A 54,570-nucleotide genomic window follows, 5' to 3' on the forward strand; every position below is an offset into this window, starting at 1 on the left:
AGAAGGACCGGTGCCGCTGCCCGCGCTCGCCGCGTCCGTGGTCGTCCCCGACGACATGGGCGAGCCCACCGACGACGTCCTGGAGCGGGTCTCCGACGCGATGATGCGGCTCGACGAGCAGTTCCGGATCCTCGAACCCATCGGGCTCGTCGAGTACCAGCCGGTCGACGAGGCGCTGATGGTCGAGGAGGGCGAGGAGTCCTCCGCGTCCGCCGGCGACTTCGACGAGGAGGACGTCAGCCGTTACGGCATGGTCCGGCTCACGCCGCTCGGTCTGTACGGCGTCCGGGCCCGGATGCTGGAGGCGGGCCTGACGGTGCCGGCGGTCGGTGAACTCGCCGGCCAGGGCGCGGACGTGCTGCTCGACGCCGTCGCGGGCTATCCGCAGGACGCGGCCCGGGCCGAGACCGTCGGCTGGCTTGCCGGCCGGGAGTCCGTCGCCGCCGCCCGCGAACTCCTCGCCGCCGCCCGCGGCGCCGACCCGGGCGCCCCGCTGCGCCGCCTCCACGCCCAGCAGGCCCTGTCCCTCGTCGGCGCGGAGGCGGAACCGGCCGTACGGGAGGTCCTGGACGACCCGGAACTCGGCGGCCTCGCCCGGGTCTGGCTCGCCGAGCGCGGCGCCGCGGACATCCCGGCGCCGCCGGAGTCGATGATCTTCTGGCTGGCCGTCGACACGATCGCGGCGCACCTCGACGCCGACGGCGACCTGGAGGAACTCCAGGACCTCATCGAGGGGCTGACGGGCCGTCACAGCGGGTTCTTCGAGGCGGCGTGGCGGGTGGAGCATCCGGCGACGGCGGACGTGCTGGAGGCGATGGGGCGGTTGCACCGGGACAAGCCGTCGGCGAAGGAGGCTCGCAAAGCCGCCTTCAAGGCCCGCTCCCGCCCCTGACCCGCGCCCCCCGCCCGCCTGCGCGGCGGGCCTGGGCCTCGCCGCGCGCGAGCGGCTCGCGCCCCCTGCCACCTCCGTTGCGACCCTCCGCCCCGCCCGGTCCGCGCCCACCGACGCGGCGTCCACCCCTCCCACGGGCCGGCGCCCTCGCCGTCCGCCCGCTGGGGCGGTGCCCTCCGCCACCTCCGTTGTGGGCATTCGTTCCGCTGGGGCGGAACGGGTGGGCACAACGGACGGCGCCCCTTGCCGGGCCTAGGCTTCCGGGCCTGGACCTGCACCACCGGTGCGGCGCGGTCGGGGTGCGGGTCAAGGCGCAGGTGCGGAACGCGCCCGCAAGGGCGCCGTCCCGTGTGCCCACCCGTCCCGCCCCAGCGGGACGAATGCCCACACGAAGGTGAGCGAAGGGCGCCGCGCAAGCAGGCGCCGCGGCCCCGGGCGCGGGGCGGGCGAGGGGTGCCGGTGCGCGGGGTGGGGGTGCTAGGTCCGGAGGTGGGACGCGCCGTTGAGGTCGAGGACGGTGCCTGAGGCCCATTCCGCCGTCGGGGAGGCCAGCCACAGCACCGCCGCCGCGATCTCCTCCGCCGTGCCCACCCGGCCGAAGGGACTCTGCGCCCGGATCGCGTCGCCCTCCGGCCCGGCCAGGCGTGGCGCGACGCGCTCGGTCGCGAAGAAGCCGGGCGCGACCGACGCGACGGCGATGCCGTGCGGCGCGAGGGCGAGGGCGAGGGACTGGCCCAGGGCGTGGACGGCCGCCTTGGTGGCGCCGTACGCGGGATGGTCCGGCTCGCCGCGGAACGCGCCGCGCGACCCGATGTTGACGATCCGCCCGCCACGGCCGCTCTCGATCATCCGCCGCGCCGCCAGATGGCTCAGGTACGCCGTGCCCAGCAGGTTCACCGAGACGTGCCGCTGCCACAGCGCCACCCACTCCTCGTAGGGCGTGGTGGCCGGCGGGTGCGGCAGGTTCACCGCCGCGTTGTTCACCAGCACGTCGAGGCCGCCGAGCGCCTCGGCCGCCGTGTCCGCGACCCGCGCCGCCTGCGCCGGGTCGGCGAGGTCGCCGGAGACGAGGGCGTGGCCGGTGCCGTCCAGTGAGTCGAGGGTCTCGCGGGCCTCGTCGGCGCGGGAGCCGTAGTGCACGGCCACCCGGTCGCCGTTGGCGGCGAAGGCCCGGGCCACCGCGCGGCCCAGACCGCGTGACGCGCCGCTGACGAGGACGCGCCGACCGTGCGCGGGCAGGTTCATGAGGCATCGCCTTTCTGTTCAACCCCCGTTTATACGGGGGCGCGACCGTGTGCCGCGACACCGGGTGACGACAGGAAGAAGACCGTCATGTCCCTCAACCGCAGAGAGTTCGCCAAGCAGTCCGCCGCCGCCGGCGCCGGACTCGCGCTCACCGGCGCCGTCGGCGCGCTCGCCACGGCGCCCGAGGCGCTGGCCGCCGACGAGCCGCAGGAGATCCAGGGCCAGGGGCCCGGCCACGGTCACCGCCTCGGCTACGGCGAGCTGGTCGCCGACCCGAACGGCGTCCTCGCCCTCCCCGAGGGCTTCACCTACCGCGTCATCACCCACAGCGGCGTCACCCGTCTCGAGTCCGGCGAGTTCACCCCGTCCAACCACGACGGCACGGCCACCTTCGCCGGCCCGCGCGGCACCACGTACCTGGTGAACAACCACGAGCTGAAGGGCCCGCGCAAGAACTGGGCCCACCCGGTCCCGCTGACCGAGGGCCTGGTCTACGACCCGGCGGCCTCCGGCGGCTGCACGGTCGTCGAGGTGCACCGCGACGGCACCGTCGCCGAGTGGGTCGGCATCGCCGGCACCTCCACCAACTGCGCCGGCGGCCGCACTCCGTGGGGCACCTGGCTCACCTGCGAGGAGACCGAGGACCTCGCCGGCAAGAACGGCATGACCAAGGACCACGGCTACGTCTTCGAGGTCGACCCGTACGACCGCCGCGTGGGCCGCGCCCCGAAGCCGGTCAAGGCCTTCGGCCGCTACGCGCACGAGGCCGTCGTCATCGACCCCGGGCGCGGCCACGCCTACCTCACCGAGGACGCCTCGGGCCCCAACGGCCTGTTCTTCCGCTGGGTCCCGCCGAAGGGCTTCGAGCACGGCCGCGGGCAGCTCGCGACCCTCGCCGACGACGCCGGCGTGCTCCAGGCGCCCAAGTGCTTCGACGCCGCCGGCCAGTTCGTCGACGACCTCTCCCGCGCCACGAAGATCGGCACCGTGTACGGCGTGGACTGGGTCGACGTGCCCGACCGCGACGCCCGTACGACCCCGGTCCGCAAGCAGTTCGCGGCCGGCGAGGTGACCCGCGCCCGCAAGCTGGAGGGCATGTGGTGGGCCGACGGCGGGGCCTACGTCGTCTCCTCGTTCGCCCGGGAGGAGAGCCCGGTGCAGCACGACGGCCAGGTCTGGTTCTACGACCCCAAGCGCCGCACCCTCACCCTCCAGGTCCTGCTCGGCGTCAACCCCGACCCGGCCGTGGACGGCGCCTTCGACGGCCCGGACAACATCACCGTCTCCCCGTACGGCGGGCTCGTCATCGCCGAGGACGGCGAGGGCGTGCAGCACCTCTTCGGCGCGACGGAGAGCGGCCGCACGTACCCGATCGCCCGCAACGACCTCAACGACAGCGAGTTCACCGGAGTGGTCTTCTCGCCCGACGGCGACACCCTGTTCGCCAACATCCAGGACCCGGGCATCATGCTCGCCATCACCGGTCCCTGGCGCCGCCAGCCCCGCCGCTGACGCTGTCGCCCCTGCGGACTGACATCTAACATGTCAGCCCATGGACGTCTTGAGGCCCGTGAGCCGGACCCTGCTGCGCGACCGGGCGTACGAGACGCTGCGCGACGCCATCGTGCGCGGCGACCTCCCGCCCGGTTCCGTGGTCAAGGACACCGAACTCGCCACCCGCCTCGGCCTCTCGCGCGCGCCCGTGCGCGAGGCCCTGGCCCGGCTCGGCGACGAGGGCCTCGTCGAGACCAAACCGCAGAGCTACACCCGGGTCACCCGCCTGGTCAGCCGGGTGGTCCGGGACGCGGCCTCCGTGGTGCGGGTGATGCACGAACTCGCCGCCCGCGGCGCCGTTCCGCTGCTCGGCCCGGAGGGCGTCCGCGCGATGCGCGAGGCGAACGAGCGGTTCGCCGCGGCCGTGCACGCCGCGGACGTCGAGGCCGCGCTGCGCGCCGACGACGAACTCCACCAGGTCCTCGTCGACGCGAGCGGCAACCACGCGCTCGCCGCGACCGTCGAGCGCTACACCCCGCTGCTGCGCCGGGTCGAGCGCCGGCTCTTCGGCGACGCCGGGACCTGCGGCTCCGCCGCCCTGCACGCCCGCCTCATCGACGCCTGCGAGGCCGGCGACACGGAGGCCGCGGTGGCGGTGACGACCGAGATATGGCGGGCGCTGGAAGAACTCGCGGACGAGGCCACCGACTTCTGAGGGCTCCTGCCGGCCGGGACGGGCGGACCCGCCCCGGCCGGCAGGACCCTTCGGAAGTCATCTCTCACCACCGGGAGCGCGCATGCCGACGATCGCCGACTTCGACCGATACCCGCTGCTCTTCGGGCCCTCGCCCGTGCATCCGCTGCGGCGGCTGACCGCGCACCTCGGCGGCGCGTCGCTGTGGGCCAAGCGGGAGGACTGCAACTCCGGGATCGCGTACGGCGGGAACAAGACGCGCAAGCTGGAGTACCTGGTCGCGGACGCGCTCGCGCGCGGCTGCGACACCCTGGTGTCGATCGGCGGGGTGCAGTCGAACCACACCCGCCAGGTCGCGGCCGTCGCCGCCCACGCGGGGCTGCGCTGCGTGCTCGTGCAGGAGAGCTGGGTGGACTGGCCCGACGCGGTCTACGACAAGGTGGGCAACATCCTGGTCAGCCGGCTCGCGGGGGCCGATGTGCGGCTGGTGCGGGCCGGCTTCGGGATCGGTTTCAAGGAGAGCTGGGAGGCGGCGCTGCGCGAGGTCGAGGAGAGCGGCGGCACGCCGTACGCGATCCCGGCGGGCGCCTCCGACCACCGGCTCGGCGGCCTCGGCTTCGCGAACTGGGCGTACGAGGTGGCCGAGCAGGAGCGGGAGCTCGGCGTCTTCTTCGACACGGTCGTGGTCTGCTCGGTCACCGGCTCGACGCAGGCCGGCATGGTCGCGGGCTTCGCCGCGCTCGCCGAGGACGGCGGCAGGCCCCGGCGGGTCATCGGGGTCGACGCCTCGGCGAAGCCGGCCGAGACCCGTGAGCAGATCACCCGGATCGCCCGGAACACCGCCGCCCTCATCGGCGTGGAGCGCCCGCTCTCCGACGCCGACGTGGAGCTGGACGACCGCTATCACGCGGGCGTGTACGGCATCCCGGACGAGGCCACGCTGGACGCGATGCGGCTGGCCGCCCGGACCGAGGGCATGGTCACCGATCCGGTCTACGAGGGGAAGTCGATGGCCGGCCTGGTCGACCTGGTGGACCGGGGCGAGATCGGCGCCGACGCGACCGTGCTCTACGTCCACCTCGGCGGCCAGCCGGCCCTCAACGCCTACAGCGCGCTGTTCTGACGGCTCCCGGGACCCGCCGGACCCGGGGCCTGCCCGACCCGACCCGAGACCGGCCGGGCCCGGGACCCGCCGGGCCCGGCACCTGCCCGACCCGGACCTGTCGGAGAGGCGTTCAGAGGGCCTGGGCGGCGGGCTTCACCATGCCCCGCACCGTCCGGGACTTCACGAACTCGCCCAGCGCCGTCATCTCCCACTCGCCGGAGAACTGCTTGATGAGCTTGGCCATCATCACGCCCGTCTGCGGCTCGGCCGTGGTCAGGTCGAAGCGGACCAGCTCCTCGCCGCTGGCGGCGTCGATGAGCCGGCAGTAGGCCTTGGCGACCTCGGTGAACTTCTGGCCGGAGAATGAGTTGACGGTGAAGACCAGGCCGGTGGTGTCGGCGGGCAGCCGGCCCAGGTCGACCACGATGACCTCGTCGTCGCCCGCGCCCTCGCCGGTCAGGTTGTCGCCGGAGTGCTTGATCGCGCCGTTGAGGATGGACAGCTTGCCGAAGTAGCAGCTGTCGATGTGGTTGCGCTGGGGGCCGTAGGCGATGACCGAGGCGTCGAGGTCGATGTCCTTGCCGCGGTAGGCGGGCTCCCAGCCGAGGCCCATCTTGACCTGGGAGAGCAGCGGCCGGCCGCCCTTGACCAGGGAGACGGTCTGGTTCTTCTGGAGGCTGACCCGGCCCTTGTCCAGATTGATCTTCCCGCCGCCGGCGGGCGGCGCCGGAGGCGCGGCCGGTGCCGGGGGAGCGGCGGGCGGCGCGGGAGCCGCCACCGGGGCCGCGGCGGGCGCGGGCGTCGGCTCCTCGTCCACGCTGACGCCGAAGTCGGTCGCGATCCCGGCCAGGCCGTTCGCGTATCCCTGGCCCACCGCGCGGGCCTTCCAGGCACCGTTGCGCAGATAGATCTCCATGACCACGAGGGCCGTCTCGCCGGCCAGCCGCGGCGGCGTGAAGGTGGCGAGGACGCTGCCGTCGTCCGCGTCGCGCAGCGTCGCGGTGGGCTCGATGCCCTGGAAGGTCTGGCCGGCGGCGTCCGGGCTCGCCGTCACCACGATCTTCTCGATGCCGGCCGGCACGGCGGTGGTGTCGACGAGGATGGCGTCCGGCGTGGTGCCGCCGCCGGAGTGGTAGGTGACGCCGGGGCCGGCCGGCTGGTTGTAGAAGATGAAGTCGTCGTCGGAGCGCACCTTGCCGTTGGCGCCGAGCAGCAGGCCCGAGACGTCGAGCCGCACGGGAGCGGCCACGTCCACCGCCACGCGCGCGGCGGTGAGAGGGATGTTCGAGCCGGGGGTCATAGCGGTCATGACCGGGCTAACGAACGAGACACCTTTGCCGTTCCCTTACCTTCGTCCGGTTCGGCCGGTCCGGTTACGCGGGTGGTCGCGGGCGGTCCGCTCGTTGCCGAACCGGTACGCCCCGGTCCAGCGGGCCATGACCAGCTGCGGGTCCCCCGCGGCGAGCTCCGCGAGGAACTTCTCCGCGCGGCCGCCGCGCAGGGTGGCGGCGGTGCGGCCGTGGTGGGTGACGACGACGGTGCCGTCGCGGCGCTGCTCGTGGACGAATCCCCGGGGTGGTGGCATGACGGGCATCCTGCCGTTCCCGGTCACGTCCGTCATATGAATATTCTTTCGCTCGTGGGTGGGAGTGGGAGTTCTTTCCGTACGGGGGACGTGGACGCGGCGCGCGAGGAGATCGACGCGCGGTACTACGCCAACTTCCTGGACGTCATCGACGCGCGGGAGCGTCCCTTCGCGGCGCGCTTCGACACCGTCGGCCTCGGACCGCTGATGATCGGCGACCTGAGCTGCGGCACGGACGTGCGGATGAGGTTCGGCGAGCTGGGCGCGTTCCACGTCAACGCGCCGATGAGCGGCACCATGGAGCTGCGGCAGGGCGGCGGCACGGGCCGGCTGCGCGCCACCGCCGACGAGGCCGTGCTGCTCGACCCGGCCGGAGACACCTTCCTCGACCGGTGGAGCGGGGACTGCCGCACACTTTCGGTCAAGATCGACGCGGCCGCGCTGCAGGACCGGCTCGAACAGCTCCTGGGCCGCCCGCCGGGCCGCCGGCTGGCCTTCGGCGGGGCCTTCGACATCACCCGCGGACCGGGCCTGAGCTGGGTGACCTTCGCCCGGCAGGTGGCGTACGGCGCGCTCACCGGCGACGGTCTCGCCACGCACGAGCTCGTCGCGCGCCCGCTCCAGGAGGCGCTGCTCAACGGGCTGCTGCTCGCCGCCCACCACCCGTGGCGGGAGGAGCTGGCGCACCCGGGCGGACCGGCCAGGCCCGCGCCGGTCAAGCGCGCGATGGACGCCGTGCGGGCCCGCCCCGAGCATCCCTTCACCAGCACCGAGCTGGCCGCCCTCGCCCGGGTGAGCGTGCGCCGCCTGCAGGAGTCCTTCCGGCAGTACGTGGGGATGTCACCGATGGCGTACGTGCGCGAGGTGCGCCTGGAGCGGGTCCACGAGGAGCTGCGGGCGGGCGACCCGGACGGGCTGAGCGTCGGGGACGTGGCGTGGCGCTGGGGCTTCACCCACCCGGGCCGGTTCGCGGCGCAGTACCGGGCCCGGTTCGGCGAGTCGCCGTCCCGCACGCTGCGGGGCTGAGCCGGGCCGGGCGGCCGCGCGGCGCCGTAAACGGGCGCGCTTTGCGGACAGTTGCCGCGTTCCCCGGCTCGCGACGATCTTGACCGGAACATATCGTCGTTCCGTCCGCGTGCCTCATGCGTCGCATGCGTCGACCCGGGCCCCGGCCGGCTCCCCCGCATTGTCCGGCCGGGCCCTGTGCTTCCTCCCGCCGCCCGCCCGCCGTCCTGCCGCGGGTCCGCCCGCGGAGGTCCCTCCCGCGGTCCGCCCGCGGAGGTCCTCCCGCCGTCCGTCCGCTCAGTGCGGCCAGCGCGGCGGGTCCACGCAGAAGTGGCCGCCCAGATAGACGTCGTCCGCGCTGCCCGGGGCCGGCAGGCCCTTCTCCGCGATCAGCCGCTCGGCGAACACCTCGGAGTCGTCCTTCGGCTCGTAGCCGAGCGCCCGCGCCGACGAGAGGTCCCACCACTCCCGGGTGTTGGCGGAGGAGCCGTACACCACCGTGTGCCCGACCTCGGGTGCGGTGAGCGCCGCGTGCAGCAGCCGGGCGCAGTCGGCGGGGCTCAGCCAGATCGAGAGCATCCGCACCGAGGTGGGCTCGGGGAAGCAGGAGCCGATCCGCACCGAGACGGTCTCGACGCCGTGCCGGTCCCAGTAGAACTGCGCCAGGTCCTCGCCGAAGGCCTTGGACAGCCCGTAGTAGGTGTCGGGCCGGTGCGGCGTGCCGACCGGCAGAAGCGGCTCGCCGGGGCGCGGCCGGGCGGTGAAGCCGACGGCGTGGTTGCTGGAGGCGAAGACGACCCGGGGCACGCCCTCCTCGCGCACCGCCTCGTAGAGGTGCTGGAGTCCGACGATGTTGGCGGCCAGGATCTGGTCGAACTCTGCCTCCATGGAGATGCCGGCGAGGTGGACGACCGCGTCCACGCCCCGTACGGCCTCGCGCAGCGCCGCTCGGTCGGCGAGGTCGGCGACGATCGCGCCGGGCGCCCCGGGGACCGGGAGCCGGTCGAGCGGGCGGAGGGCGTAGCCGTAGGCGGGCAGCCGCTCCCGCATCAGGGTGCCGATGCCGCCGGCGGCGCCGGTGAGCAGGACGGTTCGGGGTGCGGGATTCAAGGAGGCGTCTCCGTCCGTAGACCGTATTCACACACATGGATGCGCGCTTCACGCTAAGCATCGGTCTCTCGCAGCGTCAAGAACGCGCGCCGCAAAGGGATTTCGCTTCTTGACCGGTCCTTCGGAGCTGCCCTAGCGTGAGATCGTTCAAGAATATGGACAGTAGTCAGAATCTTGTACGACAGGGAGTGCCCGTGACCACACCCCCGCTCGCCGACCGGCTCGACGGCCTGCTCTTCTTCCCCGTCACCGCCTTCGCGCCGGACGGCGGCGTCGATCCCGACACCTTCCGGGCCCACGTGCGCGCCGGGATCGACGCGGGCGCGGGCGCGGTCTTCGCCTGCTGCGGCACCGGCGAGTTCCACGCGCTCACGCCCGAGGAGTTCCGCGACTGCGTCGCCGCCGCCGTCACCGAGGCCGCCGGCCGCGTCCCCGTCCTCGCCGGCGCCGGCTACGGCACCGCCCTCGCCGTCCGCTACGCCCGGCTCGCCGAGGAGGCCGGCGCCGACGGCCTGCTCGCCATGCCGCCCTACCTCGTCGTCGCCGACCAGGCCGGCCTGCTGCGCCACTACACCGAACTCGCCGCCGCCACCTCGCTCGACGTCATCGTCTACCAGCGCGACAACGCGATCCTCACGCCCGAGACCGCCGTCGCCCTCGCCCGCACGCCCGGCGTCATCGGCCTCAAGGACGGCCACGGCGACCTCGACCTCATGCAGCGGATCGTCAGCGCCGTCCGCACAGCGGGACTCGACCTGCGCTACTTCAACGGCCTGCCCACGGCCGAACTCACCGGCCTCGCCTACCGCGGCATCGGCGTCACGCTCTACTCCTCCGCCGTCTTCTGCTTCGCGCCCGACCTCGCCCTCGCCTTCCACCGCGCGCTGGCCACCGGCGACGACGCGACCGCGCACCGGCTCATCGACGCCTTCTACCGCCCGCTGGTCGAGCTGCGCTCCCAGGGCCTCGGCTACGCGGTCTCCCTCGTCAAGGCGGCGGTGCGGATGACCGGCCTCGACGTCGGTGAGGTCCGCCCGCCGCTCAGCGAGCCGCGCCCGGAGCACGTCGAGGAACTCGCGCGCATCATCGAGCGCGGCCGGGCGGCGCTCGCGGAGGGCACCCGATGAGCGGAGGGCACCCGATGAGGGCCGGCGCCTTCCTCTACCCGTGGGACGTCAACGGCGACCCGGACGCACCCGCCCGCCTCGCGGACCTCGGCCTCGACCGGATCACCCTCGCCTCCGCCTACCACTCCACCCGGGCCCTCACGCCCCGCCATCCCCGCCACCGGATCGTCACCGCCACCCACGCGGCGACCCTCTACCCGCCGGACCCGCACCGCTGGCGCGGCCGGCCGCTGCGCCCGTACCCGGCGGGCGACTGGGCGCCGGGCGACGCGTACGGCCAGGCGGCCGACGCTCTGGCCGGCGCCGGCCTCGACGTGCACAGCTGGGTGGTCCTCGCGCACAACTCACGGCTCGGCGCCGAGCATCCGGCGACCTCCGTCGTCAACGCGCACGGCGACCGCTACCCGTGGGCGCCGTGCGTCGGACAGGACGCCGTCCGCGCCCTCCTGGTCGACCTGGCGGCCGAGGCGGCGGTGCGGCCGGGCGCTGCCGGCACCGAGCTGGAGTCCTGCGGCTGGTACGGCCTCGCGCATCTGCACGCCCACGACAAGACCGCCGGCGTCCGGCTCGACGACACCGGCCAGTACCTGATGTCGCTCTGCTTCTGCCCGTCCTGCCGCGCGGGCTACGGCCGGCACGGCGCCGACCCGGACGAGCTCGCGGCCGCGGTCCGGGTCGCCCTGGAGCCGGTCTGGCGCGGCGAGACGGCCGGCGCCCTGCGGCCCGGGCTCGCCGGCGCGGCCCTCGCCTGGCGCCTGGCGGCCGCCCGCGCCCTGCAGGAGGCCGCCGTCGCCGCGGTACGGGACGCCGCCCCGCCCGGCTTCCGGATCCTGCTGCACGCCGACCCGGTGCCGTACCGCTGCGGGGCCGACGCCGGCACCGACCCGGCGCACGTCCTCGCCGTCGCCGACGGCGTGGTGACCCCGGCCGCCGGCCTGGCCGCCTTCGCGGCCCACGCCCGCCCCGAGACCGTCCTCGCCGTCAACCTCCCCGTCGTCACCGGCCTGGGCGGCTCCCCGCACACCCTGGCCGCGGACGCGAGGCGGGCGGCGGACGAGGGAGCCACCGAACTCCGGCTCTATCACGCGGGGCTGGCCTCGGACGCCGATCTGGCCGCCGTACGGGAGGGCCTCAGGTCGCTTCGCTGAGCCGGGGACGCGCGGCGGCGAGAGCGGCCGCGCCGGCCGCCCCCGCGACGCCGAGCACCGGCAGCAGCACCCGGACGTCCACCACGGCCATCAGCCCCGCGCCCAGCGCGAGCGCCACCGCGTTCGGCACGAAGACCAGCGTGTGGGCGGTGCCGGCCGCCCGCCCCACCGCCGCCGCGGGGACCTGCCGCTGCACGGCCGTCATCGTGGCGATCAGCACCCACGGCAGGCCCGCCCCGACGAGCGCGCTCGCCCCCAGGGCCACCGCGTCGTACGGCAGCGCCCTGGCCGCGGCCCCGAGGGCGAACAGGCCGAGCCCCACAGCCGCGAGCCCCCGCTCCGGCATCCGGCGCAGCAGCGGGCCCGCCGACAGCCCGGCCGCCACGGACCCCGCGCCCTGCGCCGCGTACAGCACACCGGCGTACGCGGGGGAGTGCCCGAGGCCCCGGTCCACCACCGCGTAGACCGCGGCCCCGTTGAGCCCCGCGAGCAGCATCGTGAAGCCGCCCGCGACGACCAGCGGCCGCAGCACCGGCGACTCCCACAGCAGCCGGGCGCCGTCGGCGACCAGGGGACGCGCACCCGGCACGGGCCGTTCCTCCCGCACCCGGAGCAGCGCGAACATCCCCGCCGCCACCACGAAGGTGCCCGCGTCGAGCAGCGCCACCGTGCCGCCGCCGTACCGGGCGAAGAGCCCCGCCGCCACGAGCGGGGCGACCAGCTTCACGGCCTCGCCGGCGGTCATCCGCAGCCCGTTGAGGTCGCCCAGCCGCTCCTGGTCGAGCGAGCCGGCGGCGAGCGCCGACTCCGCGGCGTCGTGCACCGCGCCCTGTGCCCCGTAGACGACGAGGACGGCGAACAGCAGCCACACCCGGTCCGCCCGGTCCACCAGGAGCAGCAGCGGAAGCAGCGCCGCCAGGGCCAGGTTCGCCGCCACGAGCAGCGGGCGCCGGCGCACCCGGTCGACGAGGGCGCCGAGCACCGGCCCGAGCAGGGCGGGCGCCCACAGGGCGAAGGCGGTGAGGGCGGCCAGACTGTCGGAGCCGGTGAGGGACTTGACCCAGATCCCGGAGACGAGCCACATCGCCGTCGTGCCGAAGCCGGACACGAGGACGGCGGTCAGATAGAGAGACAGGCGCATGACAGCAGGCTGGCGTCTGAGGTGGCCCGTCCGGATCGGGCGGATGCCCTAGAGCACGTCTCGTCGATCATGCAGGGCTCGGTCCGATCGACAAGACGCTCCCCAGACGGTGGCCGTGGCGTTCCGTTCGCCGGCCGGTGGGGTCGAGAACGCGAGACGGCGGTGGGCCCGGCGCAGCATCCGGCGGACCACGAACGGGTGCAGGTGGCGCACCACCGCGAAGTAGAGGCGGCCGCGCGCGTTGTGGAGCCGTACCGTCGTCGCCAGCGTCACGCCGTTGTCGTCGGTCACCAGCGAGGCCCGGAAGTCCAGGTGGGACGCGTCCTTGCCGAGCATCACCTCGGCGCCGTCGGCGCCGAGCTCGGCGAAGGGCAGGACGTGCCGCCAGGCCCGCGGGTCGCGCGGCATGCCGGGTGTGAGCGGCATGCGCCAGGCGTCGGTGAAGTCGGGCCGTGCGAAGGCGCCGTGCAGCAGTGCGGCGCCGTCCGGGACCGGCACCGCGGCCGGCCGGGGCCAGCGCAGCCGGTTGAGCAGCAGCGCGCGCCGGGACCGCCGGGCCGGCGGGTGCGGCAGCGCGCCGAGGGCGGCCCGCTCGGCGTTGTCGAAGGCCTCCTCGAGCATCGTGTCGTGCACGGGCTCGATCGCCAGCTTGAACAGGGCGAACGCGCGCATGCCCAGGGTGACTTCGAGGACGTGCGAGAGGCGGCAGCGGTCCGGGCCGAGGGGTTCGACGTCGAAGCGGTGGTAGCCCGTGCCGGGCCGGTCGGCGGTCGTGTCGAAGCGGACCGACCGGCCGGGCTCGTGGGCGGTGACCCGGTAGCGCACCGGGCCGTGGCCGCCGTCGGCGCCGACGCCGAGCGGGCGGTCGAGCACCATCGCGGGCCAGACCGGGGTGGGGAACAGCGGGTCGTCCGGCGCGGCGAGCCGGTCGACGAGGGCGCCGACCGTCTCCGCGGGTGCCTGGACGATTCTCTGGTGGACGTTGCGAACCGTGCGCGTGCGACGCATAACCGCACCTCCATACGGGAGCGTATGTTCCGACCGTACGGTACCGTACGGAAACATGCGCGAGACCCCCGCCCCCAAGGAACGGCGCACCCGCGGGCGCCTCACCGCCGACGACTGGGCGGACGCCGCCCTCGCCGCCCTCGGCGAACGCGGACTCCCAGGCGTCGCCGTGGAGCCCCTCGCCGCCCGCCTGGGCACCACCAAGGGCAGCTTCTACTGGCACTTCGCCAACCGGGACGCGCTCGTCGCGGCGGCCCTGGCGCGCTGGGAGGAACTGTCCACCGAGCGGATCATCACCGCCATGGAGGCCGCCGAGCCCGATCCCGAGGCACGCCTCGTCGCGTTGCTGCGCGCCGCGACCGCCTCCGCCGCCGAGGATCCTCTGGAGGTGCGGCTGCTCGCCGCGGGCGACCGTCCCGAGGTCGCGGCGGCGCTCGCCCGCGTCACCGAGCGCCGGGTCGGCTATCTCGCCCACCTCTTCGAACTGCTCGGCCACCCGCCGGCCGAGGCCCGCCGCCGCGGCGTCCTCGCCTACACCAGCTACGTCGGCCACGCCCAGCTGGCGCACGCCGTCCCGGGTTTCCTGCCGACCGACGGCGCCTATCTGGCCACGGTGACGGCAGCGCTGCTCACGCGCTGACCCGGGCCGCCCGTCGCGCTTCGACGCGCAGCGCCGCGCCCGTCACCAGGGCGCCCACGCCCTCCCAGAGGCCCACGCCGAGGAAGCCGGACGGCGCGCGGCCACTGACGACGGCGAGCGTGAAGACGGTGCAGGTCAGCAGCCGGAAGGGCACCGTCCAGCGGAAGAAGGGCTTCCAGTCGGCCAGGGCCGCGAAGACGTAGTAGACGCCCATGTTGAGGGCCGCCATGGAGGAGGCCGTCAGGAACAGCAGCGTGTGGTCACCGTCCGCGCGGCCCGCCTCCGGCGCCGGCGCCAGACCCATCAGCCGGATCATCGCGTCCGGCGACACCAGTCCCACCACGCCGAGGACCGCGGCGAGCACGCCGAAGACGGCCATGGTCCAGCCGGAAAGGGAACGGGGCAGGCGCACGGTCGAAAACATGTGCCATGCATACCGTGCGGAGGGGGCCGGGGACCAACCGGCCCCCTCCGCACGTCACTTCAGCGCGGCCTTCATCATCTTCTGCGCCACCGGCGCCGCGAGCCCGTTGCCGCTCACCTCGGAGCGCGCCGCGCCCGAGTCCTCGATCATCACCGCCACGGCCACCTCCTTGCCGGTCGCCGGGTCCTTCGCGTAGGAGGTGAACCAGGCGTACGGCGTCTTGCTGTTGTTCTCGCCGTGCTGGGCGGTTCCCGTCTTGCCGCCGACCTCCTTGCCGCCGATCGCCGCGTTCGTGCCGGTGCCCTCCTCGACCACCGTCCGCATGGCGCTGCGCAGCTGCTCCGCCGTCCGGGAGGAGACGATCCGCCGGGTGTCGCCGTCCTCGTACGTCTGCAGCGCGTCGCCGTCGGAGTCGACGACCTGGGACACCATGTGCGGGCTCGCCAGCAGGCCGTCGTTGGCGATGGCCGCCGACACCATGGCCATCTGCAGCGGCGTGGCCGTCACGTCGAACTGGCCGATGCCGGTCAGCGCCGTCTGCGCCTTGTCCATGCCGGACGGGTACACGCTCGCGTACGCCCGGACCGGCACGTCCAGCTCCTTGTCGTCGAAACCGAACCGGTCGGCCATCGCCTTCACCTTGTCCTGGCCGAGGTCGACGGCCAGCTTCGCGAAGACGTTGTTGCAGGAGTAGCGCAGCGCGGTGCGGAGGGTGGCGTTCTCGCAGGGAGCGGAGGCGTTCTCGTTCCTGAGCACGGTCCGGGTGCCGGGCAGCGTGTACGGGTCGGGGCTCCGGGTCGCGGTGTCCACGGAGTCGTACAGGCCGTCCTCCAGGGCCGCCGCCGCGACAACCAGCTTGAACGTCGAGCCGGGCGGCAGCGGCTGCCGCAGCGCCCGGTTGACCAGCGGCTTGTCCTCGTCCTCGGTGAGCTGCTTCCAGACGTCGCCGTCGCTCACGCCGGCGATCTTCGACGGGTCGTACGAGGGCGTCGACACCATGCCGAGGACGCGGCCGGTCTTCGGGTCGATCGCGACGGCGGCACCCTTCTTGTTCCCGAGGGCCCGGTAGCCGGCCTTCTGGACGGCCGGGTCGATCGTCGTCACGACGGCGCCCGGCTTCGCCTGCTTGCCGGTGACCGCGTCGACCGGGTTCTTCAGCCGGGTGTCGGTGCCGTCCAGGACCCCGGAGTAGATGCCCTCCAGCTGCGTCGCGCCGTAGGCCTGCGAGCTGTAGCCGGTGACGGCCGCGTACAGCGCGCCGTCGGTGTAGTCGCGTTTGTACGCGAGGTCGCCGCCCTTCGTCTCCTTCGAGCCGGTGACCGGCGAGCCGGCCACGACGATGTTCCCGAGCGGCTGCGCGTACTGCGCGATGATCTTCCGCCGGTTGGTCTTGTCGTTCGCGAGGGCCTTGCCTTCGTACGCCTGCACCCAGGTGGCCCGGCCCAGCAGGGCCAGGACCAGGAGCAGCGTGAAGACCGAGGCGCGCCTGATCGTCTTGTTCATCCCATATGCGGGACGAACGAACCGGCGACCGTCGTTCCGGAAAGGTCCGGTTTCTCAGCGAACCTTCATGTGGCGCCGGGCCGGCCGGGTCACGCCGGCCGGATGAAGCCCGTCTCGTACGCCGCGATCACCGCCTGCGTACGGTCCCGGGCGCCGGTCTTCGCCAGCACCGCGGCCACATGGGTCTTCACCGTCGCGGGGCCGACTCCCAGGCCGGCCGCGATCTCCGCGTTCGTCAGGCCCTTCGCCATCCGGCGCAGCACCTCCGCCTCCCGCTCGGTCAGGCGGGCCGCCCACACCGGGGCCGCCGCCGGGCTCAGGCGGGCGTGCTCGGCGGCGAGGCCGCGGACGGCGGCCGGATACAGGAGCGAGTCGCTGCGGGCCACCAGCCGGACCGCGCCCACCAGCTCCTCCGGCGATGCCCGCTTGAGCAGGAAGCCGGCCGCGCCCGCCCGCAGCGCGTCGTACACATAGGCGTCGTTCTCGAAGGTGGTGACCACCACGACCCGGGGCCCGTCGGGGCCGGCCAGGATCCGCCGGGTGGCCTGGATGCCGTCGATCTCCGGCATCCGGACGTCCATCAGGACCACGTCGGGCCGCAGCTCGCGCACCACCGACACCGCCTCGGCGCCGGTCGACGCCTCGCCGACCACCTCCAGGTCCGGCTCCGCGTCCAGGATCACCCGCAGCGCCGTCCGCACCATCCGCTCGTCGTCCGCGAGCACCACCCGGATCGTCATCGGCCTCCTCCGGCCGGCAGCCGGGCGGCGAGCAGCCAGCGGCCGTCCACCGGCCCCGCCTGGGCGCTGCCGCCGAGCAGACGGGCCCGTTCGGCGACGCCGCGCAGGCCGCGCCCGCCGTCCGGGCGGGCCACCGGCGGCGTGCCGGGCAGCGGATTCTCCATGGTGATCTCCACTCCGTCCTCCGACAGCGCGATCCGCGCCGTCACCGTCTCGCCGCGCGCGTACCGGGCGGCGTTGGTGAGCCCTTCCTGCACGATCCGGTACGCCTCGCGCGACACCGCCTCCGGCAGCGCCGCGGTGTCGCCCTCGACCGTCAGCGCCACCCGCGGCCCGGCGCCGCGCACCAGCGCGTCGAGCGCGTCCAGACCGGGCGCCGCGAGCTCGCCGTCGTCCTCGCCGCGCCGCAACAGGCCGAGCACCGCGTCGAGTTCGCCGACCGTGCGCCGCGTGGTGTCCTCGATCGCGGCGAGTGCGTCCCGTACGAAGCCGAGGTCGGCCGCGCCGGAGTCGAGGACCCGGCGGGCGGCGCCCGCCTGCAGCGTCACCGCGCTGAGCGCGTGTCCCACCGAGTCGTGCAGTTCGCGGGCCAGCCGGTTGCGCACGGCCAGCTCCGCGGCCCGCCGTTCCGCCGCCGCCAGCCGGTCGGCCGGGCTCGGGCCGAGCAGCCGGGGTGCCTGGCGGGCGAGCAGTGCGCCGGCGGCGGCCGCCGCGCCCGCGAGGGCGAGCAGCAGGGCGAGGCCGACGGGCAGCCCGGCCCAGGCGAGCCACGGCCGGTCCAGGTGCCAGAAGCGGCCGATCTCCGAGGACCGCAGCCCCGCCGAGAACGGCAGCGCCGCCACGGCCAGCGCGAACGGCGGCAGTGCCAGCGTCGCGCCGCTGACCAGCGCGCCCACTCCGAGATGCAGGGTGAACCAGCCGGCCGTTCGCGCCCTCGCGTCCCCGCCCCGGGCGGGCCCGTCCGCGAACCGCTCCGGCGCCACCCCGCACAGGGCCCGCGCCGCCGCCACCGACATCGGCCGGGTCAGCGGGAAGAGCGCCGTGACCGCGGCGAGCGGCAGCCCGACCCCGTACGCCCCGAGCTGGAAGCCGAGGCCGCCGGTGAAGATGTTCCCGGACCCGGCGAAGGGGCCGAGGGCCACGGTGCCGACCAGCCAGTACGGCATGAACAGGGCGCCGCCGACGATCAGATGGATCCAGCGCCGCCTGGCCCGCTGCCCGAACAGGGCCGTGCCGAGGAGTCTCATGCGGTGCGGCTCCGCCGGTTCAGGATGACGGCCAGGCAGCCGGCCAGCAGGAATCCGATGATCATTTCGACAGCGTAGGTGCCGGCCATCACCAAGGTGGGCTCTTTCCCGCCGTCGGTCTGCGGCATCAGCGCGACCAGCGTCATGTACGCGCCCCAGCAGCCGGCCGCCCCCGAGGCCACCCAGGCCGTGGCCGTCGCGGTGCGCACCCGCAGGCCGGCCGGGCGCCGCAGGGCGAGCGCGAGACCGGCGAGGCCGGCGACGACCAGGAAGAAGGCGCGGACGACGTCGACGACCGCCTGGTCGGAGTCGTAACCGTCGGCGTAGTCGGGGGCGAGACCGCCGGTCATCCCGCAGGCCCACAGGACGTGCAGGCCGGCGGGCGCGAGGGCGAGCGCGGCGGCCGCGACCGTGCAGGCGCGCACGCCGGCGCCGCTCACGGCGGCGGGCAGTTCGCCGAGCCGGCCGGCCCGGACGCGGCCCCAGCGGTCCCGGGAGTAGAGGACGAAGAGCGTTCCCAGGCTCAGGCCCTGGACGATGAAGCCGCCGTAGACGACGGGGAAGACCCAGGGGTCGAGGAAGTCCGGCACGGGCGCGACGGCCGGGCCGGTGCGGGACGGGACGAGGAGGGCCACCACGAGCTGGGCCGGATAGCCGGCCATGATCGGGGCGATCAGCCCGGTCGCCGCCCACACCGGGACGAGCAGCAGCCAGGCCCGGACCCGCAGGCCCCACGGCCGGGTGAGGAGCAGGGCGAGCAGGACGACGATCGCGTCGGCGATCACCGAGATCCCGTTGGCGACGGCCGTCGCCGTCGGGTGGTCGAGCAGCACGCTGCCCTCGGGGATGCCGGCCGTGCTGCCGGCCACCCAGGCGATCTTGAGGACGATGTAGGGGAGGCAGGCGAGCATGGCCAGCGCCCGCAGCGTCCGGCGGAGCGGGCTGACGGGAGCGGCGGGCGCCGTGGCCGGGGCGGGAAGGGTCGGTGTCGTCATGCGTCCACCGTCCCGTCCGGGCCCGGTCCCGCGCGTCCTGCCGTACGGCGAACCGCCTCCGCCGCGCGGCGGAGACGGCCTGCCCGGAAGGAGCAGCGGGAACGGCGCCGCGCGCCCCGGAGGCGGCGGGGCCGGTGGGGACGGCGGCGGCTCGGATCCGGCTCGGCCCCGGGCCGTGGATCCGAGGCCGCGTCGTAGGCCGCGGTCGGTGGCCGCAGGTCAGAGGCCGCGGATCAGAGGCCGCGGATCAGAGGCCGCGGTCAGAGGCGGCGGGTCGCCAGGGCGAGGCGGTCGCGGGCGTCGAACAGCGCGTCCTTGATGAGCTGTTCGTGCGCCGGGGTCAGCCGGGCCACCGGCACCGAGCAGCTGATCGCGTCGCGCGCCGGCGTCCGGTAGGGAATGGCGATGCCGAAGCAGCGCAGGCCGAGGGTGTTCTCCTCGCGGTCCACGGCGTAGCCCTGCTCGCGGATGACGCGCAGCTCCTCGATCAGCCGCTCGCGGTCGGTGACGGTGTGCTCGGTGAGCGCGGGCAGCGTCTCCGGGAGCAGCTTGCGGACCTGCTCGTCGCTGTGGGTGGCGAGCAGCGCCTTGCCGAGGGAGGTGGAGTGCGCGGGCAGCCGGCGGCCGACGCGGGTGAACGGCCGCAGGTAGTGCTGGGACTGGCGGGTCGCCAGATAGACCACGTTGGTGCCGTCGAGCCGGGCCAGGTGGATGGTCTCGGTGGTGTCGTCGGAGAGCCGGTCCAAGGTGGGCCGGGCGGCGGCCACGACCTCGTCGCCGTCGATGTAGGAGGTGCCGACGAGCAGCGCGCGCACGCCGATCCCGTACCGGGTGCCGGTCGCGTCGGTCTCCACCCAGCCGAGCTCGACGAGGGTGCGCAGCAGCATGTAGAGGCTGGACTTGGGATAGCCGACGGCCTCCTGGACGGCGGCCAGCGAGTGCATGCCGGGCCGTCCGGCGAAGTACTCCAGCAGTTCCACGGTCCGCACGGCGGACTTGACCTGCGCCCCACCCGCGTCGTTGGCCGGCATGCGCCCTCGCCCCCTCTGTTCCCGAAGCCCCTTGTGGAGACGGCTCGGCCGTCCCTAGAGTCCCGATGTCGGATTCACCTACAGGGACCGCGTTCAGAATAGCGAACGACGTGGGCGAGGGGCGTGCCGTGGCAGCAGAACCAGTGTGGAGTGTGGACCCCCGGACGGGGAAGCCGCGCGAGCAGGTCGCGGTGGAGGCCTCGGCCGAGGAGATCGACCGCGCGGTACGGGCCGCGCACGCCGCCCGCGCCGCGCTCGCCGACCGCACCGCCCGCGCCCTGCTGCTGCGCACCGCGGCCGAGGCGATCGACCGGGCCCGCGACCACGTGGTCGAGGCCGCCGACGCCGAGACCGCGCTCGGCCCGGTCCGGCTCACCGGCGAACTCGCCCGCACCACCGCCCAGTTGCGCTTCTTCGCGGACATCGCCGACGAGGGCGCCTTCCTGGACGTACGGATCTCCCGCGCCGATCCGACCACCACACCGCCCACGCCCGACCTGCGGCGCATGAAGATCCCGCTCGGCGTCGTCGCCGTCTACGCCGCCTCCAACTTCCCGCTCGCCTTCTCCGTCCCCGGCGGCGACACCGCGAGCGCGCTCGCCGCCGGCTGCCCCGTCGTGATCAAGGCGCATCCCGACCACCCGGCCACCTCCGAACTCTGCGTCGCCCTGCTGCGCCGCGCCGCCCGCGAGGCCGGCCTTCCCGAGGACGTCGTCACGCTCGTGCACGGCTTCGACGCGGGCCTGGAACTGATCCGCCACCCGCTGGTCGCCGCCGCCGGCTTCACCGGTTCCGTACGCGGCGGCCGGGCGCTCTTCGACGCCGCCGCCGGCCGGCCCGTACCGATCCCCTTCCACGGCGAACTCGGCTCGCTCAACCCGGTGGTGGTCACCGAGGCCGCCGCCGAGGAACGGGCCGCGGAGATCGGCGCCGGACTCGCCGCCTCCATGACGCTCGGACAGGGCCAGTTCTGCACCAAGCCCGGCTTCGTGCTCGCGCCGGCCGGAGCGGCGGGCGACCGCTTCGTGGCCGCCCTGACGGACGCCGTCAGCGACACCGAGCCCGGAGTGATGCTCGACCACCGCATGGCCGGCGCCTTCCTCGACGGCGTACGCGAACGGGCCGCGCTGCCCGGCGTGACCACGCCCGTCACGCCGGGCGCCGGCGGCGAGCACACGGTCGGCGCCGGCGTCCTCGCCGTCGACGCCGCCCTGCTGGCCGGCGACGGCCACGCCGCCCTGCTTGAGGAGTGCTTCGGCCCGGTCACCGTCGTCGCCCGCTACAGCTCGCGCGAGCAGGTCAGCGCCGTCCTCGGCCTGCTCCCCGGCAACCTCACCGCCACCCTCCAGATGGCCGACGAGGACCCCGACGCCGCGTCCCTGCTCGCCGAACTCACCCCACTCGCCGGGCGCGTGCTCGTCAACGGCTGGCCCACCGGCGTCGCCGTCGCCGAAGCCCAGCACCACGGCGGCCCCTACCCGGCCACCACCTCGCCCTTCACCTCGGTGGGCGCCACCGCGATCGAACGCTGGCTGCGCCCGGTCGCCTACCAGTCGACGCCACCGCACCTGCTGCCGCCGGAGCTGCGGGACGAGGACGAAGGCGCCTGACCGGTCCCGGGCGTCACACCCGTACGACGATCTTGCCCGTATGGGTGCCGGACTCCATCAGCCGATGGGCGTCGGGCAGCGACTCCAGACCCTCGAAGGTCTCGGCGATCACCGGCGCGAGCGAGCCGTCGCGCAGTCCGGAGCCGATGAAGCCGGCCATCCGGGCGCGCCCCTCGGCCGTGCGCACCACCGCGCCGTTGGCGTAACCGCGCACGGTCAGCGGCCACTGCATCGGCATCTCGGCCGGCCGGTGGTCGAGCCAGCCGTACAGCACCGCCGTGCCCTCCGGGCGCAGCGCCCCGCCGAGCCGGGCGAAGCCGGGGCCGCCGACCGGGTCGAAGACGACGTCGGCGCCCCGGCCGCCGGTGATCCGCCGCACCTCGCCGACCAGGTCCTCCTCGTCGGTCGCGATCACGTACGGCGCGCCGAGGCCGAGCAGCCGCTCGCGCTTCGCGCTCCCGCGGGTGGCGGCGATCGGCACCGCGCCGATCCGCAGCGCGGTCTGGATCGCGGCCGTGCCGACCCCGCTGGACGCGGCGGTGATCACCACATGGCCGCCGGGGCGCAGCCCGCCCGCCTCCACCATGCCGCCGTACGCCGTCGCGTACGTGAGCCAGGCCGCCGCCCCGGCCGCCGCGTCCACCTCCGCGGGCCGCGGCACCAGATACTCCTGCGGCAGCACCACCCGCTCCGCGTGGACGCCGTGCACGCCGAAGTCGAAGTTGGCCGCCGCGAGGACCGCGTCGCCCGGCGCGTACGCCGTGACGCCCTCGCCGACTTCCTCGACCACACCCGCCGCCTCGTAACCGAGCCGCGAGCCGGGCAGCGTGGCCTGGTAGTAGTACGTGCCCGCACGGAACAGCGCCTCGGCCCGGTTGAGGCCGAGCGCCTCGACCCGCACCCGCACCTCGCCCGCCGCGGGCGCCGGCAGCGCGATCTCCTCGACGGTCAGCACCTCGGGACCGCCGAGCTCGTGGAACAGAACCGCCCTTGTCGTCATGTCGTTTCCCATGCCCTCGACCGTAGGAGCCGGACGGCGAGACGATCCATGTCCACCCGGCTCCCGGACATGTCCGTTCGTCTCGCGCGGTACGGTGCCGGGCATGGACGTACTGAGCGATGCCATCGCCGCCATGCGCACCGGCCGCCCGCACTCCTCCCGCACGGTCAGGTTCGCGCCCTGGGGCCTCCGCTTCCCGCCCAGCAAGGGCGCCGGCTTCCACGTCGTCCTCCAGGGCACCGCCTGGCTGCTGCCTCCCGGTGACGCGGCCCCGGTACGGCTCGGGCCCGGCGACGTCGTCCTGCTCGCCCACGGCACCGGACACGGCCTCGCCGACCGCCCCGGCACCCCGCTCGTCGACGCCGTCCCCGCGCCCGACGGCTCCTGGCCCACCGCGCCCGACCGCGGGCCCGTCGGCGCCGAGGAGACCCTGCTGCTGTGCGGCGCCTACCAGTTGAGCCGGGCCCGCGCCCACCCGCTGCTCACCGAGCTGCCCCCGTACGTCCACATCCCCGCCCGCGTCGGCGCCCATCCCCGGCTGCGGGCCGCCGTCGACCTGCTCGGTGCCGAACTCGCCGAGCCCCAGCCCGGATCCGACGCGATCGTGCCCGCGCTCCTCGACACCCTGCTGCTGTACCTGCTGCGCACCTGGTGGCTGACCGAACGCGCCGACCGCTCCACCGGCTGGTCCGCCGCCCTCGCCGACCCGGCCGTCGCCGCCGCGCTGCGCGCCCTGCACGGCGAGCCCGCCAGGGCCTGGACGGTGGAGGAACTCGGCGCGCTCGGCGGCCTGTCCCGCGCCGCCTTCGCCCGCCGCTTCACCGCCCTGGTGGGCCGGCCGCCTCTCGCCTACCTCACCTGGTGGCGGATGACCACCGCCGGCAGGCTGCTGCGCACCGACGACCTGCCGCTGCGGACCGTGGCCCGACGCTCGGGATACTCCTCGGAGTTCGCCTTCGCCAAGGCCTTCAAGCGGGAGTACGGAGTGGCCCCGGGGCAGTACCGCAGGGCGTCCTAGGCGGTGTCTTGCCGATCATGCCGGGCTCGACCGTGCCCTGGCGGCGGCGCGGCAGCCGCGGCGAGGCCGGCGGGCCCGGAACCGTGTCCGGCGCCTCCGCGTCGTGAGGAAGCATGATCGACACCACTGTTCACATCCGCCGGGCGACCTCCGACGACCTCGACGCCGTCGCCGTCCTGCACGCCGAGGCCCGCGCCACCTACTACCGCGGCCACATCCCGGACGCCGCCTTCGAGGGCCCGGAGGAGCTGGCCCGCACCCGGGCGGGCTGGACCAGGGCGATCGACGAGGGCCGGGTGCTCGTGGCCCGGGAGGGCGGCCCGGACGGCGAGCTCGCCGGCGTCGCCGCGTACGGCGTCACGGACGGCGTCATGAACCTCAGCCAGCTCCACGTCAGCCCCGCCCGCTGGCGCGGCGGCGTCGGCACCGCCCTCCACGGCGCGTGCGTCGAGGCCTGGCGCGTGGCCGGCGTGGACTGCGCCCGCCTGGAGGTGTTCGAGAAGAACGAGCGCGCCCGCGCCTTCTACGCCGCCCGCGGCTGGAGCGCCGATCCCGACACCCCGCACGTCGGGAACCACTTCGTGCTCCGCCTCACACTGGCGCCCGAGGCGGAATGAACCGGGCGGCCCGGGGCGTTCGGCTGCACGGATACCCCGCCCCCCAGTCCAGGAGAGAAGCCACCCCATGCGCGTCGAGATCTGGAGCGACATCGCCTGTCCGTGGTGCTACATCGGCAAGGCCCGCTTCGAGAAGGGGCTCGCGGCCTTCGCCCACCGCGACGAGGTCGAGGTCGTGCACCGCTCCTTCGAGCTCGACCCGAACCGGCCCAAGGGCGACACCGGCCCGGTCCTGGAGATGCTGGCCCGGAAGTACGGCCGGACGCTCGACGAGGCCCGCGCCATGGAGGCCCACGTCGCCTCCAACGCCCACTCCGAGGGCCTCGGCTACCGCACCGAGGGCCGGGACCACGGCAACACCTTCGACATCCACCGCCTGCTGCACCTGGCGAAGGACCGCGGCCGGCAGAACGAGCTCCTGGACCTCGCCTACCGGGCCAACTTCGCCGAGGAGCGCTCGGTCTTCGACGACGAGACCCTGGTGACGCTCGCCGTGGAGGCCGGTCTCGACGAGACCGAGGTCCGCGCGGTGCTCGCCGACGCGGGCGCGTACGCGGAGGCGGTACGGGCCGACGAGCGCGAGGCCGCCGAGCTCGGCGCGAACGGTGTGCCGTTCTTCGTGCTCGACCGCAGGTACGGCGTCTCCGGCGGCCAGCCCGCCGAGGTGTTCACCCAGGCCCTGGAGCAGGCCTGGCAGGGCCGCGTACCGCAGCCGGCCGGCGCCCCGGCCGGTGAGGAAGCCGCCGCCTGCGACGTCGACGGCGGCGCCTGCTGAGCGCCGACGAGCAGCGGATATAAGCCGGACTTGGAGATTCCCAGGAAAATTGCCCAATTGACTTGGGTTTCCCGGGGATCCAGGCTGGGGCCATGGAACCTCTGGCATCCCTGGACCCCACGTCGGCCGCGTCCCCGGCCCCGTCCCCGGACCTCCTGGAACCGCTGGGCGGCGACGAGTTCGCGCCGCGGCGGACCTATCTCAACACCTCCGCCTGCGCCCTGCTGCCCCGCCGCACCATCGAGGCCGTCACCCTCCTCGCCGAGGAGACGGCGGCCGGCCGGCCCGACGGCGCGGGCAGCTTCGACGTCGTCGACGAGGCCCGGGCCACCTTTGCCCGGCTCGCCCACGTCACGCCCGACCGGGTCGCGGTCGGCAGCTCGGTCTCCGTCCACGTCGGCATGGTGGCGCAGTCCATGCCGGCCGGGTCGGAGATCCTCTTCGCCGAGGGCGACTTCTCCTCCGTCATCACCCCGTTCACGGTCCGCGGCGACCTGAAGATCCGTTTCGTGCCGCTGGAACGGCTCGCCGAGTCCGTCCGGCCGGAGACCGCGCTGGTCGCCTTCTCCGCCGTGCAGTCCGCGGACGGCCGCACCGCCGACCTTTCGGCGGTCCGGGCCGCGGCGGCGGCGCACGGCGCCCGGACGCTGCTCGACGCCACCCAGTCGGCGGGCTGGCTGCCGCTGTACGCGGGGGACTGGGACTACACCGTCTCCGGCGGCTACAAGTACCTGCTCTGCCCGCGCGGGGCGTCCTTCCTGACCGTCACCGAGGAGGCGCAGGACGGCCTGCTGCCGATCCACGCGGGCTGGGTCAACGGCGAGGAGCGGTGGGCCAACAGCTACGGCCCGGTGCGCGAACTCGCGCGCTCGGCACGGCGGTTCGACGAGCCGGCGGCCTTCCTCTCGTACCACGGCGCCGCCCGCTCGCTGGCCCTCCTGGAGGAGATCGGCATCGAGCGCATCGAGGCGCACAACAAGGCCCTCGCCGCCCGCTTCCGCGCCGGTGTCGCCGCGCTCGGCCACCCGGCGGTCGCCGACGACTCCACCGTCGTCGGCGTCCCCGGCCTCGGCGGCCGCAGCGACGCCCTGCGCGAGGCCGGCGTGCTGCTGTCGGCCCGCGCGGGCAACCTGCGGGCCTCCTTCCACCTCTACAACTCGTCCGCGGACGTGGACCGGGCCCTGGAGGTCCTCGCGGGCTGAGCGGTCCGCGCGCTCACCGTGGCGTGGCGGAGGCGCCGGGCGGCGGTGCTCACGAGGCGGGCGTGACGCACGTGACCGTGCCGTCGCCCGCCTCCTGGCACAGGTTCTCCTCCAGGCGGGTGAGGAGCCGGGCGAGGTCCCCGCGCTCTGCCGAGGTGAGACCGGTCAGGGAGTGCTCCTCCAGGTCGCTCCACACGCCCTCGACGCGCACCCGCAGCGCCTCGCCCTCCTCCGTCGCCTCGACGAGCACCGCGCGCCGGTCGGCCGGGTCGGGGCGGCGGCGGACGTGGCCGGAGTGCTCCAGGCGCTGGAGCATCTTGGTGACCGTGGACGGATCGAGGCCGAGCTCCTGGATCAGTACGGACTGGCGCACCGGGCCGCAGTCCCACAGGGCCATCATCAGGAACTCCTGGCCCGGGTAGAGGTCCAGTTCCTTCAGGCGGCGCCCGGCCGCGATCCGGTGCAGCCGGGCGACCCGGGCGAGGGCGTGGCTGACGGGGCCACCGCGGGCGGCCGAGGGCAGTGCCTCGGCCAGGGCGGTACAGAAGGGGTCGTTTCCGGGCATCGCGGGCTCCTCGCTGCGGTCTTTCCCCCAAGATTAGCTTGGTCGGCCAATCAATGAGTTACAGTGGTGGACGTAAGGAAATGGTTGGCCGACCACATAAATACTTGGCCGACCACATTCGCTGCTCCGGGAGGACCGCCATGACCACCGCCTTCGACCCGATCGACCTCGCCGGCACGCGCCTCGCCAACCGCATCGCCATGGCGCCCATGACCCGCAGCCGCGCCGACGCCGAGCGCCGCGTCCCCACCCAGCTCACCGCCGAGTACTACGCCCAGCGCGCCTCCGCCGGCCTGATCATCACCGAAGGCATCCAGCCCACCGCCGTCGGCCAGGGCTACCCGAACACTCCCGGACTGCACAGCGCCGAGCAGATCACCGCCTGGCGCCAGGTCACCGACGCCGTCCACGAGCGCGGCGGCCGGATCTTCGCCCAGCTCATGCACGCCGGCCGGATCAGCCACCCCGAGGTCCTCGGCGACGGCCTCCACCCCGTCGGCCCCTCCGCCGTCGCCCCGGGCGGACAGCTCTTCGCCGGCCCCGGCATGAAGGACTTCGTCGCACCGCGCGAACTGTCCGCCGAGGAGATCCGGGAGACCATCGAGGGCTTCGCCACCGCCGCCCGCAACGCCGTCGAAGCCGGCTTCGACGGCGTCGAGATCCACGGCGCCAACGGCTACCTGGTCCACCAGTTCCTCGCCACCGGCTCCAACCGGCGCACCGACGAGTGGGGCGGCTCCGTCGAGAACCGCATCCGCTTCGCCGTCGAGGTCGCCAAGGCCGTCGCCGACGCCATCGGCCCCGAGCGCACCGGCCTGCGGATCTCCCCGGCCAACACCTACAACGACATCGCCGAGACCGACACCGACGAGATCTACCCCGCCCTCGTCGCCGCGATCGAGCCGCTCGGCCTGGCGTACCTGCACGTCACCGAGCCCGTGGCCGAGGTCCGCGAGCTGACCCTCGCCCTGCGCAAGCAGTTCTCCGGCACCTTCGTCCTCAACCCGGCCACCGAGGGCCCGACCGGACCCGAGGCCCTCACCCTCGTCGAGGACGGCACCGCCGACATCCTCGCCTACGGCGCCCTCTTCCTCGCCAACCCGGACCTGCCGGCCCGCCTCCGGGCCGAGGGCCCGTACAACACGCCCGACCCGGCCTCCTTCTTCGGCGGGGACCACCGCGGCTACACCGACTACCCGGCGCTGTAACCCGCCGGGCCGCGGACGCGGCAGCCGTCGACGGCCGGGCCGGGGGAGCCGTCGGCGGGCGGTCGCGGGGCGGTCGCGGAGCCGTACGGGCTACGCCCAAGCCTCCGCGACCGCCCGGCGCGCACCCTCCAGGTCCACCGCGCGGCCCGTCTCCGCGAGCGCCGCGCCGAGCGCCGCCAGCGAGGAGCGCACCGCGCCCTCGGTCGCGTCCACCCCGTAGTGGTTCACCCGGATCATCTCCTTCGCCAGCGCCCCGCCGCCCGCGATCAGCGGCAGCGAGGGATCGGCGGCCAGCGCCTTCGCCACCAGCTCCGAGGCGTCCACGCCCTCCGGCGTGCGCAGCGTCGTCGCCACCGGCGCCGCGTCCTTCGCCTCGTACACGTACGGCTCGAGCCCGCCGCCCAGCGCCACCGCGCCCGCCCGGGTCGCCGTCGCGGCCGCGGCGTGCCGGGCCATGAGCGCGTCCAGACCCTCCGCCTCGATCCGCTCCAGGCACGCCTCCAGGGCCAGCATCTCCAGCTGCGCCGGGGCGTGCAGCAGCGCCTTGCGGCCGCCGTCGATCCACCGCTCCTTCCAGTCCAGGAGCGAGAGGTAGGAGCGGCGCGGCGCCCGCGGGTTCGCGGCGAACCGCTCCCACGCCCGCGCGCTCACCGACACCGCCGACACGCCCGCCGGGCCGCCCATCGCCTTCTGCGCGCCGATGATGCACATGTCGACGCCCCACTCGTCCGGCAGCACCGGCTCCGCGCCGATCGAGGCCACCGCGTCCAGGTAGAACAGCGCGCCGTGCGCCCGCACCACCTCGCCGATCTCCGCGACCGGGTTGGTGTTGCCGGTCGCGGCCTCGGCGTGCACCAGCGACACGAAGTCGATCTCCGGGTGCCGCTCGAACACCCGCGCCACCTGCTCGGCCGTGACCGCCGCGTGGAACGGCACCTCCAGGTCCACGACCGTCGCCCCGCAGTCGCGCAGCCAGTTGCCGAAGGTCTGCCCGTACGGCCCGGTGACCACGTTCAGCGCCGTCGAGCCCTCCCGGGCCCCGCTCCGGATGCAGCCCTCCAGCGGCAGCAGCGCCTCGCCCTGGGTGATCACCACGTCCTGCTCCGTGCGGAGCAGCGAGGCCACCCGCCGCTCGATCGACGCGAAGTGCGCGGCGGTCATCGGGGCCAGGTCGAGAAGCGGACGGGTCACGGTCACGGCGGTGCCTTCTTCGGATCGAGGACGAACTCGCGCCAGCGTACCGACCGGCCCCGCGCGCCACCCGCGGGCGGCCTGCCCACCGTTCGCGCCCCACCCGCGGGCGGCCTGCCCACCGGTCGCGCGCCCCACCGCGGCCGGCGGGCTCAGCGCGCGCCGTCGCCGGGCTTCCAGCCCCAGGCGGTGAGCATGCCGGCCGACAGCGCGGCGCACTCGTCGGAGTCCAGCCAGGCCACCGCCGCGTCGACGGCCGCGTCGTCGACCAGACCGGTCGCGAGCATCGCCGCCCGGCCGCGTTCCCAGGTGTCCGCCCAGAAGCGGCTGATGGGGCTGCCCGGCAGCAGCGGCGGCACGTGCAGTTCGGCGGCCACGGGCCTCAGGCCCGCCCGGCGAAGGAGCCGCGGGTAGGACGGCACCCACGACACGTCGGTGCCGATGGTCGCCCGCAGCCCCTGCCACATCGCCCGCATCGCCGTCGCGTACGGCGTGCCGGGCGCCCCGCCACCCTCGTCGGGCCGGTCGCTCGTCAGGTCGGCCGCGTCGCTGAGCACCAGCACACCGCCGGGCTCGACGAGTCCGGCGAGCGTGGCGATCAGGCGCTCGTGCTCGGGCAGGTGCATCAGGACGAAGCGGGCGTGGACGAGCCGGAAGCGGCCCGGGGCGAAGTCCGGTGCGGTGACGTCGGCCTCGAGCAGCTCGAGACCGGGCACGGGCCGTTCGGCGAGGAACCGTACGTCGCGGTCCACGGCCAGCACGCCCGCCACCCCGGCCTCCTCCAGGAGCCGGCGCGCCACCGTGCCCGTGCCGGCGCCCACGTCGAGGCAGCGCCAGCCCGGGCCGGCGCCGAGGGCCCGCAGCCGCGCCAGGGTGACGTCGTCGTAGGCGAGCGCGCCGAAGTCGATGCGCTCGCCCTCGCCCGCCTGCTCGGGGCGGAAGACGGCCTCGCCGTAGCGGCCGCCGCGCGGGATGTCGTTCATGACCGGACCTCCTGCTCACCGGGAGTGCGCCTCCGCACGGGAAGGGCGCCTCGATCCTCCACCGCGGGCCGCCCAGGCCGCCGAGGCGCGCCGGGCGCGTCCCGCGTCAGGGTGTTCCGTCCGTCTCCGGCGGCCGGTTCCGGCGGCCGCGCCCCGGCTCGTAGAGTGCGGGTATGAGCGATCACGTGGTGCTGCATGTGAAGGGGCGGGTGCTCGTCGGCCCGGAGGACGTCCGGGACGAACTGTGGTGCGTCGACGGCCGGATCACGTTCGAGCGGCCCTCGCCGGCCGCCGGCGAGCCCGTCACCGTCCAGGGCTGGGTGCTGCCCGGTCTGGTCGACGCGCACTGCCATGTCGGGCTCGACAAGCACGGGCCGGTCGACGAGGTCACCGCCGAGAAGCAGGCCGTCACCGACCGGGACGCCGGCACGCTGCTCATCCGCGACGCGGGCTCGCCCTCCGACACGCGCTGGATCGACGAGCACGAGGACCTCCCGAAGATCATCCGCGCCGGCCGGCACATCGCCCGCACCCGCCGCTACATCCGCAACTACGCCCACGAGATCGAGCCCGACGAGCTCGTCGCCTACGTCGGCCGCGAGGCCCGGCGCGGCGACGGCTGGGTCAAGCTGGTCGGCGACTGGATCGACCGCGGCGTCGGCGACCTGGCGCCGTCCTGGCCGCGCGCCGAGGTCGAGGCGGCCATCGCCGAGGCGCACCGGCTCGGCGCCCGCGTCACCGCGCACTGCTTCGCCGAGGACTCGCTGCGCGACCTCGTCGAGGCCGGCATCGACTGCATCGAGCACGCCACCGGCCTCACCGAGGACACCATCCCGCTGTTCGCCGAGCGCGGCGTCGCGATCGTCCCGACGCTGGTGAACATCGCGACCTTCCCGCACCTCGCGGACGGCGGCGAGGCGAAGTTCCCGCGCTGGTCGGCGCACATGCGCCGGCTCCACGAGCGGCGCTACGACACGGTGCGCGCCGCCTGGGACGCGGGCATCCCGGTCTTCGTCGGCACCGACGCCGGCGGCTCCCTCCCGCACGGCCTGGTCGCCGCCGAGGTCGAGGAGCTGACGAAGGCGGGCATCCCCGCCCTCGACGCCCTGTCGGCCACCACCTGGTCGGCCCGCTCCTGGCTGGGCCGCCCCGCCCTGGAGGAGGGCGCGCCGGCCGACCTCGTCGTCTACGGCGAGGACCCGCGCGCGGACGTCCGCGTCCTCGCGGCGCCCCGGCGGGTGGTGGTGGGCGGCCGGGTGATCGGCTAGCCGGTCGTCCTCGTGGCGTCCCGGGCCGCCCGCGTCAGGAACGCGAGCCGGGCCTTCTTCTCCGGGATGAACACCTCCGGCAGGTCCACCTCCGGCAGCACCACCTCCGGCCCCAGCTCGAAGCCGGCCCGCGCGAGCAGGCCGACCGCCTTGGCGTTGGCGGCGTCCGGCTCGCCCACGATCCGGTCGCGGCCCTTCAGCGCGAAGTCGATCAGCGCGGTGAGCAGGCCGGTCGTGAAGCCGTGCTCCGGCCCGGCGGCCGGGGGCGCGGGCGCCACGAGCAGGTGCACGCCGATGTCGCCGGGCCGCGCCTCGTAGCACTCGGAGACGCGGTCGGCCTCGGGGTCGTACGTCTGGAAGACCGCCACCGGCACGTCGTCGCGGTGCACGAGGAAACCGTGGTGGGTGGCGAGCGAGTCCAGGTGCGCGTAGATCTCCCGCACCTGCTCGACACTGGTGCCGTTCATGCCCCAGAAGCGGGCGCGGTCCTCGTTCACCCAGGCGTGGACGAGCGGGGCGTCGCGGTCGGGGTCGATGCGGTCGATCCGGACGGTGCCGAAGCCCTCGACGGTCTGGACGTGCTCAGTTCTGCTCATGCTCTTCCTTCACGAGGTCGTTCCAGTCGGTGACGACGGGGGCCAGTTCGCCCCGCAGCCAGAGGGGGAGCTGGTCGCGGTGGTGCGGGTCGCCGGGCACTCCGGACGCGCCGAAGGGCACGATCCACAGGCTCCGGTCGCGGTCGGCCAGGTCCCACACGTAGCGGGCGGCGGACGCGCGGGCGGCGCGGTCGGTGAAGCCGGGCACGCTGGACGTCGACAGCACGCAGTCGTGGTCGCCGTCGAGCGACGGCCACCGGGCGTCGGCGTCCTCGTCGACCGGGAGCGCCTGCCAGGGCGCGAGCCGGTGCGTCACGCCCCACGCGGGCGGTGCGTCGGCGGCTCCGACCTCCTCGAGCGCCTCCCGGACGATCCGGCGCACGTCGCCGGCCGGTACGGGCCCGGTCACCAGCAGCGTCTCCAGCGCGAAGGCCACCCGCGGGCCGAGCGCCAGCCAGGGCGCGAACAGCTCCGGACACGGCTCCGGTTCGCGCAGCGCGGCGAACGCCTCGTGCGCCGCGAGCCGCCGTACGACCGCCCCGCGCACCGCCGCGTAGAGCCCGGCGTCCGTGCTGTCGGCCGTCATCCGGCGGTCCCAGCCGAGCAGCGTGGCGCGCACGGCGCGGGCGGCGGGGGAGAGGGCTTCGTCGGCGGTCTCCTCGATCGCCGTCAGGAGGCGGCGGGCGGACGGGTTGTCGGTGTCGGTGTGCACGGCGGCCATGGCGGCCGGCGTCCAGGCGGCGCAGGCGTCGAGCAGGGCGGAGATCCGCTCGGCCCGGTGCGGCGGCGCGAACTCGACGCCCAGCGGCGCGGCGAGACCGCGCTCGTTGGCCATCACGGCGTACGCCCCGACCTCGGCCCGCGGCGTCGGCGCGGGCCGAGGCGCCCATCGGTGCCCCGCCTCCCAGGCGGGCACGACCCGCAGCGCGTCGGTCCGGTCGCGTACGGGCACCCAGCCGGCGACCCGGTGCAGCAGCCCTCCGTCGACGTCCGCCGCCTGCACGACGTTCACCGGCTCGACCCACCGCTCCAGCGCCCGGTCCACGTCCGCCGTGCTCCGGGCGGCGAGCAGCGCGGGCAGGGCGGCGAATCCCAGCTCACCGGTGACTCGGGGCGGGTGACGGAGACTGATCGCCTCCCACGTCCCGTCGCCGGTGGCCGGGCCGCCGCCGTCCGCCGGGGCGCCGCCGTCCGCGCCGATGATCACCGGTCCTCGCGCCGTCTCGACGACCTCGATCCCGACGGGCGCGTCGGCGTCCTTCACGCGCACCGACTCCGTGTGCGCGGTGGCCGGTTCCCAGCCCTCCGGGCCGAGGGCCTCGACGCGGCCGTCGGGCAGGCGGCGCAGACGTTCGCGGTAGAGGTCCTGGTAGTCGGCCATGGCGTTGGTGATCGCCCAGGCGACGCGGCCGGTGTGGCCGAAGTGGGCGAGGCCGGGGACGCCGGGCACGGCGAGGCCGAGCACGTCGTAGTCGGGGCAGGACAGACGTATCTGCTGGTAGACGCCGGGCGCCTCGATGAAGCGGTGGGGGTCGCCCGCCACGATCGCCGCGCCGCTCGCCGTCCGCTCGCCGGAGACGATCCAGCCGTTGGAGCCGGCCGTGCCGGGCCCGTCGGTGGCGAACAGCTCGGTCCACTCCTCGCCGAGCCGCCGCGCGACCTGCTCCCGCCACAGCTTGGTGGGGAACCCGGCGAAGAGGATGTGGGTGGAGAGCCACACCGCGAGCGGCGTCCACGGCTCCCAGCGGCCCGGCTGCAGACCCGTCGCGGCGAACTCCGGCGCCCGCCGGGCCCCTGCCGCCAGCCCCTCGTTGACCCCGTCCACGTACGCCCGCACCCACGCCGCCGTCTCCGGGTCCAGCCGGTCGTGGCAGCGGCGCGCGGTGTCGGCCAGCCTGGCCTGCCGTACGAAGGTGTCCCAGCCGGTCTCCGCGGCGCCCAGGAACTCCGCCGTGGTGCCCTGCGCCCGGTGCCGCTCGACCTCCAGCTGCCAGGCCCGGTCCAGGGCGGTCACCCGGCCCTGGGCGCGGGCGAGTTCGCGCGGGTCGGCGGCGCGCAGATGCGGGACGCCCCAGGCGTCCCGGTAGACCTCGATGCTCACTGCGTACGGCCCCGATCCGTTCGTCATGCTTAGGTTAGGCTGGCCTAAATTAATCTACAGGAGCGAGGGTCCGGGAAGCCGGGCCGGGTCGGGGACCCGTGTTGACGAACCGTTACCCCCGTCCGTCGCGCCTCGTTGGACCTTGCCGCCCCTGCTCCTTCCTCCTTCCTTCTCCTCCTTTCTCGCCCCATGGCGCGGTGACGTGTGAGGCGTGCGGGAACTCCTGTGTCCACCCGTGTCGAAAGATTCGAATACGGGCACGAAAACCACCCTTTGGAGTGAACTCACGCCAGGTGTCTGCCCGTTCACCCACAGTGCGTAAAGATTCCGGTGTCTCAAGTCGCCGGAGCCGCAGTGACCCACAGTCCCCGTGGCGAGCGGCCGGCGACGCCATGTCTCCTGTGGGGGTTCCACCGCCGTGAACAGCAACACCTTCCGTCTGCCCGCACGCCTGCCCGGTCGCCTGCCCGCCCGCCGCACCGCCGCCGCTGCCGCCGTCACCGCCCTCGCCGCCGGCCCCCTCACCCTCGGCGCGCCCGCCGCCCACGCCACCGGCGGCGAAGGCCACGCCACCGCCGTCGTACTGCGCACCGGCCTCGACGTCGACCTGCTCAACAAGACGGTGAACGTGCCGCTGCGCGCCTCCCTCAACGAGGTCGAGGCCCCGGCCAGCGCCCAGAAGACCGCGCTCAGCGTGCGGGTGCAGGGAGCCGAGAGCGGCCGGCCCGTCGACATCCTGAAGGCGGACGTCGCCACCGCCGAGGCGACCGTGGAGGGGAACACGGCCCAGGGGCACGTCAACCTCGCCAAGGCCCGGATCCACGTCCCCGGCCTTCCCGCGCTCTCCCTGATCGAGCTGGAGAAGGTCACCTCCAAGGCCGTCTGCGAGGCCGGCAAGCGCCCGGTCGCCGAGTCCAACCTGCTCGGCCACGTCACCGTCCTCGGCAAGAAGACCACCCTGTCGACCGGTGGCCGGACCAAGGTGGCCGTGCCCGGCGTCGGCGAGGTCGTCCTCGACCTCTCCCGTACCTCCACCACCTCGCGCACCGCCGCCGCCACCGCCCTCGAACTGACGGTGGAGGTCAACCCGCTCAAGCTCAACGTCGCCGAGGTCAAGGGCAGGATCACCCTCGCCGAGGCCACCTGTGCCACGCCGCGCGGCACCAGGCCCACCCAGCCCTCCGAGTCGCCGGAGCCGAGCGAGCAGCCCTCGCACCAGCCCTCGCAGCAGCCGTCCACCCGCCCGAGCCACGGCACCGGCGTGTCGACGCAGAACGGCGGCAGCACTCCCACCGACAACCTCGCCGAGACCGGCGGCAGCTCCATGACGCCGTACCTCGCCGGCGGCGCCGTCGTCCTGCTCGGCGCGGGCGGCGGCGCGCTCGCCCTGGCCCGCGGCCGCGCCCGCGCCCGCGGCTGAGCCCGGGACCGGCCGGCCCGAGGGGGACGACAGGGGGAACGGGCGGGTGCGGTGCCGTCGCGGCGCCGCACCCGCCCCGTCGTCGCCACCGCGCGCCCGTCGTCGCCACCGCGCGCCCGGCGCCGGCGCCGGTCAGCCCAGCAGCAACAACGCCTGGTCCAGGGCCTGCAGGAAGCGGTTCGTCGTCACCCGGTCCCGCACCGCCAGGCGCAGCCAGTTCCGGTCGAGCCCCGGGAAGGTGTCGCCGCGCCGGGCCGCGAAGCCCAGCGCCCGCAGCCGCTCCCGTACCGCGTCCGCGCCCTCGATCCGGACCAGCACGAACGGGCCCTCGGCCGCCGCGACCGCCCGCACCTCGTCGAACTCCGCGAGGCCCGCCAGCAGATGCGCCCGCTCCACGCCGATCCGGTGCGCCGCCTCCTCCGCCTCCATCAGCGCCATCGGCGCCATGCAGGCCTCCGCCGCCACCAGCGCCGGCGTCGACACCGGCCACAGCGGCTGTACGCGTTCGAGCGCGGCGATCGTCTCCGGCTCCGCCAGTACGTAGCCGATCCGCAGCCCCGCCAGGCCCCAGGTCTTCGTCAGGCTGCGCAGCACCACCAGACCCGGCACGTCCGTCCGTGAGGCCAGCGACTCCCGCTCGCCCGGCACCGCGTCCATGAAGGCCTCGTCGACCACCAGCGTCCGCCCGGGACGGGCGAGGGAGGCGATCGTGGCCGCCGGGTGCAGCACGGACGTGGGATTGGTCGGATTGCCGACGACCACCAGGTCCGCGTCCTTCGGCACCGCCGCCGGATCGAGCCGGAAGCCGTCCTCCTCGCGCAGCAGCACCCGCTCCACCGTGTGCCCGGCGTCCCGCAGCGCGGCCTCCGGCTCGGTGAACTGCGGGTGCACCACGACCGGCCGCCGCGCCGGCAGCGCCCGCGCGAGCAGCACGAACGCCTCCGCCGCACCCGCCGTGAGCAGCACCCGCCGGGCCGGCAGGTCGTGCCGCTCGGCCACCGCCGCCCGCGCCGCCCGGCCGTCCGGGTAGAGCGCCAACCTTGTGAGCGAGTCGGCGATCCGCTCCCGCAGCCAGCGCGGCGGGGTGTTCGTCCGTACGTTGACCGCGAGGTCGATCAGCTTCTCGTCCCGCACCTCGGCGTCGCCGTGGTGTCTGAGGTCGTGCGCGTCAGCAGAAGTGTCGGTGTCCATGGCCGCCGTCGTGTGGGGGGTGGGGGTGGGGAGCGTGCTGCGTGTGGGGGATGAGTGAGGCTCGCCTGCGATGTACCCGTGGGTCAAGGGCAACAACCGTGCGACAGAAGTCACTTCGTTCGGACAAAGCGGTACGGAACGGGCAACGGCGCACGTGACGTGCCGCGTCTTCCGCTTCGGCACCAGCAGCACCGACCCGGCGCCCGCCCCGCACAAGGCCGCCGCCTCCGCCACCGAGCCGGTGCCCGTCGCCGCCAGCGGCACCGCCGACGGATGCGGCACCGCCACCGCCGCCAGCTCCTCGCTCCCGAACACCCGCACCGGCACCCCGAGCCGCGCCGCCGCTCCCGCGATCCCCGGCTCACCCGCCCGGGCGTCCAAAGTCGCCAGCGCCGCCACGTCCGCGCCGGTCAGCCCGGCCTCCCGCAGCGCCGTCCCGACCAGACCCAGCACCTCGTCCACCGCGGCCCCCGACCGCACCCCGACACCGACCACGACCACCGCCGCGGGCGCCGCCGACCCGAGCTCCGCCGACCCGAGGTGCGCACAGGAGCCGCCATCGGATAGCAAGGGCCCATGGCTGTAGTCGTCGCGCTCGGCGCGTTCCTCATGACGCTCTTCGGCGGCTGGACGGCCCAGCGCGTCACCGACCGCCGCCACCTCGTCCTCGGCCTCGCCGGCGGCCTCATGCTCGGCGTCGTCGGACTCGACCTGCTCCCCGAGGCCATGGAGGCCGCCGGCACCGACGTCTTCGGCGTCCCGCAGGCCCTGCTGCTCTTCGTCGGCGGCTTCCTCTTCGCCCATGTCGTCGAACGCCTCCTCGCCGTCCGCAGCGCCGCGCACGGCGCCGAGGCCGGCGAGCGGGTCCCTCAGGTCGGCCTCACCGCGGCCGCCGCCATGGTGCTGCACAGCCTCATGGACGGCGTCGCGCTCGGCGCCGCCTTCCAGGTCGGCGGCGGCATGGGCGCCACCGTCGCCCTCGCCGTCATCACCCACGACTTCGCCGACGGCTTCAACACGTACACGATCACCAGCCTGTACGGGAACGCCCGCCGCCGCGCCGTCGCCATGCTCGTCGCCGACGCCGTCGCGCCGCTCGTCGGCGCCGCCTCCACCGTGCTGTTCACCCTTCCGGAGGAACTGCTCGGCAGCTATCTCGGCTTCTTCGGCGGAGCCCTGCTCTACCTCGCCGCCGCCGAGATCCTGCCCGAGGCCCATCACGAACACCCCGCCCGCACCACCCTGCTGTGCACGGTGGCGGGCGTGGCCTTCATCTGGCTCGTGGTGGGCCTGTCCGGCGGCTGACCTCACGCGAGCGGACCACCGGCCGCGCAATGCCGCACGAAACGCAGCGCCGCCTCCGGTGCTCCCGCCCAGTGGGTGTGCACATAGCTGGCGTGCACACCGCCCTGGACGAAGCCCTCGACCCGCCGCTCCGGCTGCCGCAGGCCCCACGCCGCCGACTCGCCGGCGCCCGGCTCGATCACCGTGCGGTGGAACTCGTGGCCCCGCATCCGCGTCCCGGCCGCCGCGAGCACGCTGTCGCTCACCGCCACCGCGTCCCGGTAGCCGAGCGTCAGCCGCGGCGACATCCGCGCCTCGGCGTCCAGCACCCCGCACATCGGCCGCCCGTCCAGCGACCGCGCCAGATACAACAGCCCGGCACACTCGGCCGCGACGGGCGCCCCGGACGCCGCGAGCCCGGCGACGGCCTTGCGCAGCGCCTCGTTGGCGGACAGCTCCTCGCCGTACACCTCGGGAAAGCCGCCGCCGACGACCAGGCCGCGGGTGCCCTCCGGCAGCACCTCGTCCCGGAGCGGGTCGAAGGTGACGACCTCGGCTCCGGCGGCGGTCAGCAGCTCCGTGTGCTCGGCGTACGAGAAGGTGAAGGCGGCGCCGCTGGCGACCGCCACCCGAGGCGCGGACGCGGCCCGGGGCCCGGCGGGCGCACCCGAGACACCGGCGGGCGGGACGCCCACGGCCTCGGCCGACCACGGCTCCCCGTGCAGCTCCGGCGCCGACCGCGCCAGCGCCAGCAGCGCCTCCAGGTCACAGCCGGCCCGCACCTGCTCCGCCTGCGCCGCCACCGCCTCCACGGCCTGCGCCTGCCGCTCGGCCACCGGCACCAGACCGAGATGCCGCGACGGCGTGGCGACGGCGGGCGCCCGCCGCAGGACGCCGAGGACCGGCACGCCCGACTCCTCCAGCGCCTCCCGCAGCAGCGCCTCGTGCCGGTCGGTCGCGACCTTGTTGAGGATCACCCCGCCGAGCCGCACCTGAGGGTCCCAGGACGCGAAGCCGTGCACGAGCGCCGCCACCGACCGCGACTGCGAGGAGGCGTCCACGACGAGCACCACCGGCGCCCGCAGCAGCTTCGCCACCTGCGCGGTGGAGGCCAGTTCGCCCTGCCCCGCGGCCCCGTCGTACAGGCCCATCACGCCCTCGACGACCGCCAGGTCGCAGCCCCGCGCGCCGTGCGCGAAGAGCGGCGCGATCAGCTCCGTACCGCACATGTACGCGTCGAGGTTGCGGCCCGGACGGCCGGTGGCGAGCGCGTGATAGCCCGGGTCGATGTAGTCCGGGCCGACCTTGTGCGGCGAGACCGCCAGACCACGGCCGGCGAACGCGGCCATCAGGCCGGTCGCCACCGTGGTCTTGCCCGCGCCCGAGGACGGCGCGGCGATGACGAGACGTGCTACCACTCGATGCCCCGCTGGCCCTTCTGACCCGCGTCCATCGGGTGCTTCACCTTCGACATGTCGGTCACCAGGTCGGCGAAGTCCAGCAGCTCCTGCGGCGCGTTCCGGCCGGTGATGACGACGTGCTGCTGCCCGGGACGGTCCCGCAGCACCTCGACCACCTCCGCGGTGTCGATCCAGCCCCAGTGCAGCAGGTACGCGAACTCGTCGAGGACGTAGAACTTGTACCTCTCCTCGGCCAGGTCCCGCTTGACCTGCTCCCAGCCCTCGCGCGCCTTGTCCTCGTGCGACTGCTCGCCCTCGGCGACCTCGCGCTGGATCCAGGACCAGCCCTCGCCCATCTTGTTCCAGACGACCGTGCCGCCCTTGCCGGTCTCGCCGAGCGCCTTGAGCGCGTTCTCCTCGCCCACCCGCCACTTGGCGGACTTGACGAACTGGAACACACCGATCGGCCAGCCCTGGTTCCAGGCGCGCAGCGCCATGCCGAAGGCGGCGGTCGACTTCCCCTTGCCGACACCGGTGTGCACCATCACCAGCGCCCGGTTGCGGCGCTGACGGGTGGTCAGACCGTCGTCCGGAACGACGGTCGGCTGTCCCTTGGGCATTACGCGGCCCTCCTCGTGGCTTGTACGTCCCGGACGAGCCCGGCGATCGAGTCGGCGCGCAGCTCGTCCAAGGTGACGGCGACGCCGTCCAGTTCACGGGCGAGATTCCCGGCGAGGCCGAGCCGCACCGGTCCCGTCTCGCAGTCCACGACCACCGACGTCGTGCCGTCGGCGGCGTGCAGGCGGGCCGCGCGGGCCGCGAGCGCGACCGGGTCGGCGCCGCCGCCGGTCGCCCGGCCGTCGGTCACGACCACGAGCAGCGGGCGGCGCGACGGATCGCGCAGCCGCTCCACCCGCAGCACGTCGTGCGCCTTGAGCAGACCGGCGGAGAGCGGCGTACGCCCGCCGGTCGGCAGCTGTTCCAGCCGGGCCGCGGCCGCGTCGACCGACGAGGTCGGCGGCAGCGCGACCTCCGCGGCCCGGCCGCGGAAAGTGACCAGACCGACCTTGTCGCGCCGCTGATAGGCGTCGAGCAGCAGCGACAGGACGGCGCCCTTGACGGCACTCATCCGCTGCCGGGCCGCCATCGAACCGGACGCGTCGACGACGAACAGCACCAGGTTGCCCTCGCGGCCCTCCCGGGTGGCCTGCCGCAGATCGTCCCGGCGCACCACCAGACCCGGGCCGCTGCGGCCGCGCGCCCGCTGGTGCGGGGCGGCGGCCTGCACGGTCGCGGCCAGGTGCAGCTTGGTCAGGGTGCCGCGCGGGCGGGTCGCGCCGGTGGTCCTGCCGTGCTGGGTGCGGGCCCGGGAACGGCGCCCGGCCGCACCCTCGCCGAGGCCGGGCACGCTGAGCACCTTCGTACGGAAGGGCTCGGCCGCCTTGACCGCGGCGCGCTCACCGGCACCGGGGCCGCCGCTCCGGGGCGCGGGGGCCGGGGCCTCCTCGGGCGCGGCCGCGTCGCTCTCGGGCGCCGGGCCCTCGCCCTGCGGCGGAATCCCGCCTCCGCCGGGACCGCCGTCGGGACCGCCGTCGCCCGGGCCGTCCGGCTCCGGGTCGTCGTCCGGCTCGTCCTCGCCCTTGAACCGCTCCAGCGTCTCGTCCAGCTTGTCCTCGTCCAGACCGGGCGCGTCGAAGGGATTGCGCCGCCGCCGGTGCGGGAGCGCCAGCAGCGCCGCCTGCCGGACGTCCTCGGAGGTGACCTCCGTCCGCCCCGCCCACGCGGCCAGCGCGGTCGCCGTCCGAGCCATCACGATGTCGGCGCGCATGCCGTCCACCTCGAACGCGGCGCAGGTCGCGGCGATCTGCAGCAGCGCCGCGTCGCCGAGCACCACCTGCGGCAGCAGCGCCCGCGCGGCCACGATCCGCGCGCGCAGCGCGGCCTCCTCGTCCGCCCAGCGCGCCGCGAAGGCGGCCGGGTCGTCCTCGAACGCCAGCCGCCGCCGGACCACTTCGACGCGCGGCTCGGGCTCGCGCGAGGCCATGACCTCGACGGTCAGCCCGAACCGGTCGAGCAGCTGCGGCCGCAGCTCGCCCTCCTCCGGGTTCATCGTGCCGACCAGCAGGAACCGGGCCGCGTGCCGCACGGAGACGCCTTCGCGCTCCACGTACGAGGAGCCCATGGCGGCGGCGTCGAGCAGCAGGTCCACGAGGTGGTCGTGGAGGAGATTGACCTCGTCGACGTACAGGATCCCGCGGTGCGCGGCCGCGAGCAGCCCGGGCTCGAAGGCCTTCACGCCCTCCGCCAGCGCCTTCTCGATGTCGAGCGCCCCGACCAGCCGGTCCTCGGAGGCGCCGACGGGCAGTTCGACCATCCGCGCGGGACGGGCGTGCGCCGCGGCGCCGCTCTCGTGCGGCCCGTCCGGGCAGCCCGGATCGGGCGAGGCCGGGTCGCAGCTGAAGCGGCAGCCGGCGACGACCGCCACCTCGGGCAGCAGCTCGGCGAGCGCCCGGACGGCGGTCGACTTGGCGGTCCCCTTCTCACCGCGCACGAGGACACCGCCCACCGCCGGACTGACGGCGTTCAGCAGCAGCGCGAGCCGCAGGTCGTCCATGCCGACGACGGCGGTGAACGGAAAGCGGATGCTCATCGGACGGTCGCTCCTTCGATTCGCGATGCCAGAAACGTCATGACCCGGTCCGGCCGGCGTGCGGGCGCGGTCGCCGGGCGGCCGCGGCCCGCCCTCACGGCGCACCCGGCGGCACGAACGGCAGATCCGCCGGCGGGCCCGACTCGATCAGCTTCCACAGCGCGTCCGTGTCCGCGTGTTCCTCGATCAGGTCGCCGAGGCGGTCCAGCTGTTCCTCCCGCAGGGCGCCGAAGGACGTGTCCGGGGCCGGGACGAAGCGCCGGCCGGCCGCCGCCGCGACCTCGCGGAGGAACGCGCGGCGAAAGCCGTCGCTCTCCAGCGAGCCGTGCCAGTGCGTGCCCCAGACCGCGCCGACGCGGCAGCCGTCCAGGAACGGCTCGCCGCCCAGCACCTCGGCGACGCCGTGGTGGATCTCGTATCCCTCGACCCGCTCGCCGAGCGCCTCGCCGGCCGGCCGGGCCAGGGTCTTCTCGGGCGCGAACCGCACCCGTACGGGCAGCAGGCCGAGCCCGTCGACCGTGCCCGCCTTGGACTCGACCTCGTCGTCGATGCGTTCGCCGAGCGCCTGGAAGCCGCCGCAGACGCCGAGCACCGGCCGGCCCTCGGCGGCGCGCCGCACCAGGGCGTCCGCGAGGCCGCGCTCGCGCAGCCAGGCGAGCGCCTTCACGGTGCCCCGCGTGCCCGGCACGACGGCCAGGTCCGCGTCGGCCAGCTCCTCCGGCCGGTCCACGAAGCGCACGATGACGCCCGGTTCGGCGGCCAGCGCGTCCACGTCGGTGAAGTTGGACATGAGCGGTACGGCGCACACCGCCACCCGCAGCACGTCCTCGCCGACCGGCGGCGCCACCACCGACTCGCGCACCGCGCCCCGCAGCGAGACCCGCAGGCCGTCCTCCTCGTCGATGCCGAGGCCGTGCGCGTACGGCAGCACGCCGAAGGTCCGGCGTCCGGTCAGCCCGTACAGCATGTCCAGGCCCGGTTCGAGCAGCGTCACGTCGCCGCGGAACTTGTTCACCAGATAGCCGGCGACCAGCGCCTGGTCCTCGGGCGAGAGCAGCGCCGTCGTGCCGAAGAACTGGGCGAAGACCCCGCCGCGGTCGATGTCGCCGACCACCACGACGGGCAGCCGCGCGGCCCGCGCGATGCCCATGTTGACGATGTCCGTGCGTCGCAGATTGATCTCGGCCGGGCTCCCGGCGCCTTCGCAGATCACCGCGTCGTACGTGCTCCGCAGCTCCTCCAGGCACGCGAGCACCGGCTCGAACAGCTCCCGCTGCCGTCCGCCGTGATAGCCGCGGGCGCTCAGCTCGCCGACCGGCCTGCCCATGAGCACGACCTGGCTGGAGCGGTCGCTGCCGGGCTTGAGCAGCACCGGGTTCATCAGGGCCGACGGCTCGACGCGCGCGGCCTGCGCCTGCATGGCCTGGGCCCGGCCGATCTCCGCGCCTTCCCTCGTCACGAAGGAGTTCAGGGACATGTTCTGTCCCTTGAACGGCGCGACCTTGACGCCCTGCCGGACCAGCCACCGGCAGATGCCGGCCGTGACGACGCTCTTGCCCGCGTCGGACGTGGTCCCGGCGACGAGCAGCCCCCCGCCCCTCATGCGTTCCTCCGCTTCCTCGCGCTCACCGCGTCCGCGACCAGCCGGCCGCCCGCACAGGCGGCCAGGGCCAGCCAGGTCACCCGGCGGGACAGCCGTACCGCCCGGTCGATGTCGGCCACTTCCACGGCCCGCCCGGCACCGCCGAGCACCGGGCGGTGTTCGACCCGGCCGCCGTACGACAGGGTGCCGCCGAGCCGCACGCCGAGCGCGCCCGCGACGGCGGCCTCGACGGGGCCCGCGTTGGGGCTCGGGTGCTTCGCCGCGTCCTCGCGCCAGGCCTTCGCGGCGCCCCGCGGGTTTCCGCCCGCGAGCGTGGCGAGCACGGCGGTCAGCCGGGCGCCGGGCCAGCCCACGACGTCGTCGAGGCGGGCCGAGGCCCAGCCGAAGCGCCGGTGGCGGGGCGACTTGTGGCCGACCATGGCGTCCAGGGTGTTGACGGCCCGGAAGCCGAGCAGGCCGGGCACGCCCGCGACCGCGCCCCAGAACAGGGCGCCGACGACGGCGTCGGAGGTGTTCTCGGCGACCGACTCGACCACGGCGCGGGCCATCGCGGGCCCGTCGAGCGCCTGCGGGTCGCGGCCGACGAGGTGCGGCATGCGCTCCCGGGCCGTTTCGAGGTCGCCGGCCGCGAGCGCCCCGCCGATCGCGCGGGCCTCGCGGCCCAGGGACGTGCCGCCGACGACGGCCCACACCGAGGCGGCGGTCAGCGCGGCGGAGGCCGTCCGGCCGCCCCGTACCGTACGGGCGGCGAGCGCACCCAGCGCCACGGCGGATCCGGCGCAGACGGCGGTGTGCAGCGCGCCCCAGCCGCGGTGGTCGCGGTGCAGGCGCCTCTCGACGGCGGCCGCCGCCCGGCCGAACGCGGCGACGGGGTGCCCGCGGCGCGGGTCGGCGACGATCACGTCGACGGCGAGGCCGGCGGCCGCTCCGTACACGAAGTCAGCGGTGCTACGGGCAGGTCTGGGCCGGCGGCCGGGCATGTGGGTGTGTCCTCACTCGGGGTCCGCGCCCCGGGTCGACGTGACCGGCGGCGAGAGTTCCTGACTTCCGGACCTCTCGGATCCGGTCACAGTGGCGGGACCGCGCCGGAATCGCACCGGGCTTCCTCTCCTTGCCGCCGTCATGGCTGATGGCCCCGGCAGTCCACCACGGCCCGCGAACACCCGTCAACTCACCCTTGACCTGCGCCGGGTCACTGTGCGAAGCACCACAAACACGGCGGCCGGGGGGGGGGGGCCCCCCCGGGGGGGGGGGGGGCGGGGCGGCGCGGGGGCGGGGGGGGGGGGGCGGCGGGGGGGGGGCCCCCCCCGGGGGGGGCCCCCCCCCCGGCCGGAAGGACGCCGTGCGTCAGCCGTGCGTCGTCAGACGACGATCAGATAGATGCCGTACGCCACGGCCGCCGCGCACAGCGCGAAGCAGGCCCAGGCGCCGGTGCGGGCCAGCGGCGCGGAGCCGCCGGCGGCCGCGGCCTGCTCCTGCTTGCCGAGGCCGACGACACCGAGGGTGAAGAGGCCCACGAGGGCGACGGTCGCCACGAGGCTGACTCCGAAGACGGAGCCGAGAGCTGCCCAGTCGATCTTCATGTGCTTGGTTTCCAGTTCCTCAGACCGCGGCGGCGGGGGCCGGGGGAGCGGCGGGGTCCGCGGGGTTCGGGGCGGGGATGGTGGCCTTCAGGTCCTCGTCCGTGACGGCGGCGACGGAGCCGGCCGGCGGCGGCGGGGTGACGGCGGCGATGGCGGTGGTGACGACGCCCGCGGGCTCGGCGTCGGCCTCGACGTCGTTGACGTTGGTGTGGTCGACCACCTGGCGGCGGGAGATCAGCCAGATGCCGAGGCAGGAGGCGACCAGGAAGGCCGCGACGACGTAGACGCCCCAGGCGCCCTGGCGGGCGACGTACTCGGCGCCCGCGCCGACCAGGCCGGCGGCCGGCAGGGTCAGGCCCCACGCGACGAACATGCGGGTGGCGGTCGACCAGCGGACCACGCCGCCCTTGCGGCCGAGACCGGCGCCCATCACACCGCCCGAGACGACGTGCGTGGTGGAGAGCGAGAAGCCGAGGTGGGAGGAGGCCAGGATGGTGGTGGCCGCGCTGGTCTGGGCGGCGAAGCCCTGCTGCGGCTGGAGGTCCGTGAGGCCCTTGCCCATGGTGCGGATGATGCGCCAGCCGCCGAGGTAGGTGCCGAGCGCGATCGCCAGGCCGGCGGAGACGATGACCCAGACCGGCGGGTTGGAGCCGGGGGCGAGGACGCCGCCGGCGACCAGGGCGAGGGTGATGATGCCCATGGTCTTCTGGGCGTCGTTGGTGCCGTGGGCGAGTGAGACGAGGCCGGCGGAGGCGATCTGGCCGGCCCGGTAGCCCTTCTCCGTGGTCTTCTCGTGCGCGTTCCGGCCGAGGCGGTACGTCAGGCGCGCGGCGAGCAGCGAGGCCAGGCCGGCGACGATCGGGGCGGCGACGGCCGGCAGGAGCACCTTGCTGACGACGACCTCGCCGTTGACGCCGCTGACGCCGATCGCGGCGACGGTGGCACCGATGAGGCCGCCCATGAGGGCGTGGGAGGAGCTGGACGGCAGGCCGACCAGCCAGGTCACCAGGTTCCAGAGGATCGCGCCCACGAGGGCGGCGAGGATGACTTCGGGCTGGATGCCCTCCTCGTTGACGAGTCCCTTGGAGATCGTGTTGGCAACCTCCACCGACAGGAACGCACCGACCAGGTTCAGCACGGCGGACATGGCCACCGCCGTCTTGGGCTTGAGGGCACCGGTCGAGATGGTGGTGGCCATCGCGTTGGCGGTGTCGTGGAAACCGTTCGTGAAATCGAACACGAGAGCTGTCACGACCACAATGGCGAGCAGCAGCGTGATGTGTTCCATTTACCCAGGCAATCGTTTGACGTCAGTGGCTCGTCGAACGTAGGCAACCTGAGTGAACGGAAGGTGAACTGGGCCGGGCGTCATGGTGACTCTCATCGGCGCCGCGGATTCCGCTTACGGCCCGGGCGGCGCCGGCGTCCACGATGCGGTCATGGTGCGACCCCGGGTAATCCGTACGTTTCCCGGGCGGATGCGACTCGCCTCCCTTCCGCCGCGCTCGTCCCGTATCGCCCCGTGGACCACATCAGTCGCACGGAGGACCCGCCGAGATGGCGTGAAGGAGACCCACGTCACTCGAAGGAGGGCCCGCCCGGTGGCACGGAGAGGGCGTCCTGCGGACACTGGGAGCGTGCGCCCGGCTACAGCGACGGCAGCGGCCGTCACCACAGTGATCGGTCTCGGCGTGGCCGCGGTGGCGGCCGGCCGCTACGCCAGCGACGCCGCCCTCGGGGTGCCGTCGGGGCGGCCCTTCCCCGGCGACCCCAGACTCACCGTGCACGCCACGGGACCCGGCCGCATCACCCTCACCCGCAGTCTCGCGGCCCTGCGCCCCGGCACGTACGGGATCGAGGCCGACGGCCTGCACGCCGTCGTCGGTCCCGTCCTCGACCGGGTCCCGCACACCGCCGACACCGTGGTGCGCCGGCTCGAACGGGTCGAGCTCGGCGCCCTCGCGCCCGGCACCCGGGTCCGCCTCACGCCCCAGCTGCACCGCGGCACGCCCGAGACCGCCCTCGGCCTGGGCCACGAGGACGTCGAGATCCCCGGCGAGCTCGGCGTCCTGCCGGCCTGGATCGTCCCCGGTGCCCACCCCACCTGGGTGATCGCCCTGCACGGCCTCGGCACCACCCGGGAACAGCCGCTCAACCTGGTGCCCTTCCTCCAGCGCCGGCAGATCCCCGTCCTCGTCCCCACCTACCGCGGCGACACGGGCGCGCCCGCCGCGCCCGACGGCCTCGCCCACCTCGGCGACTCCGAGTGGCGCGACGTCGACGCCGCCATCCGCTACGCCGTCCGCCGCGGCGCGGCCGACGTCGTCCTGCACGGCTGGGGCACCGGCGCCGCCATGGCCCTGCACGCCGCCGCGAACTCCGGGGTGCGCGACCGGATCCGCGGCCTCGTCCTCGACTCACCGGTCCTCGACTGGGAGGCCACCCTGCGCAACCTCGCCGCCGCCCGCCGGGTGCCCGGGCCGCTCCTGCCGCTCACCGTGCGCGCCGCCCAGGGCCGCACCGGGCTCCACGGCGACCGGCTCCAGGAGGCCGCCGACCCCGACGCCCTGCGCGTCCCGACGCTCCTCTTCCACGGCCCCGACGACACCCTCGCGCCCTGGGACCGCTCCCGCCGCCTGGCCGAGCTCCGTCCGGACCTGGTCACCCTCACCACGGTCCGCGACGCCCCGCACGCGGCCATGTGGAACGCCGACCCGGTCCGCTACGAGGAGGCCCTCCGCCGCTTCCTCACCCCGCTCGTCTAGCGCCGGGCGCCTGCCCTTCCGGCGCCGGGCCCCTGCTCGTCTAGCGCCGGGTGCGGCTCCCGGGTGCGGCTCCCGGGCGCCGCGCAGGTGCCTCCCGGGCGCCTCCCAGGCGCCGGAGCCCGCGGCCCGAGACCGCTCCCGGGCGCCGAAGCCCGGGGCCGGGCGGCGGCGTTGCGGATTCCGATTGGGCTTTCGGGCCGTCAGCGGGAAGACTGCCCCCGTGACGTCTCGAAAGCCCGATGAACCATTGGCGCGCAACTCCAGACTCCGACTCGTCCGTCCGCGGCCGCTCGCCACCGCGCGCAAGGCCGTGGCGACCCGGCGCACCCGCCCGGCACCCCGGCCGCCCGAGGGGACACCGCCCCGCGCGGAACTGGCCCGCCAGGCGCGCGCCGTCCTCGCGGACGCGGTGCGCATCGCCCGCTGGGCCGCCGAGGGACGGCACGCCGAGACGGCACTCCCGGACGGGGAACAGGCCGCCGCCGCACTGGATCTGACACCCGGGCAGGCCCGGGCCGGCTGGGACCGGGCCCGGCTCGCCGGCCTCGTCGAGCTGCACGGCGGCACCGCCCGCCCCGGCTGGCGGCTGACCGCCTGGGACCGCGACGACTCCGCCGTGCTGCGCGGCTGGGTCGCGCTGTTCGACGCCTGGTCGCTGGCGCACCCGGCTCCCGAGGACGTGGCGCCCGGCGCCGTCGCCGAGGTCGTCGAGGCCGTTCCCCAGGTCCTCTCGCTGCTCCAGCTCTCCGCCGGGCCCGTCGCCGTGCCCAGCCTGCTCGACCTGCTGCGGCAGCGCGTCGACGAACTCCGCGAGGAGCGCTGCGAGGTCCCGGGACCCGGCGACACCGCCCCGCCGGTGGTCGCCGCCGAGGGCCTGCCGGCCCTGCTCGACTGGGCCCTGGCCGGCCTCGAGGCCGTCGGCGCCCTCACGCTCGGCGAGGACCACGCCACCCTCACCCCGCTCGGCAACTGGGCGGTCTGGGTCAAGCTGGAGCAGATCTGCGTCGCCGCCCAGAGCCCGGCCGGCAACATCGAGCACTCCGCCGAGGAGATGCTCCGCGGCTGCGCCCGGCTCACACCGGGCCCGGCCCGTGACGAGTACCGCGCCTGGCTGGCCGCCCGCACCCTCTCCAGCGCGGTCGCCGAACTCCTCGCCGTCGCCCGCGGCGAGGACGCCCTGCTGCGCGGCCTCGCCTTCGAGGCCCTGCGGGTCGTCGGCGCCCCGGCCGAGCCCGAGGTCAGGGCCGCCCTCGAGGAGCCCTCGCTCCGCCCGTACGCGCTGCTGTGGCTCGCGGAGTACGAGGGCGCCGACCCGGACGCGGCCCCGGAGGTCCTCACCCGCGAGGAGGCCACCTGGCTCTGGGTGGACACCGCGGCGGCCGTCGCCGACCACGGCGAGAGCGCCCTGCTCGTACGGCACCTCGACTCGGCCGTCCAGGGCACCGTCCCGGCCCTCCTCGACGAGGTCCGCGCGGTCGGCCATCCCCGCACCGTCCAGGTCCTCGTCGCCCTCGCCGCCGCCCACCCCGACCCGGCCCTGGCGAAGGCGGTCCGCCGGGCTGCCTTCCAGGTCCACACGGGCGGGGCCTGAACGGCCCCGGGCCCGGCAGGCGGTCTAGCCCGAGGCGCCGGGGGCGTACGTCCCGAAGCTCCAGACGTTGCCCTCGGCGTCCCGGGCCATGTAGTCCCGGGAGCCGTAGTCCTGGTCGGTGGGCGGCATGACGATCTCGACGCCGTGGGCGACGGCGCGGGCGTGGTGCTCGTCGACGTCGTCCACGCGGACGTACACCCCGGCCGGGCCGGCACCCGTCATGACCTTGTCGAACACGCTGTCCGTGCCCGTGCTGCCGACCATCACCATCCCGTTGCCGTGCGAGAGCTCGGCGTGCGCGACGCGGCCGTCCTCCGTCTCGTACACGGCGGTGGCCGTGAAGCCGAAGGCCTCCGTGAGCACGCGGATCGCGGCCTTCGCGTCCTCGTACTTCAGGGTCGGACAGATGTCGGGTGCCTCAGCCATCCCGATCACTCCCTTTCGATGTGATCTGGATCTTCGATGTGACCTGGATCTCAGTCTGGCAGCCGCCACCGACAACGCGCCCCGGTCGCCGCGCGGTCAGCGGAAGGTGTCGCAGCGCGCCATGTCGCCGGTCCTGTAGCCGGTGGCGAACCACTGCTGCCGCTGCGCCGCCGAGCCGTGCGTCCAGTTCTCCGGGGTCACCCGGCCCTGGAAGCGCTCCTGGATCCGGTCGTCGCCGACGGCCGCCGCCGCGTCCAGACCGTCGCGGATGTCGTCCTCGGTGAGCCGGGTGAGCAGCGGCCGGCCGGTCCTGTCGTCCGGGGTGGTCGTGGCGTGCCGGGCCCAGACGCCCGCGTAACAGTCGGCCTGGAGCTCGACCCTCACCGCGTTGGAGTGCGCGCCGGTCCGGCCGTCCTGGGCGCGCGCGAGGGTGCCGGTCAGGTTCTGCACGTGGTGGCCGTACTCGTGCGCCACCACGTACGCCTGCGCGAAGGGCCCGCCGGACGAGCCGAAGGTGGTGCGCAGCTCGTCGAAGAAGCCGAGGTCGAGATAGACCTGCCGGTCGCCGGGGCAGTAGAACGGGCCGACCGCCGAGGTGGCCTGGCCGCAGGCGGTGGGCACCTGCCGGCTGAACATGACCGTCGAGGCCTGCGCATAGCGCCCGCCGCGCCGCGCGTACTCGGCCCGCCAGTAGTCCTGGACGCTGTTGACGACCGCCACGATCCGGCAGTCGTCGCGGGTGTTCGCGTCCGAGCCCTTCCGGCAGGTCCGGCCGACCTGGCTCGCCGACGAGGCGGTCGCGGCCGGGGGCTCGCCGCCCGAGGACAGGCCCAGCTGGTCGGGCCCCACGCCGAAGAGGAGGCCGAGGACCAGGGCGATCAGGCCGATGATCCCGCCGCCGACGGTGGCCCTGCCGCCCGGGAGGCGACTGCCCCGGACGTCCTTGACCTCCGAGGTGTCCAGGTTGGCGTCGTCGTCGAACTGCATGGCCACCGCCCTCCGCGCGTCTCTGCCGAGTATCAGGGAGGGCCGTGACGTACACCCTTTTTGCGTGGCATGCGGGGTGTGTGGGGAATGTCGCGAAATGCCCTGCCTGTGATCTGTGGCCTAAAAGCAGTTGCAGAGGCCCGTTAGACTGGCCGTATGGCCATTCTCCCCGTGCATTAGCGGCGTCGAAGCCCGACCCAGCCGTCCTTCCGCCGTTTCCCACCGCCCTGGAGTCTGTCCGTGATCACCGCTTCCGGCATCGAGCTGCGCGCCGGCGCCCGCGTCCTCATCGAGTCCGCTTCCTTCCGCGTCGCCAAGGGCGACCGCATCGGCCTGGTCGGCCGCAACGGAGCGGGCAAGACGACCCTCACCAAGTGCCTGGCGGGCGAGGGCCAGCCGGCCGGCGGCACCATCTCCCGCTCCGGCGAGGTCGGCTACCTCCCGCAGGACCCGCGCACCGGCGACCTCGACGTCCTCGCCCGCGACCGGATCCTCTCCGCCCGCGGCCTCGACGTCCTGCTGCGCAAGATGCGGCAGAACGAGGAGCGCATCGCCACCGGCTCCGGCGCCACCCGCGAGAAGGCCCTCAAGCAGTACGAGCGCCAGGAGACCGAGTTCCTCACCAAGGGCGGTTACGCCGCCGAGGCCGAGGCCTCCACCATCGCCGCCGCGCTCGGCCTGCCCGACCGCGTCCTCGGCCAGCCGCTGCACACCCTCTCCGGCGGTCAGCGCCGCCGCATCGAGCTCGCCCGCATCCTCTTCTCCGACGCGGACACCCTGCTGCTCGACGAGCCGACCAACCACCTCGACGCCGACTCGATCGTCTGGCTGCGCGACTACCTGAAGACCTACCGCGGCGGCTTCATCGTCATCTCCCACGACGTCGACCTCGTCGAGACCGTCGTCAACAAGGTCTTCTACCTGGACGCCAACCGCTCCACCATCGACGTCTACAACATGGGCTGGAAGCTCTACCAGCAGCAGCGCGAGGCCGACGAGAAGCGCCGCAGGCGCGAGCGCCAGAACGCCGAGAAGAAGGCCGCCGCGCTCAACTCGCAGGCCGACAAGATGCGCGCCAAGGCCACCAAGACGGTCGCCGCGCAGAACATGGCCAAGCGCGCCGAGCGCCTGCTCTCCGGCCTGGAGGCGGTCCGGGTCTCCGACAAGGTCGCCAAGCTCCGCTTCCCGGAGCCCGCGCCCTGCGGCAAGACCCCGCTCACCGCGGAGGGCCTGTCCAAGTCGTACGGGTCACTGGAAATCTTCACCGATGTGAACCTCGCCATCGACAAGGGCTCCCGCGTCGTCATCCTCGGCCTCAACGGCGCCGGCAAGACGACCCTGCTCCGCCTCCTCGGCGGCGTCGAGCAGCCCGACACCGGCCAGGTCACTCCCGGCCACGGCCTCAAGCTCGGCTACTACGCGCAGGAGCACGAGACCCTCGACCCGGAGCGCACGGTCCTGGAGAACATGCGCTCGGCCGCGCCCGACCTCGACCTGGTCGAGGTGCGCAAGGTGCTCGGTTCCTTCCTCTTCTCCGGCGACGACGTCGACAAGCCGGCCGGGGTGCTCTCCGGCGGCGAGAAGACCCGGCTCGCGCTCGCGACCCTGGTCGTCTCCTCGGCGAACGTGCTGCTCCTCGACGAGCCGACCAACAACCTGGACCCGGCCAGCCGCGAGGAGATCCTCGGCGCGCTGCGCACGTACAAGGGCGCGGTCGTGCTCGTCACCCACGACGAGGGCGCCGTCGAGGCGCTCGACCCTGAGCGGATCATCCTGCTCCCGGACGGTGTCGAGGACCTGTGGGGCGCCGACTACGCGGACCTGGTCGCCCTGGCCTGACCGCGCACGCCCGGACCGATCATGCCGGGCTGGATCATTCGGCTCATGGGTGATCCTTCATCTGAGTGAGAGCGTCTCGTACCTCCGGCGCGGGCCCTGCGGAATCCTTCCGCCAGGTCCCGCGCCGCACTCGTTCCTCCGCAGGCGCGCTGACCTGCCACTTCGCGGCGGGACAGGCACGGGAGCGGCTCCCGGAGCGAGCGGAATGATCAATTCCGATCGTGGCGGTCCGTAGCGCTCGGCCCAAGCGAATGGCACGGACCTTGTCGAATGGGTGGCCAGGACGCACGGGAGGGGTGATCATGAGAAGTCCAGAGCGCACTTCCCATGAGGAGGCACGGGTGGCCGAGACTCTGAAGAAGGGCAGCCGGGTGACCGGCGCCGCGCGCGACAAGCTCGCGGCAGACCTGAAGAAGAAGTACGACTCCGGTGCGAGCATCCGGGCGCTGGCCGAGGAAACCGGCCGCTCCTACGGGTTCGTCCACCGGATGCTCAGCGAGTCCGGAGTGACGCTGCGTGGACGCGGCGGAGCGACACGGGGCAAGAAGGCGGCCTCGGCCTGACATCGGGGCGGCTCGACCGGTCCACCGGGTCTCTCGGTGGCCACCCGGTCGACCGTGCGGTCGGCCGGGTGGTTACTGTGCAGTCACTTAGCATCGTTTTCAGTGCTGCACCGGAACCGGAGGCGCCCCATGACCACGCTCGACGACTCCGAGCACGTAGAGCTCGTTTTCGACAAGGACGGTGTACGGCTCACCATCGAGGACGCCGTCGCCACGGTGACCCTGACCAATCCGGCGAAGCGCAACGCCCAGTCTCCCGCTCTGTGGCGGGCGTTGACGGAGGCCGGCCGGTCGCTGCCGGGCGACGTCCGGATCGTCGTCCTGCGCGGTGAGGGCAAGTCCTTCTCCGCCGGACTCGACCGTCAGGCCTTCACGCCCGAGGGCTTCGACGGCGAGCCGTCCTTCCTCGACCTCGCACGCGGTTCCGACGAGGACCTCGACGCGGTCATCGCCGAGTACCAGGACGCGTTCACCTGGTGGCGGCGCGGCGACATCGTGTCGATCGCGGCCGTCCAGGGCCACGCGATCGGCGCGGGCTTCCAGCTCGCGCTCGCCTGCGACCTGCGGGTCGTCGCCGACGACGTGCAGTTCGCCATGCGCGAGACCAGCCTGGGCCTGGTCCCCGACCTCACCGGCACGCACCCGCTGGTCTCCCTCGTGGGCTACGCCCGCGCCCTGGAGATCTGCGCCACCGGCCGGTTCGTCCACGCCGAGGAGGCCGAGCGCATCGGCCTGGCCAACATCGCCGTGCCCGGCACCGAACTCGACGCCGCCGTACGGGACTTGAGCGCCGCACTGCTGGCCGCGCCGCGCTCTGCGGTCATCGAGACCAAGGCCCTGCTCCAGGGCGTCTCCGGCCGTTCGTACGAGGAGCAGCGCGTCGCCGAGCGCGCCGCCCAGGCCCGACGCCTGCGCGACCTCGCGGGCCTCGGCGACTGAGACCGCCGACGGGCGCCGCGCCGTGCTCGCGGGTCCGGCCGCCTGCGGCGCGGCGGGACCA

General features: G+C 74.7%; 50 protein-coding genes and 1 riboswitch (1 of these 51 cut by a window edge). Of the genes, 22 read left to right on the forward strand and 28 right to left on the reverse strand.

Annotated elements, in window-relative coordinates; genetic code table 11:
• Positions 1 to 892, forward strand: the 3' portion of a protein-coding gene (locus ACIGO8_RS21905; protein ID WP_399733061.1) for a hypothetical protein. 653 nt of this gene lie to the left of the window's left edge; 892 of the gene's 1,545 nt are visible here — the last part of the coding sequence; its start codon lies beyond the left edge, outside the window; its stop codon occupies positions 890 to 892.
• A gap of 477 nt (positions 893 to 1,369) precedes the next feature.
• Here ACIGO8_RS21905 and ACIGO8_RS21910 read toward each other — a convergent pair whose 3' ends face one another.
• Positions 1,370 to 2,137 carry an SDR family NAD(P)-dependent oxidoreductase gene (locus ACIGO8_RS21910; protein WP_399733064.1) on the reverse strand — a complete coding sequence of 256 codons (768 nt, stop codon included), beginning with the start codon at positions 2,135 to 2,137 and terminating at the stop codon, positions 1,370 to 1,372.
• Between the two features lie 87 nt (positions 2,138 to 2,224).
• Between ACIGO8_RS21910 and ACIGO8_RS21915 the strand changes: the two genes are divergently transcribed.
• From ACIGO8_RS21915 to ACIGO8_RS21925, 3 genes are all read left to right on the forward strand, one after another.
• The gene (locus ACIGO8_RS21915; protein WP_399733066.1) at positions 2,225 to 3,649 is read left to right on the forward strand and encodes an alkaline phosphatase PhoX; all 1,425 of its coding nucleotides are present in this window, start codon (positions 2,225 to 2,227) and stop codon (positions 3,647 to 3,649) included.
• A gap of 40 nt (positions 3,650 to 3,689) precedes the next feature.
• On the forward strand, positions 3,690 to 4,346 hold the full coding sequence (locus tag ACIGO8_RS21920; RefSeq protein WP_399733069.1) for a GntR family transcriptional regulator: 657 nt from the start codon (positions 3,690 to 3,692) through the stop codon (positions 4,344 to 4,346).
• An 82-nt stretch (positions 4,347 to 4,428) separates the two neighbouring features.
• Positions 4,429 to 5,448: a 1-aminocyclopropane-1-carboxylate deaminase gene (locus tag ACIGO8_RS21925; RefSeq protein ID WP_399733072.1), complete on the forward strand. Its 1,020-nt coding sequence runs from the start codon at positions 4,429 to 4,431 to the stop codon at positions 5,446 to 5,448.
• 112 nt (positions 5,449 to 5,560) lie between these two features.
• Here ACIGO8_RS21925 and ACIGO8_RS21930 read toward each other — a convergent pair whose 3' ends face one another.
• Positions 5,561 to 6,730, reverse strand: a complete 1,170-nt coding sequence (locus ACIGO8_RS21930) for a TerD family protein (protein ID WP_399733370.1) — start codon at positions 6,728 to 6,730, stop codon at positions 5,561 to 5,563.
• 45 nt (positions 6,731 to 6,775) lie between these two features.
• Entirely contained in the window at positions 6,776 to 7,015 is a 240-nt protein-coding gene (locus ACIGO8_RS21935; RefSeq protein WP_399733075.1) for a hypothetical protein, read from the reverse strand.
• Between the two features lie 54 nt (positions 7,016 to 7,069).
• Between ACIGO8_RS21935 and ACIGO8_RS21940 the strand changes: the two genes are divergently transcribed.
• Positions 7,070 to 8,041: an AraC family transcriptional regulator gene (locus tag ACIGO8_RS21940; protein WP_399733078.1), complete on the forward strand. Its 972-nt coding sequence runs from the start codon at positions 7,070 to 7,072 to the stop codon at positions 8,039 to 8,041.
• A gap of 276 nt (positions 8,042 to 8,317) precedes the next feature.
• Here ACIGO8_RS21940 and ACIGO8_RS21945 read toward each other — a convergent pair whose 3' ends face one another.
• A complete protein-coding gene (locus ACIGO8_RS21945) occupies positions 8,318 to 9,130 on the reverse strand; it encodes an NAD-dependent epimerase/dehydratase family protein (RefSeq protein WP_399733080.1) in 813 nt (270 codons plus the stop codon).
• 194 nt (positions 9,131 to 9,324) lie between these two features.
• Here ACIGO8_RS21945 and ACIGO8_RS21950 point away from each other — a divergent pair, with 194 nt between their 5' ends.
• Both ACIGO8_RS21950 and ACIGO8_RS21955 read left to right on the forward strand, forming a co-directional pair.
• The gene (locus ACIGO8_RS21950; protein WP_399733083.1) at positions 9,325 to 10,257 is read left to right on the forward strand and encodes a 5-dehydro-4-deoxyglucarate dehydratase; all 933 of its coding nucleotides are present in this window, start codon (positions 9,325 to 9,327) and stop codon (positions 10,255 to 10,257) included.
• Between the two features lie 14 nt (positions 10,258 to 10,271).
• A complete protein-coding gene (locus ACIGO8_RS21955; RefSeq protein ID WP_399733373.1) occupies positions 10,272 to 11,405 on the forward strand; it encodes a hypothetical protein in 1,134 nt (377 codons plus the stop codon).
• Here the strand turns inward: ACIGO8_RS21955 and ACIGO8_RS21960 are convergent.
• Together ACIGO8_RS21960 and ACIGO8_RS21965 are read right to left on the reverse strand one after the other, a co-directional pair.
• The gene (locus tag ACIGO8_RS21960) at positions 11,389 to 12,546 is read right to left on the reverse strand and encodes an MFS transporter (RefSeq protein WP_399733086.1); all 1,158 of its coding nucleotides are present in this window, start codon (positions 12,544 to 12,546) and stop codon (positions 11,389 to 11,391) included. The two genes, ACIGO8_RS21955 and ACIGO8_RS21960, sit on opposite strands and share 17 nt — an antisense overlap.
• A 48-nt stretch (positions 12,547 to 12,594) precedes the next feature.
• Positions 12,595 to 13,554 (reverse strand): DUF2867 domain-containing protein, encoded by a 960-nt coding sequence (locus ACIGO8_RS21965; protein ID WP_399733089.1) that lies wholly within the window; start codon positions 13,552 to 13,554, stop codon positions 12,595 to 12,597.
• A gap of 55 nt (positions 13,555 to 13,609) precedes the next feature.
• On the opposite strand from ACIGO8_RS21965, the gene ACIGO8_RS21970 reads away from it, so the two are divergent.
• Complete coding sequence (locus tag ACIGO8_RS21970) at positions 13,610 to 14,194, forward strand: TetR/AcrR family transcriptional regulator (protein WP_399733092.1); 585 nt, start codon at positions 13,610 to 13,612, stop codon at positions 14,192 to 14,194.
• On the opposite strand, the gene ACIGO8_RS21975 is transcribed toward ACIGO8_RS21970, so the two are convergent.
• From ACIGO8_RS21975 to ACIGO8_RS22000, 6 genes are all read right to left on the reverse strand, one after another.
• Positions 14,184 to 14,573 carry a hypothetical protein gene (locus ACIGO8_RS21975; RefSeq protein WP_399733376.1) on the reverse strand — a complete coding sequence of 130 codons (390 nt, stop codon included), beginning with the start codon at positions 14,571 to 14,573 and terminating at the stop codon, positions 14,184 to 14,186. The genes ACIGO8_RS21970 and ACIGO8_RS21975 overlap by 11 nt on opposite strands.
• Before the next feature lie 99 nt (positions 14,574 to 14,672).
• A complete protein-coding gene (locus ACIGO8_RS21980) occupies positions 14,673 to 16,121 on the reverse strand; it encodes a peptidoglycan D,D-transpeptidase FtsI family protein (protein WP_399733095.1) in 1,449 nt (482 codons plus the stop codon).
• Positions 16,122 to 16,210: 89 nt separating this feature from the next.
• The gene (locus ACIGO8_RS21985; RefSeq protein ID WP_399733097.1) at positions 16,211 to 16,861 is read right to left on the reverse strand and encodes a response regulator; all 651 of its coding nucleotides are present in this window, start codon (positions 16,859 to 16,861) and stop codon (positions 16,211 to 16,213) included.
• Complete coding sequence (locus ACIGO8_RS21990; RefSeq protein ID WP_399733100.1) at positions 16,858 to 18,108, reverse strand: sensor histidine kinase; 1,251 nt, start codon at positions 18,106 to 18,108, stop codon at positions 16,858 to 16,860. The genes ACIGO8_RS21985 and ACIGO8_RS21990 overlap by 4 nt, the downstream gene beginning before the upstream one ends.
• Complete coding sequence (locus ACIGO8_RS21995; protein ID WP_399733103.1) at positions 18,105 to 19,103, reverse strand: hypothetical protein; 999 nt, start codon at positions 19,101 to 19,103, stop codon at positions 18,105 to 18,107. Before ACIGO8_RS21995 ends, ACIGO8_RS21990 begins: the two co-directional genes overlap by 4 nt.
• A gap of 260 nt (positions 19,104 to 19,363) precedes the next feature.
• Positions 19,364 to 20,134 carry an IclR family transcriptional regulator gene (locus tag ACIGO8_RS22000; RefSeq protein ID WP_399733106.1) on the reverse strand — a complete coding sequence of 257 codons (771 nt, stop codon included), beginning with the start codon at positions 20,132 to 20,134 and terminating at the stop codon, positions 19,364 to 19,366.
• A gap of 128 nt (positions 20,135 to 20,262) precedes the next feature.
• On the opposite strand from ACIGO8_RS22000, the gene ACIGO8_RS22005 reads away from it, so the two are divergent.
• Positions 20,263 to 21,744 carry an aldehyde dehydrogenase (NADP(+)) gene (locus ACIGO8_RS22005; RefSeq protein ID WP_399733109.1) on the forward strand — a complete coding sequence of 494 codons (1,482 nt, stop codon included), beginning with the start codon at positions 20,263 to 20,265 and terminating at the stop codon, positions 21,742 to 21,744.
• Positions 21,745 to 21,757: 13 nt separating this feature from the next.
• Here the strand turns inward: ACIGO8_RS22005 and ACIGO8_RS22010 are convergent, their stop codons facing one another.
• Positions 21,758 to 22,756, reverse strand: a complete 999-nt coding sequence (locus tag ACIGO8_RS22010; protein ID WP_399733112.1) for a zinc-dependent alcohol dehydrogenase family protein — start codon at positions 22,754 to 22,756, stop codon at positions 21,758 to 21,760.
• A 91-nt stretch (positions 22,757 to 22,847) separates the two neighbouring features.
• Between ACIGO8_RS22010 and ACIGO8_RS22015 the strand changes: the two genes are divergently transcribed.
• From ACIGO8_RS22015 to ACIGO8_RS22030, 4 genes are all read left to right on the forward strand, one after another.
• Positions 22,848 to 23,762 carry an AraC family transcriptional regulator gene (locus tag ACIGO8_RS22015; protein WP_399733115.1) on the forward strand — a complete coding sequence of 305 codons (915 nt, stop codon included), beginning with the start codon at positions 22,848 to 22,850 and terminating at the stop codon, positions 23,760 to 23,762.
• Positions 23,763 to 23,875: 113 nt separating this feature from the next.
• Positions 23,876 to 24,379, forward strand: coding sequence for a GNAT family N-acetyltransferase (locus ACIGO8_RS22020; RefSeq protein ID WP_399733118.1), 504 nt, complete (start codon positions 23,876 to 23,878; stop codon positions 24,377 to 24,379).
• A gap of 67 nt (positions 24,380 to 24,446) precedes the next feature.
• Positions 24,447 to 25,154 carry a DsbA family oxidoreductase gene (locus tag ACIGO8_RS22025; RefSeq protein WP_399733121.1) on the forward strand — a complete coding sequence of 236 codons (708 nt, stop codon included), beginning with the start codon at positions 24,447 to 24,449 and terminating at the stop codon, positions 25,152 to 25,154.
• Between the two features lie 155 nt (positions 25,155 to 25,309).
• Entirely contained in the window at positions 25,310 to 26,356 is a 1,047-nt protein-coding gene (locus ACIGO8_RS22030) for an aminotransferase class V-fold PLP-dependent enzyme (protein WP_399733379.1), read from the forward strand.
• A 49-nt stretch (positions 26,357 to 26,405) separates the two neighbouring features.
• On the opposite strand, the gene ACIGO8_RS22035 is transcribed toward ACIGO8_RS22030, so the two are convergent.
• The gene (locus ACIGO8_RS22035; RefSeq protein WP_399733124.1) at positions 26,406 to 26,921 is read right to left on the reverse strand and encodes a MarR family winged helix-turn-helix transcriptional regulator; all 516 of its coding nucleotides are present in this window, start codon (positions 26,919 to 26,921) and stop codon (positions 26,406 to 26,408) included.
• Between the two features lie 140 nt (positions 26,922 to 27,061).
• Between ACIGO8_RS22035 and ACIGO8_RS22040 the strand changes: the two genes are divergently transcribed.
• A complete protein-coding gene (locus ACIGO8_RS22040) occupies positions 27,062 to 28,129 on the forward strand; it encodes an alkene reductase (RefSeq protein WP_399733127.1) in 1,068 nt (355 codons plus the stop codon).
• A 90-nt stretch (positions 28,130 to 28,219) separates the two neighbouring features.
• Here ACIGO8_RS22040 and ACIGO8_RS22045 read toward each other — a convergent pair whose 3' ends face one another.
• Positions 28,220 to 29,320: a pyridoxal-phosphate-dependent aminotransferase family protein gene (locus tag ACIGO8_RS22045; protein ID WP_399733382.1), complete on the reverse strand. Its 1,101-nt coding sequence runs from the start codon at positions 29,318 to 29,320 to the stop codon at positions 28,220 to 28,222.
• Between the two features lie 152 nt (positions 29,321 to 29,472).
• Positions 29,473 to 30,303, reverse strand: coding sequence for a class I SAM-dependent methyltransferase (locus tag ACIGO8_RS22050; RefSeq protein ID WP_399733130.1), 831 nt, complete (start codon positions 30,301 to 30,303; stop codon positions 29,473 to 29,475).
• 173 nt (positions 30,304 to 30,476) lie between these two features.
• Here ACIGO8_RS22050 and ACIGO8_RS22055 point away from each other — a divergent pair, with 173 nt between their 5' ends.
• Positions 30,477 to 31,571 carry an amidohydrolase family protein gene (locus ACIGO8_RS22055; RefSeq protein WP_399733133.1) on the forward strand — a complete coding sequence of 365 codons (1,095 nt, stop codon included), beginning with the start codon at positions 30,477 to 30,479 and terminating at the stop codon, positions 31,569 to 31,571.
• On the opposite strand, the gene ACIGO8_RS22060 is transcribed toward ACIGO8_RS22055, so the two are convergent.
• Both ACIGO8_RS22060 and ACIGO8_RS22065 read right to left on the reverse strand, forming a co-directional pair.
• Entirely contained in the window at positions 31,568 to 32,167 is a 600-nt protein-coding gene (locus ACIGO8_RS22060) for a GNAT family N-acetyltransferase (protein ID WP_399733136.1), read from the reverse strand. The two genes, ACIGO8_RS22055 and ACIGO8_RS22060, sit on opposite strands and share 4 nt — an antisense overlap.
• Complete coding sequence (locus ACIGO8_RS22065) at positions 32,154 to 34,295, reverse strand: penicillin acylase family protein (RefSeq protein ID WP_399733138.1); 2,142 nt, start codon at positions 34,293 to 34,295, stop codon at positions 32,154 to 32,156. Before ACIGO8_RS22065 ends, ACIGO8_RS22060 begins: the two co-directional genes overlap by 14 nt.
• A gap of 391 nt (positions 34,296 to 34,686) precedes the next feature.
• On the opposite strand from ACIGO8_RS22065, the gene ACIGO8_RS22070 reads away from it, so the two are divergent.
• On the forward strand, positions 34,687 to 35,688 hold the full coding sequence (locus ACIGO8_RS22070) for an SCO1860 family LAETG-anchored protein (protein ID WP_399733141.1): 1,002 nt from the start codon (positions 34,687 to 34,689) through the stop codon (positions 35,686 to 35,688).
• 132 nt (positions 35,689 to 35,820) lie between these two features.
• Here the strand turns inward: ACIGO8_RS22070 and cobC are convergent, their stop codons facing one another.
• Positions 35,821 to 37,374, reverse strand: a complete 1,554-nt coding sequence (cobC, locus tag ACIGO8_RS22075; protein WP_399733144.1) for an Rv2231c family pyridoxal phosphate-dependent protein CobC — start codon at positions 37,372 to 37,374, stop codon at positions 35,821 to 35,823.
• A gap of 81 nt (positions 37,375 to 37,455) precedes the next feature.
• Here cobC and ACIGO8_RS22080 point away from each other — a divergent pair, with 81 nt between their 5' ends.
• Positions 37,456 to 38,184: a ZIP family metal transporter gene (locus ACIGO8_RS22080; RefSeq protein ID WP_399733147.1), complete on the forward strand. Its 729-nt coding sequence runs from the start codon at positions 37,456 to 37,458 to the stop codon at positions 38,182 to 38,184.
• A 2-nt stretch (positions 38,185 to 38,186) separates the two neighbouring features.
• Here ACIGO8_RS22080 and ACIGO8_RS22085 read toward each other — a convergent pair whose 3' ends face one another.
• From ACIGO8_RS22085 to ACIGO8_RS22115, 7 genes are all read right to left on the reverse strand, one after another.
• Complete coding sequence (locus ACIGO8_RS22085; RefSeq protein WP_399733150.1) at positions 38,187 to 39,581, reverse strand: cobyrinate a,c-diamide synthase; 1,395 nt, start codon at positions 39,579 to 39,581, stop codon at positions 38,187 to 38,189.
• Positions 39,575 to 40,183, reverse strand: a complete 609-nt coding sequence (cobO, locus tag ACIGO8_RS22090; protein ID WP_399733153.1) for a cob(I)yrinic acid a,c-diamide adenosyltransferase — start codon at positions 40,181 to 40,183, stop codon at positions 39,575 to 39,577. The genes ACIGO8_RS22085 and cobO overlap by 7 nt, the downstream gene beginning before the upstream one ends.
• Positions 40,183 to 42,213: a putative cobaltochelatase gene (locus tag ACIGO8_RS22095; RefSeq protein WP_399733156.1), complete on the reverse strand. Its 2,031-nt coding sequence runs from the start codon at positions 42,211 to 42,213 to the stop codon at positions 40,183 to 40,185. The genes cobO and ACIGO8_RS22095 overlap by 1 nt, the downstream gene beginning before the upstream one ends.
• 94 nt (positions 42,214 to 42,307) lie before the next feature.
• Complete coding sequence (locus ACIGO8_RS22100; protein WP_399733158.1) at positions 42,308 to 43,816, reverse strand: cobyric acid synthase; 1,509 nt, start codon at positions 43,814 to 43,816, stop codon at positions 42,308 to 42,310.
• Positions 43,813 to 44,796: a cobalamin biosynthesis protein gene (locus ACIGO8_RS22105; protein WP_399733161.1), complete on the reverse strand. Its 984-nt coding sequence runs from the start codon at positions 44,794 to 44,796 to the stop codon at positions 43,813 to 43,815. Before ACIGO8_RS22105 ends, ACIGO8_RS22100 begins: the two co-directional genes overlap by 4 nt.
• Before the next feature lie 31 nt (positions 44,797 to 44,827).
• A riboswitch (cobalamin riboswitch) is annotated at positions 44,828 to 44,950 on the reverse strand.
• Between the two features lie 227 nt (positions 44,951 to 45,177).
• A complete protein-coding gene (locus ACIGO8_RS22110) occupies positions 45,178 to 45,399 on the reverse strand; it encodes a hypothetical protein (RefSeq protein ID WP_399733164.1) in 222 nt (73 codons plus the stop codon).
• 19 nt (positions 45,400 to 45,418) lie between these two features.
• The gene (locus tag ACIGO8_RS22115; RefSeq protein ID WP_399733167.1) at positions 45,419 to 46,687 is read right to left on the reverse strand and encodes an anion permease; all 1,269 of its coding nucleotides are present in this window, start codon (positions 46,685 to 46,687) and stop codon (positions 45,419 to 45,421) included.
• A gap of 349 nt (positions 46,688 to 47,036) precedes the next feature.
• Here ACIGO8_RS22115 and ACIGO8_RS22120 point away from each other — a divergent pair, with 349 nt between their 5' ends.
• Together ACIGO8_RS22120 and ACIGO8_RS22125 are read left to right on the forward strand one after the other, a co-directional pair.
• Positions 47,037 to 48,164 carry an alpha/beta hydrolase gene (locus ACIGO8_RS22120; protein WP_399733170.1) on the forward strand — a complete coding sequence of 376 codons (1,128 nt, stop codon included), beginning with the start codon at positions 47,037 to 47,039 and terminating at the stop codon, positions 48,162 to 48,164.
• Between the two features lie 220 nt (positions 48,165 to 48,384).
• Positions 48,385 to 49,755, forward strand: coding sequence for a hypothetical protein (locus ACIGO8_RS22125; protein WP_399733173.1), 1,371 nt, complete (start codon positions 48,385 to 48,387; stop codon positions 49,753 to 49,755).
• 24 nt (positions 49,756 to 49,779) lie between these two features.
• Here the strand turns inward: ACIGO8_RS22125 and ACIGO8_RS22130 are convergent, their stop codons facing one another.
• Positions 49,780 to 50,181 carry a VOC family protein gene (locus ACIGO8_RS22130; RefSeq protein ID WP_399733176.1) on the reverse strand — a complete coding sequence of 134 codons (402 nt, stop codon included), beginning with the start codon at positions 50,179 to 50,181 and terminating at the stop codon, positions 49,780 to 49,782.
• 96 nt (positions 50,182 to 50,277) lie between these two features.
• Positions 50,278 to 51,168: a neutral zinc metallopeptidase gene (locus ACIGO8_RS22135; RefSeq protein WP_399733179.1), complete on the reverse strand. Its 891-nt coding sequence runs from the start codon at positions 51,166 to 51,168 to the stop codon at positions 50,278 to 50,280.
• A 240-nt stretch (positions 51,169 to 51,408) separates the two neighbouring features.
• Here ACIGO8_RS22135 and ACIGO8_RS22140 point away from each other — a divergent pair, with 240 nt between their 5' ends.
• From ACIGO8_RS22140 to ACIGO8_RS22150, 3 genes are all read left to right on the forward strand, one after another.
• Positions 51,409 to 53,007, forward strand: coding sequence for an ABC-F family ATP-binding cassette domain-containing protein (locus ACIGO8_RS22140; RefSeq protein WP_399733182.1), 1,599 nt, complete (start codon positions 51,409 to 51,411; stop codon positions 53,005 to 53,007).
• A 341-nt stretch (positions 53,008 to 53,348) separates the two neighbouring features.
• Positions 53,349 to 53,570, forward strand: a complete 222-nt coding sequence (locus tag ACIGO8_RS22145) for a helix-turn-helix domain-containing protein (RefSeq protein ID WP_006123601.1) — start codon at positions 53,349 to 53,351, stop codon at positions 53,568 to 53,570.
• Between the two features lie 129 nt (positions 53,571 to 53,699).
• Positions 53,700 to 54,509, forward strand: coding sequence for an enoyl-CoA hydratase/isomerase family protein (locus ACIGO8_RS22150; protein ID WP_399733185.1), 810 nt, complete (start codon positions 53,700 to 53,702; stop codon positions 54,507 to 54,509).
• The last annotated feature ends 61 nt before the right edge of the window (positions 54,510 to 54,570 follow it).

The organism is Streptomyces sp. NPDC053493 (assembly GCF_044544825.1).
GTDB lineage: Bacteria > Actinomycetota > Actinomycetes > Streptomycetales > Streptomycetaceae > Streptomyces.

Excerpts from the sequence above, each read along its gene's own strand:
- cobO (WP_399733153.1), bottom strand. The coding sequence starts at position 40,183 with ATGCCCAAGGGACAGCCGACCGTCGTTCCGGACGACGGTCTGACCACC.
- ACIGO8_RS21925 (WP_399733072.1), top strand. The coding sequence starts at position 4,429 with ATGCCGACGATCGCCGACTTCGACCGATACCCGCTGCTCTTCGGGCCC.
- ACIGO8_RS22095 (WP_399733156.1), bottom strand. The coding sequence starts at position 42,213 with ATGAGCATCCGCTTTCCGTTCACCGCCGTCGTCGGCATGGACGACCTG.
- ACIGO8_RS21985 (WP_399733097.1), bottom strand. The coding sequence starts at position 16,861 with ATGACGATCCGGGTGGTGCTCGCGGACGACGAGCGGATGGTGCGGACG.
- ACIGO8_RS22065 (WP_399733138.1), bottom strand. The coding sequence starts at position 34,295 with ATGACGAACGGATCGGGGCCGTACGCAGTGAGCATCGAGGTCTACCGG.
- ACIGO8_RS21955 (WP_399733373.1), top strand. The coding sequence starts at position 10,272 with ATGAGGGCCGGCGCCTTCCTCTACCCGTGGGACGTCAACGGCGACCCG.
- ACIGO8_RS21995 (WP_399733103.1), bottom strand. The coding sequence starts at position 19,103 with ATGACGACACCGACCCTTCCCGCCCCGGCCACGGCGCCCGCCGCTCCC.
- ACIGO8_RS21990 (WP_399733100.1), bottom strand. The coding sequence starts at position 18,108 with ATGAGACTCCTCGGCACGGCCCTGTTCGGGCAGCGGGCCAGGCGGCGC.
- ACIGO8_RS22040 (WP_399733127.1), top strand. The coding sequence starts at position 27,062 with ATGACCACCGCCTTCGACCCGATCGACCTCGCCGGCACGCGCCTCGCC.
- ACIGO8_RS21915 (WP_399733066.1), top strand. The coding sequence starts at position 2,225 with ATGTCCCTCAACCGCAGAGAGTTCGCCAAGCAGTCCGCCGCCGCCGGC.
- ACIGO8_RS21920 (WP_399733069.1), top strand. The coding sequence starts at position 3,690 with ATGGACGTCTTGAGGCCCGTGAGCCGGACCCTGCTGCGCGACCGGGCG.
- ACIGO8_RS22105 (WP_399733161.1), bottom strand. The coding sequence starts at position 44,796 with ATGCCCGGCCGCCGGCCCAGACCTGCCCGTAGCACCGCTGACTTCGTG.
- ACIGO8_RS22055 (WP_399733133.1), top strand. The coding sequence starts at position 30,477 with ATGAGCGATCACGTGGTGCTGCATGTGAAGGGGCGGGTGCTCGTCGGC.
- ACIGO8_RS22020 (WP_399733118.1), top strand. The coding sequence starts at position 23,876 with ATGATCGACACCACTGTTCACATCCGCCGGGCGACCTCCGACGACCTC.
- ACIGO8_RS22100 (WP_399733158.1), bottom strand. The coding sequence starts at position 43,816 with ATGAGGGGCGGGGGGCTGCTCGTCGCCGGGACCACGTCCGACGCGGGC.
- ACIGO8_RS22150 (WP_399733185.1), top strand. The coding sequence starts at position 53,700 with ATGACCACGCTCGACGACTCCGAGCACGTAGAGCTCGTTTTCGACAAG.
- ACIGO8_RS22015 (WP_399733115.1), top strand. The coding sequence starts at position 22,848 with ATGGACGTACTGAGCGATGCCATCGCCGCCATGCGCACCGGCCGCCCG.
- ACIGO8_RS22060 (WP_399733136.1), bottom strand. The coding sequence starts at position 32,167 with ATGAGCAGAACTGAGCACGTCCAGACCGTCGAGGGCTTCGGCACCGTC.
- ACIGO8_RS22135 (WP_399733179.1), bottom strand. The coding sequence starts at position 51,168 with ATGCAGTTCGACGACGACGCCAACCTGGACACCTCGGAGGTCAAGGAC.
- ACIGO8_RS21965 (WP_399733089.1), bottom strand. The coding sequence starts at position 13,554 with ATGCGTCGCACGCGCACGGTTCGCAACGTCCACCAGAGAATCGTCCAG.
- ACIGO8_RS22110 (WP_399733164.1), bottom strand. The coding sequence starts at position 45,399 with ATGAAGATCGACTGGGCAGCTCTCGGCTCCGTCTTCGGAGTCAGCCTC.
- ACIGO8_RS21980 (WP_399733095.1), bottom strand. The coding sequence starts at position 16,121 with ATGAACAAGACGATCAGGCGCGCCTCGGTCTTCACGCTGCTCCTGGTC.
- ACIGO8_RS22080 (WP_399733147.1), top strand. The coding sequence starts at position 37,456 with ATGGCTGTAGTCGTCGCGCTCGGCGCGTTCCTCATGACGCTCTTCGGC.
- ACIGO8_RS22130 (WP_399733176.1), bottom strand. The coding sequence starts at position 50,181 with ATGGCTGAGGCACCCGACATCTGTCCGACCCTGAAGTACGAGGACGCG.
- ACIGO8_RS22050 (WP_399733130.1), bottom strand. The coding sequence starts at position 30,303 with ATGAACGACATCCCGCGCGGCGGCCGCTACGGCGAGGCCGTCTTCCGC.
- ACIGO8_RS22035 (WP_399733124.1), bottom strand. The coding sequence starts at position 26,921 with ATGCCCGGAAACGACCCCTTCTGTACCGCCCTGGCCGAGGCACTGCCC.
- ACIGO8_RS22010 (WP_399733112.1), bottom strand. The coding sequence starts at position 22,756 with ATGGGAAACGACATGACGACAAGGGCGGTTCTGTTCCACGAGCTCGGC.
- ACIGO8_RS22025 (WP_399733121.1), top strand. The coding sequence starts at position 24,447 with ATGCGCGTCGAGATCTGGAGCGACATCGCCTGTCCGTGGTGCTACATC.
- ACIGO8_RS22115 (WP_399733167.1), bottom strand. The coding sequence starts at position 46,687 with ATGGAACACATCACGCTGCTGCTCGCCATTGTGGTCGTGACAGCTCTC.
- ACIGO8_RS22000 (WP_399733106.1), bottom strand. The coding sequence starts at position 20,134 with ATGCCGGCCAACGACGCGGGTGGGGCGCAGGTCAAGTCCGCCGTGCGG.
- ACIGO8_RS21975 (WP_399733376.1), bottom strand. The coding sequence starts at position 14,573 with ATGGCCGTCTTCGGCGTGCTCGCCGCGGTCCTCGGCGTGGTGGGACTG.
- ACIGO8_RS21960 (WP_399733086.1), bottom strand. The coding sequence starts at position 12,546 with ATGCGCCTGTCTCTCTATCTGACCGCCGTCCTCGTGTCCGGCTTCGGC.
- ACIGO8_RS21930 (WP_399733370.1), bottom strand. The coding sequence starts at position 6,730 with ATGACCCCCGGCTCGAACATCCCTCTCACCGCCGCGCGCGTGGCGGTG.
- ACIGO8_RS21970 (WP_399733092.1), top strand. The coding sequence starts at position 13,610 with ATGCGCGAGACCCCCGCCCCCAAGGAACGGCGCACCCGCGGGCGCCTC.
- ACIGO8_RS21910 (WP_399733064.1), bottom strand. The coding sequence starts at position 2,137 with ATGAACCTGCCCGCGCACGGTCGGCGCGTCCTCGTCAGCGGCGCGTCA.
- ACIGO8_RS21935 (WP_399733075.1), bottom strand. The coding sequence starts at position 7,015 with ATGCCACCACCCCGGGGATTCGTCCACGAGCAGCGCCGCGACGGCACC.